At 49.8% G+C, this 44,044-nt stretch carries 37 protein-coding genes; 2 read left to right on the forward strand and 35 right to left on the reverse strand.

Annotated elements, in window-relative coordinates; translation table 11 throughout:
• Nucleotides 1–560 precede the first annotated feature (560 nt).
• The 33 genes from cysQ to ACW17M_RS22940 all read right to left on the reverse strand — a co-directional run bounded on the left by cysQ (nucleotide 561) and on the right by ACW17M_RS22940 (nucleotide 39,179).
• On the reverse strand, nucleotides 561–1,334 hold the full coding sequence (gene cysQ, locus ACW17M_RS22780; RefSeq protein ID WP_342411147.1) for a 3'(2'),5'-bisphosphate nucleotidase CysQ: 774 nt from the start codon (nucleotides 1,332–1,334) through the stop codon (nucleotides 561–563).
• A 152-nt stretch (nucleotides 1,335–1,486) separates the two neighbouring features.
• Nucleotides 1,487–3,391, reverse strand: a complete 1,905-nt coding sequence (cysN, locus tag ACW17M_RS22785) for a sulfate adenylyltransferase subunit CysN (RefSeq protein WP_457548151.1) — start codon at nucleotides 3,389–3,391, stop codon at nucleotides 1,487–1,489.
• 92 nt (nucleotides 3,392–3,483) lie between these two features.
• A complete protein-coding gene (locus ACW17M_RS22790) occupies nucleotides 3,484–4,440 on the reverse strand; it encodes a hypothetical protein (protein WP_457548152.1) in 957 nt (318 codons plus the stop codon).
• Between the two features lie 398 nt (nucleotides 4,441–4,838).
• Entirely contained in the window at nucleotides 4,839–6,692 is a 1,854-nt protein-coding gene (gene glmS / locus ACW17M_RS22795; RefSeq protein WP_457548153.1) for a glutamine--fructose-6-phosphate transaminase (isomerizing), read from the reverse strand.
• 211 nt (nucleotides 6,693–6,903) lie between these two features.
• Complete coding sequence (locus ACW17M_RS22800; protein WP_176316370.1) at nucleotides 6,904–7,164, reverse strand: hypothetical protein; 261 nt, start codon at nucleotides 7,162–7,164, stop codon at nucleotides 6,904–6,906.
• A gap of 11 nt (nucleotides 7,165–7,175) precedes the next feature.
• Complete coding sequence (locus ACW17M_RS22805) at nucleotides 7,176–8,345, reverse strand: hypothetical protein (protein WP_457548154.1); 1,170 nt, start codon at nucleotides 8,343–8,345, stop codon at nucleotides 7,176–7,178.
• 31 nt (nucleotides 8,346–8,376) lie between these two features.
• The gene (locus ACW17M_RS22810) at nucleotides 8,377–9,450 is read right to left on the reverse strand and encodes a methyltransferase domain-containing protein (RefSeq protein WP_457548155.1); all 1,074 of its coding nucleotides are present in this window, start codon (nucleotides 9,448–9,450) and stop codon (nucleotides 8,377–8,379) included.
• 45 nt (nucleotides 9,451–9,495) lie between these two features.
• Nucleotides 9,496–10,569, reverse strand: a complete 1,074-nt coding sequence (locus ACW17M_RS22815) for a DegT/DnrJ/EryC1/StrS family aminotransferase (protein ID WP_457548156.1) — start codon at nucleotides 10,567–10,569, stop codon at nucleotides 9,496–9,498.
• 5 nt (nucleotides 10,570–10,574) lie between these two features.
• On the reverse strand, nucleotides 10,575–11,153 hold the full coding sequence (gene wbpD, locus ACW17M_RS22820) for a UDP-2-acetamido-3-amino-2,3-dideoxy-D-glucuronate N-acetyltransferase (RefSeq protein WP_176316366.1): 579 nt from the start codon (nucleotides 11,151–11,153) through the stop codon (nucleotides 10,575–10,577).
• A gap of 9 nt (nucleotides 11,154–11,162) precedes the next feature.
• Nucleotides 11,163–12,110 (reverse strand): Gfo/Idh/MocA family oxidoreductase, encoded by a 948-nt coding sequence (locus tag ACW17M_RS22825; protein WP_457548157.1) that lies wholly within the window; start codon nucleotides 12,108–12,110, stop codon nucleotides 11,163–11,165.
• Nucleotides 12,111–12,127: 17 nt separating this feature from the next.
• On the reverse strand, nucleotides 12,128–13,402 hold the full coding sequence (tviB, locus tag ACW17M_RS22830; RefSeq protein ID WP_457548158.1) for a Vi polysaccharide biosynthesis UDP-N-acetylglucosamine C-6 dehydrogenase TviB: 1,275 nt from the start codon (nucleotides 13,400–13,402) through the stop codon (nucleotides 12,128–12,130).
• Between the two features lie 66 nt (nucleotides 13,403–13,468).
• Nucleotides 13,469–16,123, reverse strand: coding sequence for a glycosyltransferase family 2 protein (locus ACW17M_RS22835; RefSeq protein ID WP_457548159.1), 2,655 nt, complete (start codon nucleotides 16,121–16,123; stop codon nucleotides 13,469–13,471).
• A 277-nt stretch (nucleotides 16,124–16,400) separates the two neighbouring features.
• A complete protein-coding gene (locus ACW17M_RS22840) occupies nucleotides 16,401–18,266 on the reverse strand; it encodes a hypothetical protein (protein ID WP_457548160.1) in 1,866 nt (621 codons plus the stop codon).
• Nucleotides 18,263–19,507, reverse strand: coding sequence for a hypothetical protein (locus tag ACW17M_RS22845; RefSeq protein WP_457548161.1), 1,245 nt, complete (start codon nucleotides 19,505–19,507; stop codon nucleotides 18,263–18,265). Before ACW17M_RS22845 ends, ACW17M_RS22840 begins: the two co-directional genes overlap by 4 nt.
• A 17-nt stretch (nucleotides 19,508–19,524) precedes the next feature.
• Nucleotides 19,525–20,073, reverse strand: coding sequence for a dTDP-4-dehydrorhamnose 3,5-epimerase (rfbC, locus tag ACW17M_RS22850; protein ID WP_176316360.1), 549 nt, complete (start codon nucleotides 20,071–20,073; stop codon nucleotides 19,525–19,527).
• 68 nt (nucleotides 20,074–20,141) lie between these two features.
• The gene (gene rfbA, locus ACW17M_RS22855; RefSeq protein WP_009288279.1) at nucleotides 20,142–21,056 is read right to left on the reverse strand and encodes a glucose-1-phosphate thymidylyltransferase RfbA; all 915 of its coding nucleotides are present in this window, start codon (nucleotides 21,054–21,056) and stop codon (nucleotides 20,142–20,144) included.
• A gap of 82 nt (nucleotides 21,057–21,138) precedes the next feature.
• On the reverse strand, nucleotides 21,139–22,032 hold the full coding sequence (gene rfbD / locus ACW17M_RS22860; RefSeq protein ID WP_457548162.1) for a dTDP-4-dehydrorhamnose reductase: 894 nt from the start codon (nucleotides 22,030–22,032) through the stop codon (nucleotides 21,139–21,141).
• Between the two features lie 123 nt (nucleotides 22,033–22,155).
• Nucleotides 22,156–23,331, reverse strand: coding sequence for a dTDP-glucose 4,6-dehydratase (locus ACW17M_RS22865; protein WP_457548163.1), 1,176 nt, complete (start codon nucleotides 23,329–23,331; stop codon nucleotides 22,156–22,158).
• Nucleotides 23,332–23,389: 58 nt separating this feature from the next.
• The gene (locus ACW17M_RS22870) at nucleotides 23,390–24,298 is read right to left on the reverse strand and encodes an ABC transporter ATP-binding protein (protein ID WP_190373543.1); all 909 of its coding nucleotides are present in this window, start codon (nucleotides 24,296–24,298) and stop codon (nucleotides 23,390–23,392) included.
• Between the two features lie 87 nt (nucleotides 24,299–24,385).
• Nucleotides 24,386–24,736 (reverse strand): four helix bundle protein, encoded by a 351-nt coding sequence (locus ACW17M_RS22875; protein WP_083868871.1) that lies wholly within the window; start codon nucleotides 24,734–24,736, stop codon nucleotides 24,386–24,388.
• Between the two features lie 61 nt (nucleotides 24,737–24,797).
• Nucleotides 24,798–26,255, reverse strand: coding sequence for an MBL fold metallo-hydrolase RNA specificity domain-containing protein (locus ACW17M_RS22880; RefSeq protein ID WP_457548164.1), 1,458 nt, complete (start codon nucleotides 26,253–26,255; stop codon nucleotides 24,798–24,800).
• Nucleotides 26,256–26,784: 529 nt separating this feature from the next.
• Nucleotides 26,785–27,885 carry a chain-length determining protein gene (locus ACW17M_RS22885; protein WP_233975243.1) on the reverse strand — a complete coding sequence of 367 codons (1,101 nt, stop codon included), beginning with the start codon at nucleotides 27,883–27,885 and terminating at the stop codon, nucleotides 26,785–26,787.
• Nucleotides 27,886–27,888: 3 nt separating this feature from the next.
• Nucleotides 27,889–28,701 carry an ABC transporter permease gene (locus ACW17M_RS22890; protein WP_233975244.1) on the reverse strand — a complete coding sequence of 271 codons (813 nt, stop codon included), beginning with the start codon at nucleotides 28,699–28,701 and terminating at the stop codon, nucleotides 27,889–27,891.
• Between the two features lie 154 nt (nucleotides 28,702–28,855).
• Nucleotides 28,856–30,589: a polysaccharide biosynthesis/export family protein gene (locus ACW17M_RS22895; protein ID WP_039860911.1), complete on the reverse strand. Its 1,734-nt coding sequence runs from the start codon at nucleotides 30,587–30,589 to the stop codon at nucleotides 28,856–28,858.
• Entirely contained in the window at nucleotides 30,589–30,996 is a 408-nt protein-coding gene (locus ACW17M_RS22900) for a DVU3141 family protein (RefSeq protein WP_039860910.1), read from the reverse strand. The genes ACW17M_RS22895 and ACW17M_RS22900 overlap by 1 nt, the downstream gene beginning before the upstream one ends.
• A gap of 271 nt (nucleotides 30,997–31,267) precedes the next feature.
• A complete protein-coding gene (locus ACW17M_RS22905; RefSeq protein WP_457548165.1) occupies nucleotides 31,268–32,293 on the reverse strand; it encodes a porin in 1,026 nt (341 codons plus the stop codon).
• Between the two features lie 239 nt (nucleotides 32,294–32,532).
• Nucleotides 32,533–33,588 (reverse strand): porin, encoded by a 1,056-nt coding sequence (locus ACW17M_RS22910; RefSeq protein WP_457548166.1) that lies wholly within the window; start codon nucleotides 33,586–33,588, stop codon nucleotides 32,533–32,535.
• A gap of 264 nt (nucleotides 33,589–33,852) precedes the next feature.
• Complete coding sequence (locus ACW17M_RS22915) at nucleotides 33,853–34,674, reverse strand: ProQ/FINO family protein (RefSeq protein WP_457548167.1); 822 nt, start codon at nucleotides 34,672–34,674, stop codon at nucleotides 33,853–33,855.
• Nucleotides 34,675–34,694: 20 nt separating this feature from the next.
• On the reverse strand, nucleotides 34,695–35,252 hold the full coding sequence (locus ACW17M_RS22920) for a dihydrofolate reductase (protein ID WP_190373552.1): 558 nt from the start codon (nucleotides 35,250–35,252) through the stop codon (nucleotides 34,695–34,697).
• Nucleotides 35,249–36,022 carry a thymidylate synthase gene (locus ACW17M_RS22925; protein WP_053857259.1) on the reverse strand — a complete coding sequence of 258 codons (774 nt, stop codon included), beginning with the start codon at nucleotides 36,020–36,022 and terminating at the stop codon, nucleotides 35,249–35,251. Before ACW17M_RS22925 ends, ACW17M_RS22920 begins: the two co-directional genes overlap by 4 nt.
• 274 nt (nucleotides 36,023–36,296) lie before the next feature.
• Nucleotides 36,297–37,091: a prolipoprotein diacylglyceryl transferase gene (lgt, locus tag ACW17M_RS22930; protein ID WP_155705751.1), complete on the reverse strand. Its 795-nt coding sequence runs from the start codon at nucleotides 37,089–37,091 to the stop codon at nucleotides 36,297–36,299.
• 67 nt (nucleotides 37,092–37,158) lie between these two features.
• Nucleotides 37,159–37,956, reverse strand: coding sequence for a sulfite exporter TauE/SafE family protein (locus ACW17M_RS22935; RefSeq protein ID WP_457548168.1), 798 nt, complete (start codon nucleotides 37,954–37,956; stop codon nucleotides 37,159–37,161).
• Nucleotides 37,953–39,179 (reverse strand): response regulator, encoded by a 1,227-nt coding sequence (locus ACW17M_RS22940; protein WP_009288660.1) that lies wholly within the window; start codon nucleotides 39,177–39,179, stop codon nucleotides 37,953–37,955. The genes ACW17M_RS22935 and ACW17M_RS22940 overlap by 4 nt, the downstream gene beginning before the upstream one ends.
• A 185-nt stretch (nucleotides 39,180–39,364) precedes the next feature.
• On the opposite strand from ACW17M_RS22940, the gene ACW17M_RS22945 reads away from it, so the two are divergent.
• The gene (locus ACW17M_RS22945) at nucleotides 39,365–40,165 is read left to right on the forward strand and encodes an NRDE family protein (protein ID WP_041157936.1); all 801 of its coding nucleotides are present in this window, start codon (nucleotides 39,365–39,367) and stop codon (nucleotides 40,163–40,165) included.
• A 16-nt stretch (nucleotides 40,166–40,181) separates the two neighbouring features.
• Here the strand turns inward: ACW17M_RS22945 and ptsP are convergent, their stop codons facing one another.
• Entirely contained in the window at nucleotides 40,182–42,443 is a 2,262-nt protein-coding gene (ptsP, locus tag ACW17M_RS22950; protein ID WP_027958836.1) for a phosphoenolpyruvate--protein phosphotransferase, read from the reverse strand.
• Between the two features lie 88 nt (nucleotides 42,444–42,531).
• A complete protein-coding gene (rppH, locus tag ACW17M_RS22955; RefSeq protein ID WP_022519684.1) occupies nucleotides 42,532–43,023 on the reverse strand; it encodes an RNA pyrophosphohydrolase in 492 nt (163 codons plus the stop codon).
• Between the two features lie 234 nt (nucleotides 43,024–43,257).
• Between rppH and ACW17M_RS22960 the strand changes: the two genes are divergently transcribed.
• Entirely contained in the window at nucleotides 43,258–43,914 is a 657-nt protein-coding gene (locus tag ACW17M_RS22960) for a histidinol-phosphatase (RefSeq protein ID WP_009288657.1), read from the forward strand.
• The last annotated feature ends 130 nt before the right edge of the window (nucleotides 43,915–44,044 follow it).

Here is a 44,044-nt window from a genome sequence, read left to right on the forward strand (position 1 = left end):
GAATCGTGAATCGTGAATCGTGAATCGTGAATCGTGAATCGTGAATCGTGAATCGTGAATCGTGAATCGTGAATCGTGAATCGTGAATCGTGAATCGTGAATCGTGAATCGTCAGGAGTATAGGTCTTGAAGCGCGTGGTAACGAGTATGTGAGTGGAACGAACATAACGAGGCACCGAACCAACTCTGCCTGCACGAACCAGCCCCGGCACCGCTTCGCGCTGCTTCCGCGGGTGCGCTTCGCTTACCACGCGCTACTCAATCTCGCGTGCACATGAAGATGGGGATTCCACCGGATTCGAGTGAGCACCCGTAGCGCGTGGTAACGAGAAAGCGAGCTCAGCGAGCGTTTTGAGGCACCCGCGGGAGGCGGCGGAACGACGCCCAATGGCACCGAACCATCATCGCCTACACGGGCCAAACCCGGCGCTGCTTCCGCGGGTGCGCTTCGCTTACCACGCGCTACTAAATCTCGCGTGCACATGAAGATGGGGATTCCATGGGCATGTGCACGTTATGCATATAGAAGGTTGGTAAAACAATACCGGTGGCGCCTTGGCTTAATGCCCCCACACCACAAAATAGGGGTTGAGCTTTTCGCTGGGGTTGGCATAGCTAAGTGCGGTGCCTTCCAGGGTTTCTACCCGGCCGCCGGCTTCGAGCACTACCGCATGAGCGGCGCCGGTATCCCACAAACAGGTGGGGCCCAAGCGTGGGTAGGCATCGGCGAAACCTTCGGCAATGATGCACAATTTTAACGAACTGCCCATGGGCAGCATGGTGTGCTCACCCAACTGTTCCAACCAAGCGGCCAAATCAGGGCTGGGGTGCGAACGGCTACCCACCACGCGCCACGTTACGCCCTCTTTAGGCTTGCCTGCCACGGAAATGGCCTTACGACTACCATCGGCTTCAACCTTAAACGCGCCCAACCCCCGCGCGGCCACATAGCCCACCTCCAGCGCTGGCGCAGTCACCACGCCGAGCACCGGCTTACCGTTTTCAATGAGGGCAATATTGACGGTGAACTCACCGTTACGCTTGATGAACTCTTTGGTGCCATCCAGCGGGTCGACTAGCCAGTAGCGGCCCTCAGCATCAGCACCGGAAAAACCCTCGATGTCCTCTTCAGAGAGGATCGGGATCTGCACCGGCAGCGCCTGTAAACCGCGCACAATAACGTTGTGCGCGGCCATATCAGCCTCGGTTAACGGGCTTTTATCTTCCTTCTCCTCCACGCTAAACTCGCGGGCGTAAACACTCATGATGGCGACATCAGCTTCGCGGGCAATGCGTTCAACGGCATCCAGCAGTGCTTGATCAATAAGCGCCATAATCTAATCCCTCTATAAGACTTAGTCCTTAAAAACCTAGTCCTTAAAAACCTAGCCCTTTAAGATTTAGTCTTTAAGACCCAGCCCTTGCATAAAAAAAGCTGCCAAGTAGCAGCCAACCTCGCCACCACCTGACAGCTAGCGCATTCAAGTCAGCTAATCATTCCACGTTCACGCAATGCAGCGATCACGGCGTCAGCCGCTTCTTCAGCGTCCATTTCAGATGTTTTCAAATGCACATCCGGTGCTTCAGGCGCTTCATAAGCGGAATCAATGCCTGTGAAATTTTTCAGTTCCCCGCGGCGGGCCTTTTTGTAGAGGCCTTTCGGGTCACGCGCCTCAACAACATCCAGCGGAGCATCGACAAAAATCTCCATGAACTCGCCCTCTTCCAGCAGATCCCGCGCCAACTGGCGCTCGCTGCGGAAAGGCGAAATAAATGCCGACATCACAATTAGCCCGGCATCCACCATCAGCTTGGCGGTTTCCGCCACCCGGCGCACATTTTCAACGCGGTCAGCATCGGTAAAGCCTAAATCACGATTCAAGCCATGGCGCACGTTATCGCCATCCAGCAGATAGGTATGCTGGCCGTGGGTGAAGAGTTTTTTCTCGACCAGGTTAGCAATGGTCGATTTACCCGCCCCGGAAAGCCCGGTGAACCACACCACGGCTGGCTTCTGACCTTTGGCCCACGCACGCGCCTGCTTATCAATATCCACATGCTGCATGTGGATATTCTGGCTGCGTCGTAAGGCGAAGTGCAGCATGCCTACGCCAACCGTATTGTTGGTCATACGGTCGATGAGAATAAAGCCACCGGTATCGTGGTTGTCTTCATAAGCATCAAAGGCAACGACCCGGTTAAGACTTAGATTACAAATGCCAATCCCGTTAAGAGGCAAATGCTTGGCTGGCATATGTTCCCGGGTATTTACATTGACCTGATACTTGATGTCCGTCACAGTCGCCGAGACCGTTTGGGTGCCCAACTTCATCAAGTAAGGCCGGCCCGGTAACAGTGGCGCTTCGTGCATCCCGACCAGCGTAGTTTCAAACTGGTCAGCGGTGTGGGCTGGCTGATCTATACCGGAAATCACATCACCACAAGCAATATCAATTTCATCTTCCAGCAACAGCGTGATGGACTGTCCAGCGACAGCTTCGTCCAAGTCACCATCCAGGGTATAGATACGCGAGACAATGCTGGTTTTGCCAGAAGGCTGAACGCGGATTTGATCGCCAGGGCGAACCACACCGCTGGCCACCATGCCGGTAAAACCGGGGAAATCCAGATTAGGGCGATTCACCCCCTGCACGGGCATGCGGAAAGGAGAGCGCTGAAGGTGCTCCGCATCCAGCTCGACGGTTTCCAGGTAACCCAGCAGCGTCGTACCGTGGTACCAAGGCATTTTAGCGCTGTGTTCGATGACGTTGTCGCCCTTCAGCGCCGACATGGGAATGAAGGTGATGTTCTCCAATCCCAGCTGTTTGGCGAAAGCACGGTACTCTTCAACGACCTGATCAAAACGCGCTTTGGAGTAGTCGACCAAATCCATCTTGTTAATGGCCACCACCACGTGGCGCATGCCCATTAATGACATCAAAAAGCTATGGCGGCGGGTTTGCGTCAAAATGCCATGGCGTGCGTCGACCATCAAAATAGCCACGTCGGCAGTAGAAGCCCCCATAACCATATTGCGGGTATACTGCTCGTGCCCTGGGGTATCCACCACGATGAACTTGCGCTTTTCGGTAGAGAAGAAACGGTAGGCCACATCAATGGTAATGCCCTGCTCGCGCTCAGCAGCCAGGTCATCCACCAGCAGCGCAAAATCCATCTCGCCGCCCTGGGTGCCGTATTTTTTCGAGTCTGCTTCAATGGCCGCAAGCTGGTCTTCAAACAGCAACTTAGACTCAAACAACAAGCGGCCAACCAGGGTACTTTTACCGCCGCCCTCGTTTCCACAGGTAATAAAACGCAGCGCCCCCATATGCTCGTGGGCCTTCAGGTAACCTTCGATATCGTCAGTAATTAAATTGGATGAATGAGACATTAAGAATACCTCTTTTGCTTCTTCTCCATGGATGCCGCGCTATCGTTATCAACCACTCAACCCTGGCGTTCTGACGTTTGCCCCTAAAGATATTATTTAACCGTTTCTTCGACACGGCGCGGGCTTGGCGGAAACCACTGCCCCGTTGCGGCAACACGGCATTGCACCGTATCAAGTGGGGACAGTTTTACCGGCAGGTTGAAGCCCACATACCCGCCACGCGGCGGCAGCAAACGACACAGCTCCTGGCGAAACTCCACCGCGCGCACGGTGCTGGTAAGCTCACCATTGACCCACAGTTCGATCTCTAATGGCGCATCGCGTTCACCCGCCCACCAGGCCCAACCGCTGACACTCTCCGTGGTGGCCTCTACCAGACAAGCATGAGCCCAGGGCTGGTTCGACTTGAACATCTCATAACGTGAATCAAACAATCCGGAGGCATACTGGTAAAGCTCAATGTCTCGTCTATTCAATTTCCTGAGTTCAACGAGATCCTCTTCATCAAATTCATACTCGTCCTCCAGACGAGTCTTACCCTGATTATCTTCGCGCTCAAGAATGCGGGTTGCAAAACGATCATTCAACATTTCCAGACTTTCAGAATAACGTTCTGTTAAGCCTATAAACCCGATAGCCTCAAGATTTACCCTGGAAAAGGCCCTGCGCTGACGATTCCGCATCGCTGGGTCTGAATAGAACTCCTTAAAGCTTCCTTTGTAATCCATATTCCTGACAAAGTGCTCATATTCAGATGCAATGCGTTGCAGTGGTTCACGAAGGAAGGTGATGGTGTTTCCCACGCCCCACAGGGAAACAAAGCGCACGATAGGCACGTGCCCTACGATCATGGCTGGATTATCAAGTGCCTGCCTGAACTGCCAGAAATCAGGTTGATCGACATGCAGAGACTCCTTCACAAAAGGAGACGTCGCCTTAGCGTTCGGACCATAATCATAAACAATTCGCTCTGGCGAAAAATACGTTTCAGCCCCCTTGCGAAAGCTTGTCCCGGCAGTTTTAGGTATGTGCATAAAAAAAAGTGACATCTATTACATCTCCTTTATACAACGCCCGCTTACACAATCACTTCAGCGTAAAGGTGGCGAGAGTCCATTCCCGAATGAGTATTCTTGAGGTATCGACTATTATGAGCAGAATCAGGTGCATCCACCGTAGCGCGTGGTAACGAAGAACGCGAGTTCAGCGAGCGTTCGAAGGCACCCGCGGATGGCGTCGGAACGACGCCCCTGGGCACCCAACCAACTCTGCATACACGAACCCCGGCACCGCTGCGCGCTGCATCCGCGGGTGCGCTTCGCTTACCACGCACTACTAAATCTCGCATGCACATGAAGTGAGGATTCCAAGGCCATGTGCACGTAATCACGCCACCGGAATCGAGTGATTGCACCCGCGGGAGGCGTCGGAACGACGCCCATTGGCACTACTCTACTGTCACGCTCTTAGCCAGATTACGCGGCTTATCCACATCCGTGCCTTTCACAAGCGCTACGTGGTAGGAAAGCAACTGAAGCGCTACCACGTGCAACACCGGCGAAAGCAGACCGTAATGCTCTGGCATCATCAGCACATTGACGCCTTCAGACGACTTCACGGCACTATCGCCATCGGCAAACACATATAGCTGGCCGCCACGGGCGCTGACTTCCTGCATGTTGGCTTTTAACTTCTCCAACATCTCGTCGTTGGGGGCCACCACGACGACGGGCATTTCTGCATCGACCAACGCCAAGGGGCCATGCTTCAGCTCACCCGCTGGGTAAGCTTCGGCATGGATATAGGAGATCTCTTTAAGCTTAAGCGCACCTTCCAATGCAATGGGGTAGTGGCGACCACGGCCCAGAAACAGTGCGTGCTGCTTGTCGGCGAACTGCTTTGACCACGTTTCAATGCTCGGTTCCAGTGACAGCACTTTATCTACCGCAATGGGAAGGTGACGCAACTCATCAAGGTAGGCTTTTTCATCTGCTTCACTTAAGCGCTGGTTGGCTTTGGCAAGCAGCAGAGTAAGCAGGAACAGCGCGCTTAGCTGAGTGGTGAACGCCTTGGTAGAGGCAACGCCAATTTCCGGCCCGGCGCGGGTAATAAATCGCAGCGCTGTTTCACGCACAATGGCGGATTCCGGTACGTTGCAGATCGCCAAGGTATGAGTATGGCCTAACGATTTAGCGTGGTGAAGCGCCGCCAGCGTATCCGCCGTTTCACCCGACTGTGAGATAACCACTACCAGCTGTTTAGGATTAGCGACGCTTTGGCGGTAACGGTATTCGCTAGCAATTTCGACGTTACAAGGAACGCCCGCCACTTGCTCAATCCAGTACTTGGCGGTCATGCCCGCATAGCTGGAAGTACCGCAAGCCAGGATCAGCACGGCTTCTACCTGGTCGAAAATATCAGCGGCTTTCGCACCGAAGATGCCCGGTTGTAGCTGCCCTGCCCCGCTAATCATTTCCAGCGTATTGCTAAGGGCCTGGGGCTGCTCGAAGATTTCCTTCTGCATGAAGTGGCTGTAGTCACCCAGCTCTACCGCATTAGCGCTTAGGTTTGAAGTAATGATCTTACGCTCGACCACCTGGCCAATGCCATCGACGACAACCACTGCTTCGCGACTTAACCGAGCCACATCACCGTTTTCAAGGTACATCAAACGCTTGGTAGTGGAGATAAGTGCGGAGGCATCCGAGGCGGCATAGTGCCCATCAATTCCTATGCCCAACATTAGCGGCGAACCTTCACGGGCAACCACTAAGCAGTCCGGCTCTTCTTCACTAATCACTGCCAGAGCAAAGGCTCCTTTCAGGTGTTCAACCGCGCACTGCACAGCAGAGAAGAGATTTTCGGCAGGCTCACCAATTTGGCCTTTAAAGCAGGCCTGGATCAGATGGGCGATGGTTTCGGTGTCGGTATCCGAGGTAAATTCATACCCCAAGCCCTGTAGCTGAATGCGCAACGCTTCGTAGTTTTCGATAATGCCGTTGTGCACCACCGCCAACCCGCCGGAGATATGCGGGTGGGCATTACGTTCTGCCGGTACGCCGTGGGTGGCCCAACGGGTGTGGGCAATACCCACATGACCACTTAGCGCCTTTTCCTTCACTAGGGCGGCTAATTCCGCCACACGCCCTTTAGAGCGGGCACGCTGCAAAATGCTGCTTTGCTCACCCGATAGCAACGCCAAACCTGCTGAATCGTAACCGCGATACTCCAATGTAGATAAGCCTTCCAAAAGAAAGGCAGTGCTATCCTTTGCGCTAACCGCGCCAACAATTCCGCACATAAATATTCCTAAAATATTGATTAATAATCACTAAAGCAGAAAAACCAGTTTATTCCAGACGGAATAAAAGCAAATAAAACACCAATTCTAACAACACAAAGTTTCACATATAACCATAGCGTAGCATGGTATCGCACCCTTAAAACACACACTATTCAGAAGCCATGAACCAAAATAATTTTTCTAAAAAAAAGCCAGGATTTAATAAGATTTATTTACGCTCTTCTGGTAGAGAGAAATCCAAACCAAACTCATTTTCTGGTGAATCAATCTTCACATTTGAAGTGCCAGCACGAGATTTGCACTTCGCCTCTAACTCACGCACTTTACGATTCAGATCATCATTTTCCTCTAGAAGGTTACTAATTTTAGCTGCTAGCTCAGCTCTTTCATTTGCTTGAATATGAATCAACTCATCCAAACGCTTTTTAAGAGCACCGATTTCACTTTCATCATTAACTTTACTAGTCATAAAAACTCACGTTAGAGATTATTCAAGAAATCAAGGCGACCATTTTTAGAGAACTCTAGAGTCACATCATCATAAACATTATTAGATGTTATATATTTTTCAAAGGCAGTGACATTATCGCTCACTTTAACATCAACACCGAACAGCCCTAGGTCTTTCAATCTGTAAGACAACATGCCCAATGAATAATTAACATCATTCATAGTCAAATCGAAACCATGAACAGGCTTGACTGGGAGAAATCCTGTTTTTCCTATAATTTTATTTTTCATGATTCCATCTAACGATTTATTTGCACCCATTCCTTCCCATAAATCAAAATCCATAAACTCTAGCAGTTCTCTTCTAAGCACACGCCCCAAACCAATTGTTTCGCCAACCCTGTGCGGTTGACTTTGTTGTTCATTAGAGGCGCCATAACCTTTCCAATAAATTGTTTTTTGGCTAGAGAAATCATGCAAATAACAATCTTGAAAACCTAAAAAAAGAGCACCTTTAGACACTTTCTTAGAATAAAATCTAAATGTGTCTTCACATATAAAATCATCTGAACCTAAAACCACTAATGCATCAAAATCAAATAAGCGTGCATAGTTAAGCCCAGCTTGCCATTTATCAGATAACGGCTGGTTAGGGTACTCTAAATAATGAACACCATATTCCTCGCAAATACTGCGACTAATTTCACCTTCCGAACCCACAGCAATTATTTGAATATCGATATCGGGGCTGAGTTTTTTTCCCAACTTCTCATAGTAAGAAAAAAACAAACGGCTTAACTCATGCCTTTTCCAGACACAAGTCAAGATTAACAATTTAACTTTATTCTCAGGTACTTGCCGACCGTTTTGTTTTAAAAAATTTATCAAAGACCCATCACTTTGAGAAAAATGATTACTAATTAAACATGAATTAATAAAGCTAAGTGTGTGCCATAGTGAGAAAGTTTGAATATTTTTTTGCCTATTGAAATCAAGAAAAGAAGCTGTAATTTCTGCTACATCTTCCCATGAATCAACTGCCGTTGGTGAACGACTAATCGTTCTCGCCATAATAATATAAAGCAGTGCATCGCCAGGTGTTTTTTTAAGGCAGTTTCTACATATATCAAAACTGCGAAAAAAATTTCCACTCTTAAGTGCCATTTCCGCTTGGTTAGCAGAAACAATATCAAATCGCATTATTTATAGCCAACCTTTTAGGACTGAATATTCATTTCAACTTACCAAATGCAAGATAAATAGTAGAGTACCCTTTGAGAATAACACTCTTCACTTCTAATTTGGAGAATAGGTGATTATATCTATCGTACACTTCGTCTTCATCTAAAAAGAAACGCACATGCCCAAAAGAATCAAAATTAGGAACAGAAAAAACTACAGAAGCTCTACTTGGCATACTACCTAAAAGATCCAAATCCTTCTCTATGTGTTCCAGCACCTCAAGCAATATATATACATCAGCAGCATTTTTAGTTAATAAGGAAGAAGAAAAAGCATTGCCTTCTATAAACTCAACCCCCTTTGTTCTATTTTTTGCCTGAGAAATGGCAACAGAACTATAGTCAAACCCTGTATAATTAAGATTAGGCAAGCGTTTAATTGCATACTCAGCAAACTGGCCTGGTCCACAACCAATATCAACAACGCTTAAAACATCATTATCTTGAAAATACTGAAGCACTTCATCCCAAGCCGGAACATAGATCGAATTATCAGAATTTGATGCATATTTATCTGAACTTTCATAAACAGCATCATAAAATCGATAAGAAACTTCGATCGAATATTCAGAAGTAATTTCGTACTCAAGCTCTTTTTGAATAGCAAAAGCTGTTAAAGGTATGTTTTTGCCTTGAGAACTAGTCAGAAAAATAGAAGATTTAATAAAACTATGGGCTGTATTGACATAACCTTGCTTTCGTAATACATCGGCAGCAAAACTTGCGAAACCTATTAACCCAGCATACTCTTGGTCAGTTTTAATAATATCCCAAATACATCTCTCGGCTTTCCTCCAACATTTTTTATCTCGATAAAAAGCGGCCAAAACATGTAAAACCTTACTATTAAAAACACCGATTTGCACGGACAGCTCTAGCAAATAAACAGCCTCATGCAAACGGTGTTGATTTCGTAGCGCTTGAGCCTTAGCAACAACCAAGTCTATTGTTTTACTCTGAGCACCTAATAAAGAGTGATAAATTTCAACTGCCTTTAAATATTCTTCCTTATCATTATAGCTTCTAGCTTTTTTTTCTAAAGAAACAGTATCAATTTCTTCCATCTTTTTCTCATTATTCTTCATACACACTCACTAGGGAGTAAAAAACTAGAAAGCTTTGATAGCTTTTATTTGATCTTGAGAAGATAAATAAGGATGCATCGGCAAACTCATTACCTTTTTAGCTATTTCATCACCAATTGGCAGGTGTACCGTATCATCCTTCACAGCGGGTTGCTTGTTTAAAGGAATAGGATAGTGAACCGCAGTTGGAACGCCAGCTTCTTTCAACTTACCTAAGACTTCTTCACGGTCTTCGACAAGAATAGTATATTGAGCCCAGGCTGAAACACACCGTTCATCAACATAAGGCGTGCTGACAATACCTGCATCGTTAAGTAAACGCGTATAGGAAGTGGCAACTTGATTGCGCTTTATGATCTCATCAGCAAATATCTCAAGCTTAGGTAGCAGTATGGCCGCCTGCAGGGTATCCAAGCGACTATTTACGCCAACACGCACATGATGATAGCGCTTATCCTGGCCATGGCGCGCTATCTGACGAAGCAGTCTCGCTAAGTCTTCATCATTCGTGAAAATAGCCCCACCATCGCCATAACAGCCCAAAGGTTTGCTAGGAAAAAAACTCGTGCAGGCTATTGTACTGAGATTGCAGGATTTTTTCCCATTGAAGCTAGCACCAAAGCTCTGGGCAGCATCTTCGATTACCGGAATGCCATGTTTTTCAGCAATCGCATTGATCGCATCAAAGTCCGCGCACTGTCCAAACAGCGATACCGGTATAATAGCCTTAGTACGCGGTGTAATTGCCGCCTCCAATTGGGCGGGATCAAGATTGTAGGTTTTTGGGTCAATATCCACATAGACTGGCTTAGCGCCTAATAAGGCAACCGTTTCTGCTGTTGCAATATAAGTAAAGCCTGGAGTGATTACTTCATCACCAGGGCCTATACCTAATGCCATCTGCGCAATCTGCAGCGCATCGGTACCATTAGCACATGTTATGCAATACTTAGCTCCCGTAAATGCAGCTAACTTATCCTCAAGTTCAGAAACTTCAGGGCCAAGAATATAATTACCATGCGCAAGCACTTTCTGGATATTGGCATCTATTTTATCTTTGATGCGCTCTTGCTGGGCAGCCAAATCAATAAATTGCATGATAATCAATCACTTTTAGTTAAAGTTTTGCCATTAAGATGATAAACCTTACCCGTATGAGGGCAGGCGACTTCTGCTTGACCTTCCAATGGCAAATCCAATTGCTCACCATACTCACTCATCCAGCCAATTTGCCGCGCAGGTACGCCTACCATTAATGCATAAGCCGGGACATCCTTATTAATGACAGCGCCAGCACCAATAAAGGAATACTCGCCTATGGTAACACCACACACGATGGTGCAATTGGCACCCAAAGTGGCCCCTTTCTTTACCAAAGTATCACGATATTCGCTTTTACGTTCAATCAGTGAGCGAGGGTTATAAACATTGGTAAACACCATGCTCGGACCACAGAAAACACCTTCCTCAAGGTGAACGTTGTCATAAACTGAAACGTTATTCTGAATTTTGCAGTTATCACCTACTGTGACCTTATTGCCAACAAAAGCATTTTGACCAAGGGAAACCCCCCTACCAATTCTAGCGCCAGCACACACATGCACGAAGTGCCAAACTCGGGAGCCTTCGCCTATCTGGGCGCCTTCATCAACGATTGCAGATTCATGTACTTGATAATCCATGCGTTTCTCCTAGATGAGTTTTCTCAGAAAAGCATGTGCCTCATTTTCAGCAGGAGCCTCAGGCTGAGCTGTTCGAATATGGTGTACGGTCTCAACGCAGTGCCTAGCATCTTCAATGCCATAACCGCGGCCAGCAAGAATCTCCTGATAGCTAATTGTATGAAGATCTGTGAACCCGGCGGAAAATTCTATTTGCTCACCTTCACAGCTTATATTACGGAACGTGGTTTGCTTGCCTTTTACTTCGTCAGGTAGGTCATTAGCATCTATTGACAAAAACCATGGAACCCTGGCTTTTTCATACTCCAAGTAGCCACATGCTTTATAGTCGTTGGCGTAATGCAAAACATTTTTTTCTAACTTACCAAAAATAAAATGCAGCATATCAAAGAAGTGAACACCAATATTAGTAGCCACACCAAACGACTTGCGCGGATCGCCTTTCCAGCTTTCCATATACCATTTCCCGCGTGAAGTAATATAGGTTAAATCTACCTGATACTTTTCACTACGATTTTCATTCGCTACTTTTTCTTTAAGCTTCAAAATAGCTTCATGGTGGCGTAATTGTAAAATATTATAAACACGCTGGCCTGTTTCTTTCTCTACCTCAGCTAGTTCATCCAGGAGTTCAGGTGTCGGCACTAGCGGCTTTTCGCAAATAACATCACACCCCAACCTAAGGCCAGCTGCAATATGCGAATGGTGCAAATAGTTGGGAGAACAAACAGCCACATAGTCCAACGCAGTTAATGAAGTGCGCTTCAAACGATAGGCATGCTCTTGAAATCGCTCAAATTCAGTAAAAAACTCGCTATCAGGAGAAATACTATCGATGATACCTACGGAGTCATTAGTATCGTAGCCGATACTTAAATTATGGCCCAGCTCTTTAATCGCCTTCATATGACGAGGTGCGATATAACCAGCAGCACCGATTAAAGCAAAATTCTTCATATTAAACACCTGCTCCATTATAAACGTAAATCGGATTCAAGTTTAGTAAGAACATGCTTCACATCATAAAGAACATGTTTTTCCTTACCAAAAGAGCGTATTTTCTCGGCGCCCCATTGCTTAAATTCAGAGTGGTCAACTGCCAACACAATAGCGTCGTAAACACCTTCGATTAAATCGGCCTCAAGCTTAAGACCATACTCTTCTTGAACCTCTTCTGAATTGGCCCAAGAGTCGTAAATATCAACATGCATATTAAAGCTTTCCAGCTCCTTAACCATATCAATAATCTTGGTATTACGAACATCAGGGCAATCACCTTTAAAGGTGAAACCAAGAACAAGCACACGTGCTTCATCAATATGAATTTTCTTACGACTAACAGCTTTGACCAATTGTGTGGCGGTATATTGCCCCATTCCATCATTAATACGCCGACCAGCCAAAATTACTTCCGGCTGATACCCAACTTCCTTGGCTTTATAAGTAAGGTAATAAGGATCAACACTGATGCAATGTCCACCAACCAAACCAGGTTTAAAGGGTAAGAAATTCCACTTGGTTCCAGCAGCCTCCAACACCTCTTGACTATCAATACCTAAAATATTAAATATTTTGGCAAATTCATTGATAATAGCAATATTCAAATCACGCTGGGTATTTTCTATCACTTTCGCGGCTTCAGCTACCTTAATGGAGCTAGCAAGGTGTGTACCTGCAGTAATAATAGAAGAATAAAGCTCATCAACAAACTTGGCTACCTCAGGCGTAGAGCCCGACGTGATTTTTTTAATTTTTGTCAGTGTGTTGACTTTATCACCTGGGTTAATACGTTCGGGACTATAACCCGCATAAAAATCTTCATTGAATTTCAGACCTGACCCTTTTTCAATCACTGGGATACACACTTCTTCTGTAGCACCAGGGTAAACTGTTGATTCGTAAATCACCACATCCCCCTGTTTAATCACCGTTGCGAGCATAGCTGATGCTTTACGTAACGGTGTAAGGTCAGGTGCATTGTTATCATCGATAGGCGTAGGTACCGTAACGATATAGACATTACAATCTTCAATTTCTTTTACATTACTCGAAAAAAATAACTGTGAAGCCTCTCTCAACTCAGTTTCTGAAACTTCTAGTGTAAAATCAAATCCATTCTTAAGCTCTTTCACTCTTTTTTCATATATATCAAAACCTACAACACTATGACTTTTCCCAAACTCTACAGCCAAGGGAAGACCTACATAGCCAAGTCCAATAACAGCGACTTTCAAATTTTCAATATTCATTTACACACCTATACCAGATAAAAACATAATGGAACCACTATCTCTACACAGTCAACAGATATCAGCTTAAGTCATTTTCCAATATCGCTCCCTTAACACACTATTTGCATGATCTTTATCAGTTTTATACTTGACAAAAATAGTATTGTTAAAGTCTATTTCATTATGCGAAATCCATTCTTTTGTATGAGGCAGAACATACATAGGAAAGCCATGATCTTTACAAAAAATCCCCATCCAAATATCTGCCATATTTTCTTTTTCAAAAAAGCTGAAATCAATATCAATTTTTTCAGTGTCGAAAGCCATTACCCCTGTACCAGCAAACTCAACTCTTTCCATATGATTAACTTCATTCAGGCACTTATAATTTTCTTCAATATCATCATAATAACAATTAGCATTTTTGCTTAGGACACGGCCATGGTAAGAGACAACACAAGGCTGATTGAGAAAAGCAAGATATTTTAAAGTTCTTTGAACATAATCACCGGGGTAGTAAAGGTCATCATCTATCGAAAAATAAATACAGTTTTTATCAGCCCCTAGCATATAAAACTTACCAGCATCACCGCGATTAACACCAGTATCAAGAGAGCTAATTACAACAATTTTAGAGTCGCGCAGAAAATCTTCTATTCGCTTAAATCCATTTTGATAAATATAAAGTTTATCAACTTGATCAATGATGCTATCAACAGTTTCCCTAAAACTGTCCCATCTGCTTTCGATGACTGCAACTCCGCAGACTATTTTTTTGTCTCTAAATTTTTCTTTTGTGGCCATTTCTGAAAGTGAGAGGCTCGGGAACTCTGAAACCAGAGGATTTAACTTTCTTTCCTCATAATTCATTTTACTTTCGTGCTCACCATGATGCACCAAAGATCTTCTAACTTGGTACATATTAAATCCAGCAGCATAAAATCTTTTAGAAAGCTGAGCTCCAACTCCAGATGATAAAAGCGGTTTATTATCCCATGTACTTAATGGAATTTCCTTCAGACGATACCTCAAAAGGGTAGAGTCGAATACCAAAGCCATATCAAGCCATTGAGTTTTGTACAGGCGAAGACCATTAAAATTTTGAATAACTCTCGTAAACCCTGTCCAGCACTGAACCCGCCCATCTTCAAGCAAATTCAAAGATATCTTTTTCGGATCATTTATGGCACACCAAGATGAAATTGATTTTTCAAAAAAATCTTCATTTAGCCGAACATCATCCGGCAAATAATAATAAAAATCAGATTTTGTCTTACTCAACTCTAAAAATATATGGTTTACAGTTTTCCAATAACACTTTTTCCCACCATTAACTTCTGACCTGTGTATTTTAATTTTATCTTTATACTTGTCATTCTCTGAATCCAGCGTAACAGGTACATCGCTTGCATCGTCGTAAATAAACATATTGACATCAACATTATTATATTCTGCCGCACGATAAATATCTGTTATCAACGTATTAAGAGACTCATTCCTATTATATGATGGTATACCAATGCTCACTTTTTTCTTCACATCAGTAATCGGCTTTAGCCCTACGGCATTTTTAGGCGAACCACTCAATTTCAACAAATCGTTATAGATACTATAACTCTTAAAATCTTCAATATTTAGTTTTTCATAGCACTCAGTGGAAACACCATATTTTTTAAATGCTGTAACATTCTCACTATGCTTGACATCTAATCCTAAAAGATTTTGTTCTTCAAAGGTGGTTGCGACTAATCCGAATAAGTATGAGTCACTTCCTACTTTTATCTTTAAATCATTTTTCAAGCTAATTGGCAGCATGCCTGTCGCTCTAGTTATCCGCCTCTTCATTAAGCCGTCTAAACTTTTATTAACTTTAAAACCTTTCCAAAGATTAAAGTCTAGATATTCTAGTAGGCTTCTAGATAGCATCCGTCCTAGGCCAATTGTTTCACCTACTCTATCAGGTTGTGCTAAACCTTTTGATGCTGAGCCATATCCCTTCCAATGCCCTACTCCCATAGATTTAACATCGTATAGATATAAATCCTGAAAACCAAAAAAAAGAACATTTTTATCAATCATTTCCTTGTATAATAAAAATACCTCTTTACTAACAAAATCATCAGACCCCATTATAACCAATGCATCAAAATCAAACTCTTTAGCATAGTCAGCACCACCCTGCCATTTCTCACTCAAGGGCTGATTTGGTCTCTCGATATAGTTAAAGCTATATTCTTCACACATTTTTTTAGAGACTTCACCTTCGGAACCAACTACTAAAATCTCCAATTCAATTTCATCTTTAAGCTCACTCACCATTTTTTTATAGTACTCGTAGAACATACGAGTAAGGTCGTGCCGCTGCCAAACACAGGTGAGCATTAGCAATTTAGTTTTATTTCTTTTTACTTTAACTCTATTTTCCAAATAATGAGGAAACGATTTATTATCCTCAAAATAAGAACGCATAATGTATTTATTACAAATACTTACCAAAGGCCAAACAGACATTGTGTCTAAATCTTGCTCTATTCTTAAACTAATAAAATCAGACAAAACCTTCTGCAATGCTATATTTTTGCTCAAATCATTGTTTTTATTTAACGACCTAAGCATCAAAGTTAATGCAATCTTGTCAGCTGCATTTATCCTCAGCGCCTCAAGACACAAAGCTACTGCATCTTCACTTTTGCCATTAAACAAATACTTTTCCGCTAATAAAACTTCTTTAATATCCATATCTTCTCACAATCGCATTGATTATAAATTAGTGATATACTCAATTGCTAAATCAATATCACCGTATCCATTTAGACACATTGTCTATTAAGTGCAATCAGTTAATCCACAAATCATTTGCTTTACGTTTCTCAATATAAAAAGCTCGAATATAGAAAAACTCCTATATTATTACAACTTTTACATCACAACTTATTATGCTGAGCATGAAAACTCACTGAATATTTTCAGGCATAGAAATTTATAAACTCAAGCTACTATATACGACAACAACCACTTAATCAGTTATTTCTAATCCTAATGCACCAGGAAGATAGTACCACTTAGCTTTACGCTGCCACTTATTAAGCAGGAAACTCCAATCTTTTTTAAGTTCATTTTCTAGAGCAAAGTCTAAATTTTCGATCAGTATTTCCAAAACCGGCGAAGGTAGGTGCTGCAGTAGCTGCGAAAGCCCAGAATAAATACCATTATTAACCTTTTCGAGTATTGGCCCAATTATCACCAACACTCTAGAGTTATCTGGCAACCATTGCCCAAGCTGTTTCAGCGTAGTTTCAGCATTGTAAAATAGAGTAGTTTGTCCTTGAGATTCATATTCTATTAGCGGAGCATGGACTATGTTGACAGCTTGGCGACAATTGTTAGCTTCTAAGGATTTGATAATAGCCGCACACTGCGACCTTTGATGTTCAATGCTGATAATAGAAGTTGGAAGGTCATTTTCAGATGGCGCTACCGCCTCGTTAGGCTGCCCCTCCAGCATGAGCTGAGATTGGTTTCCATGGGAGCTTACCTCCGCCTTTGCAAGTAACTCAGTGGTGGCTGCACTACCAAACACTACCACCACATCGTAGCCTTGCGAATGATACTGCTCTAATAAAGCTAGAGCGTAGCCAGGATCTAGCTCTGTGCTTACTGGTTTCTGACCATGATGAAGATAGTGGATCAGCGCCCGTTCATCGCGTTGCTTATGGGCCAGTCTAGTCACATGCTGCCCGAGTGCATTACTGGTCTGCTGAATATAGCTACGCTGTTCTCTTAATAGCGATTCCAGCTTGCCTTCCATTTTACTTTCCAGCGCTTCGAAACGGCTTTGGATAACTGTCTGATTCTGCTGCTGAGAAGCCAACTGCTCCCGGAGTTGAGTGATGGTACTTTCTTTCTCACTCAACTGTTGTTTGAGCGCGGCACATTCTTTGCTGGCATTCTCCGCTTGTAAGGTTTTCTCATCGCACTGCTTTGTTAACTTTTCAAGTTGTACTCGTGTTTCACGAAGCGCTTCGTCTACTTCGCTAAACTGCTGTTTGAGCGTGGCGCACTCTTTACTGACGCTCTCCGCCTGTATTGCTTTCTCATCGTGCTGTTTCGTGCGCTCTTTAAGCTGTGTATCGGTCTCACGCAATGCTGCAGCTGCTTCGGTAAGCTGATTGGCATTCTCTTTTAGAAGTTTTTCGTATTCTGAAAGTTTCTTTTTGAGACTGTCACACTCTTGTTTGAGCGCATCCGCTTCTTCTTGAGCAACTTTTAATGGTAAGTGTAGCGCGTTACGTTTGAATTCAAGCAGTATAAATTCCGGGTCTTCACTGCTGTCAGGATCAATCTTTTCTGCGCCAGTATCAAAACCATACTGCTGGCACCAAGCGATTAACTCGGCCTGGGTTGGCATACCTTCATAAAGGCTGATCGGGCTGGTGCGCACAAAGAGCCCTTCGAGGTCATCTAATATGCCTTCTTCTTGCCACGCTTGCAGCAAAGACAAGGCCTGCTCGGGTTGCTCCAGAACCAAGTGGGTCATGAACGTACCCGATGGGCAATGCTCACTGATCAGTTCATTTAGCGGCTGTGTTTCCACTGGTTTTCGCTGTGTTTCAGCAACTCCGGGATATAGCGATTTAAGCCCCGACGCTGGCGCTAAGCTATCAAACCCCGGCACGTTGTAGCTATAGCGCGTAGCTTCCTCTGCCTGTGGAGCAACCACAGCGCTTACATATTTCAAATCACTCTGAATGCCTTTGAGTGTTGGAGACTCAGGCCTGGGCGTAATAACAAGCGAAGGAAGAGCAATATGCTTAAGAAGGGCTTCGCTCTCCTGGCGTATCGGCCCAATGTGTATAAGCCGCGGTTTTACTGGAGCGTTCATGTAGGCGACTCCTGTGTTTTACGCTGCTCTTTAATCCCATCGCGCAAATAATGCAGTAGCGGGTGATGGCCAGAGGCAGCTACATCAGGATATGTCACCACATAAAACTCAGTATTAAACCGGGGGCCTGGGTTACGTCCTTCAATCGCGCCGAACTTTATGAAGTGTTCAGCAGGATTAATATTGGCTTCGGCAATATCTTTGTACTGCGTAAGATACCAATCGGCATCAAATAGTTCGCTTTGCTCTAGCAAGTCGACTAATTCTTTTAATGCTTGATTATCGCGACCTTTGTAAACAGCGGCAGACTGACGGCGAGCATGGGCACGCAGCCAGGCCAGTAAGCTATTTAGCCTTTTGCTCTCTGCTTCACTGGTTCCCGATTTGAGCTCTATATAGGCTTCTTCCAAGGCCTCTTGAACTATATGCAACTGTGACAATAACAGCTCATTCTCTTCCTGAGCGCTATCGCGCTCATCAATCATTTTTCTAAGCTGCTGTTCGGCTTGTTGGCTTGAAGCTGCTTTGTTTGCTTGATGTTGAGTAACTTCCAATGCTTCCTGCACGCTATTCAGTTGAGTGAGTAATAACTTGTTCTCTTCCGTAGCGCTGTCACGCTCTTGGGTGATAATTTTAAGCTGATGTTTAACATCATGGCTCTCGTTCGCACTTTGCAGGGCCGAACGCACGGTTTCGCTTGTTTGCTCAGTGGAAGCACTACAGGCATGACTACTTGCGCTGAGGAAAGCCAACTCGTCTTGTAGCTCAGTATCTTCAGCAACTAACTGTGCTGCGGCTAGGCGGTGGAGCGGCGTGGCTTCAGGCAGACGCTTTACTGCAGCTTCGGCTTGCAGAATCACATCGGTAACGTTGGCGGGCAGCTCGTCTGAAAGCGTGAGCGTTTCTCCCGGTGCCATGCCTAATAACGTTAGTTGGCTGCGGTGGCGACGAAATAGTTCCAGTAGCCGTTTAGCCATGTCTTTCCACTGTGCAAGAGAGCCGTCAATAGGTTCTTCTCGCGCTAGGCAATCGGCAATAAAGCCAGTTGGCTTGGGCCATATCAGCACGGCCTCTGGCTTGCTTTCTTGCTGCAACCAATTACTGAGAGCTTCAAACTGACTGGTGGAATGTGCTTCCAACGTTAGCGCGCCCACATCTTCAGGTGCTTGTTGCAGCGCAGAGAGCGTCATTGGCGTATGTTCTGGCAACGCAAAAAGGCCAAGATAGATTACCCGTGGCATCGTGTATTGGCTCCTTGTTATGTAAATTGTGGGGCTTCGTTAAGCAGCACACCATCGGCATCTTTATCTGATACCTGGGGCGATTTGCCCTCTACTAGCGGCCACTCAATCGCGAGTTGAGGGTCATTCCAACAAATGCTCACTTCGTCACCAGGCGCGTAGTAATCAGTACATTTGTACTGGAACTCGGCTGTTCCACTGGTCACATAAAAGCCGTGGGCAAACCCAGGCGGCACCCACAGCAACTGCTTGTTCTCTTCGCTTAAGGTTACCCCTACCCACTGGCCGAACGTCGGTGAACTCTTGCGCATATCAACGGCGACATCGAATACTTCCCCTTGGGTAACGCGTACTAGCTTTCCCTGGGGCTGCTTATATTGGTAGTGCAGGCCCCGCAAAATACCTTGAACGGACTTGCTGTGGTTGTCCTGAACGAACTGGTAGTTACCACAGTGGATTTCAAATTCGCTTTGACGAAAGGTTTCCATGAAGAAGCCCCGCTCGTCGCCAAATACTTTGGGAGTGAGCAGGACTAGATCGGGAATGGCGAGTTTTTCGTAGTGCATAGATAGCTCGTGAAAGGTGAAGAGTTAGGTGTGAGGCGTTAAAAGCGAGGAGCAAGACTCCTCCCTCCTCACGTTTTACCCTTCACTTTTAAAAGGCGTTGGAGATATAGGCCGTACTGGGTTTTGGCGAGGGGCTTGGCGAGTGTGGCTAAGCGGTCGTCATCGATCCAGCCGTGTTGCCAGGCGATCTCTTCCAGGCAGGCGATTTTGAGGCCTTGACGGTGCTCAATGGTTTGCACGTATTGGCTGGCTTCCAGCAGGCTGTCGTGAGTGCCTGTATCTAGCCAGGCAAAGCCGCGGCCCAAGCGTTCAACGCGCAGGTCGCCACGCTCTAAATAGGCGTTATTGACGCTGGTGATTTCCAGCTCGCCACGTTCGGAAGGCTCTACGGCTTTGGCAATTTCAACGACATCGTTATCGTAGAAGTAAAGGCCGGTAACGGCATACGCGGATTTGGGTTTTTGCGGCTTTTCTTCGATGGAGATCGCGTTGCCGTTTTCGTTAAACTCCACCACGCCAAAGCGCTCTGGGTCTTTAACCAGGTAACCAAATACGGTGGCACCGCTAGCCTGCTGGCTAGCTCGCTTTAGTTGGTCTGAAAAGTGCTGACCATGAAAGATATTGTCGCCTAGCACCAGGCAGACGGGGCTTTCGCCAATAAACTCTTCACCGATAATAAATGCTTGGGCGAGGCCATCCGGGCTTGGTTGTTCGGCGTACTGCAGGCTGATACCAAAATCTTCACCGTTGCCGAGTAGGTTCTGGTATTGGGGGAGGTCTTCTGGCGTGGAAATAATCAGTATTTCACGAATGCCCGCTAGCATGAGCACCGAGATCGGATAGTAGATCATCGGCTTGTCGTAGATGGGTAGGAGCTGCTTGGATACACCGCGGGTAATGGGGTGCAGCCGAGTGCCGGAGCCACCGGCTAGAATAATGCCCTTTCTTTGTGAAGGGTTAGGTGTGAGGTGTGAGGTGGTCATGGTCTATCATCCGTGATGAAACAAGTAGTAGTTGTGAGGCGTGAGGGGTGAGGTGGGAGGTCTACTCCTCACATTTCACCCCTCACGCCTCACAGCATTCTGCAAGCGTTAGCGCTAGCTGGTGTTGCCAAACCGGTAATGTGACACCAAGCGCGGCCTCAAGTTTAGTCAGGCGCATACGTGAGTTGAGCGGGCGCTGGGCAAGAGTTGGAAATTCCACGGTGGGTATGCCACTCACGGTGCCGGATTGGATCGCTAACTCTTCGCCAAGTGCCTGTACTTGCTTGAAAATCTCGCTGGCGAAACCATGCCAGCTGGTTTCCCCTCTTGGCGCCAGGTGGTAGATGCCTGATGTTATGTGAGGGGTGAGGGGTGAATTGTGAGGCGTGAACGCTAGCGCGGTGACTTGGGCGATTAGGCGTGCGGGTGTGGGCGCGCCTATTTGGTCGTTGACGATGCTAAGTGCATCGCGCTCGCGGCCCAGACGCAACATGGTTTTCATAAAGTTATTGCCGCGGGCGGCGTATACCCAGCTGGTGCGGAAAATTAGATGTTGGCAGCCACTTTGGGTAACCGCTTGGTCGCCTTCCAGCTTGGTTTTGCCATATACGCTCAGCGGTGCCGTGGGGCTGTCTTCCTGCCAAGGTGTTTCACCATCCCCTGGGTAGACGTAATCAGTAGAGTAGTGCACCAGCGGAATATTGTGCTTGGCCGCATACTCGGCTAATTGTGCTGGCAGCTCGGCATTGAGGCGTTTGGCTTGCTCTGGTTCGCTTTCGGCTTTATCAACCGCTGTGTAAGCGCCTGCGTTGAGGATCAACGCAGGCTGGTGTTCAGCCAAGTAGGCGTCTACTGCATTGGCATCTGTTAAATCAAGTTCATGCCGTGTAGGGGCTAACACATTACCGAATAGGGAAAATTGGCGTTGTAGCTCAAAGCCGACCTGGCCGTTGCCGCCGGTAATGAAGATATTCATTGGGGATCCTTTTTATACACGTAGAAAGTTCGTGCATGTGGCAGCGCTTCGCGCTGCTTTCGCGGGTGCGCTAACGCTTACGCCGCGCTACGAAAAACTGACAATTCGGGCGCTTGTACAATCCTATACATTCCCTAGGCGTTGGCCTTGGTAGCTGCCGTCTTGGACGCGTTTCCACCAGGTTTCGTTGGCGAGGTACCATTGCACGGTTTTGCGTAAGCCGGTTTCAAAGGTTTCTTCTGGTACCCAGCCTAGCTCGCGTTCGATTTTGCTGGCGTCGATGGCGTAGCGGAGGTCGTGGCCGGGGCGGTCAGTGACGAAGGTAATTAAATCTTTGTAAGTAGTGAGGGGTGAGCGCTGCGCTTGTGAGGGGCTCTCCTCACTCCTCACGCCTAACACCTCACTCGGCGCTAAATCATCCAGAATCTCACAGATGGTTTCCACCACGTGCAGGTTCGTTTGCTCATTGTGGCCGCCGATGTTGTAGGTCTCGCCTACTTGCCCTTCTGTGGCGACTTTGATCAATGCGCGGGCGTGGTCTTCTACATACAGCCAATCGCGGATCTGCTGGCCATTGCCGTACACCGGAAGCGGCTTACCGGCTAGGGCGTTGAGAATCATCAGCGGAATCAGCTTTTCCGGGAAATGGAACGGGCCGTAGTTGTTCGAGCAGTTGGTGACTAGCGTGGGCAGGCCATACGTACGCTGCCAGGCGCGCACTAAGTGATCAGAGCTGGCTTTACTCGCTGAATAAGGCGAGCTGGGCGCATAGGGTGTCGTTTCTGTAAACAGTGAGGCGTGAGCGCGCTGCGCGCTTGTGAGGGGTGAGTTTTCCTCCTCACTCCTCGCTCCTGACTCCTCACATTCAGCCAAATCACCATAAACCTCATCCGTACTGATATGGTGGAATCGAAAAGCGTTGCGACGCTCGCCTTCCAAGCTATTCCAATAAGCGCGTGCGGCTTCCAGCAGTACGGCAGTGCCCACCACATTGGTTTGAATAAACTCTGCCGGGCCATCGATGGAGCGGTCTACGTGGCTCTCCGCCGCTAAGTGCATCACCACATCAGGCTGGTGCTGCTCGAACAGTTGTTGCATGGCCTGTGCATCGCAAATATCGGCCTGGGCAAAGATGTAGCGCTCATTGGCTTCAACGCTTGCCAGGGATTCTAAATTGCCTGCATAGGTAAGTTTGTCTACGTTCACCACCTTATGGGCAGTGTTTTGAATAAGTTCCCGCACTACTGCAGAACCGATAAAGCCTGCGCCACCGGTAATTAAAAAGGTTTTGGTGTTCATAGTTCTCTTAATAGCCGATGTTAATGGGCTTTTCGCTGTGGCCTGATATCTTTAAACACTAGGCAGATTTACGTTTTGCCTTGCGCTGCTGCTCTTCCAGCATTTCCAGGTGCTCGCGCGCAATTTTCGATGCTTTTACCGCCTTTTGAACTTCTTGATGAGCAATGGCAATGTCTTGCTGTGGCGCTTGGCGCTCTCGATAATCCTCTAGGTTTTCCTGTGCGGCTTTAAGCACCTGATGACATTCTTGCAGGTGTTTTCTGGCACTGGGCACATCGGTAGGCAGTGCGGTGCCGTCGTTTTTAGCATCTACATCAATATGGTAGGCAGCGATAGCTTCGTTTACGTCATCGTACCAGTGCGCAGTCCCGTGCTTTAAGTAAACACCGGCTTGGCATAAATCCTTCAAAATGCCTTCCGAGTGAGACACCATGATTAGCGATGATTGGCCCACTTTCGATTCGAATAGCTCTTTTGCTTTGGCTTTGAAAGATCTATCGCCAACGGCGGTGGCTTCATCGGAGATATAGACGTCGAAATCGAACGCTAAAGAGAGGCCAAATGAAATACGCGATCGCATGCCTGAAGAGTAGGTGCGGATCGGTTCGTCAAAGGCTTCGCCTATTTCAGCGAAGTCTTCGACAAATTTGATTATTCGCGCCACCTCTTCTGAGCCACTGCCCTGAACACGGGCTACGAATTTGACGTTTTGGCGACCGGTCATGTTGCTTTGCATACCGCCCGACAGCCCTACGGGCCAGGAAACGCGGGTGTGGCGAATGACTTCGCCGCGCTCTGGCGTATCCATACCGGCAATTAAACGCAGCAGCGTGGATTTACCCGCACCGTTGGCACCAATCAAGCCGACACTCACCCCTTTGGGGATCGTGAGGTTGATGTCTTTAAGCACCCAATCGCTGCCGTGGTGGTTGTGGTAGCGTTTGTAGAGATTTTTGATTTCAATCATTTTTGGTTTGTGAATTGTGAGTGGTGAATGGTGAACCGTGAGTCGTGAGTCGTGAGTCGTGAGTCGTGAGTCGTGAGTCGTGAGTAATTATCGATTTTGTAAGTAACGTATTAAACCACCGAGTAAGCCAGAAACTTGGTGAATTAACTCGATAGTAGGAGTTACATCATTTACATAGCTAAGGCGCTGCCCAATGAGCAGCTGTGTTTCGAGTTCACTTAGAGAACCTCGTGCAATATACAAAAAGCGAATATAGTCCTTTGAACTACCTCTTGCTGCACCTTCAGCGATATTACTGGGTACGGATACTGCTGACCGTCTCATCTGACTAGTAAGTCCATATTTCTCCTCATCAGGAAATGCTGCTGAGATTTGATAAATTTGTTCTACCATATCCATAGCTTGTTGCCATACACGCAACTCCTGATGCTTCCTCATTACCGCCCCTCACCACTTAGCATTTCCAACTCACCCCTCACAATTCACTACTCACTACTCACTACTCACCATTCACCACTTTCACCTGCTTGCCTTTTCGGTGATAAAGAGTTTCGAGTTCAACTTTGAGCGCTGCGCGGGCGGTTTGTTCACCATGTACCAGGCGGATGGTATGGGGCCAGCGGCGCATGCGTTTTACGAAGTTGAGCAGGTCTTTTTGGTCTGCGTGGGCGGAGTAACCGCTGATGGTGGCAACGCCCGCTTTTATATCAAACCGTTCGCCGTCGATAGTTACCCAGCCGCCCTGTGGGCCGTATTGCTGTATATCCCGCCCTGGGGTGCCTGCGCCTTGGTAGCCCACAAACAGCACTTGGTGGCGTTCATCGCCGAGCATGGCTTTTAGGTAGTTCATGATTCGCCCGCCTGCACACATGCCGCTGGCGGCAATGACTAGCGCCGGTCGGCCTGTTTTGGCCAGATATTCAACGGTTTGCTCGTGCTCTGCGTGGCTATCCACGGTGTAGATATTGGCGAAGTTGAGTGGATGGCGGCCACTGCGCAGGCGTCCTTGGGCTTCTTTATCCCAGTAGGGTTTTAGCTCGCGGTAAACCTTTGTAAAACGTGCTGCTAGCGGTGAGTCGACAATGATTTCCAGTGACTGCCATTGCGGCGAGCGCGCTTGATGAATAATAGTTTCTAGCTCGTAGAGCAGCTCTTGGGTGCGGCCAATACTAAACGCAGGCACCATCACCGTGCCACCGTTAGCAAGTGCTTGCTCTACGGCGGCTTTTAGGGTGGCGCGGCGCTGGCGGCGGTCTGGGTGTTGGCGGTTGCCATAGGTGCTTTCGAGTACCAGTTGGTCGCAGCCGTAGGGGGATTTAGGCGCAGGTAGTAGCGGTGCGTAAGGGGCGCCTAAATCGCCGGAGAATACGATGCGCTCTTTTTCACCGGTCTCAGCATCCTGGTAGCTCACTTCAACGTAGCTGGAACCTAGAATGTGCCCTGCCCGTTTTAGTTTTACCCGTGTGGTGCCTGCGCTTTCAGTTATCTCTGCATTTTCAGCTGTGCCTGCGCTAGCGCCGGTGTGGCCGCTTACTTCGCTTACCCTGCCTATGTTGTGCCATTTGCCGTAGGGCACGCTAACGATTTGCTTTTCGAGCTGCGCTTGAAAGCGCTCGATCAGTTGGGCGTTGCGGGTGAAGCCAATTTTTAGCGCATCTTCAATCACCAGGGGCAGCAGCTTGGCCGTGGGGATCGAGCAGATAATCGGGCCGGCGAAACCCGCCGCCAGTAAGTAAGGCAGCCTGCCCACGTGGTCAATATGGACGTGGGTAATGATGAGCGCCTTAACGGTGCTGATATCGAATTCAATTTGCAGCTGCTCGAAGCTGTCTTCCGCGGCGTCTTCCCCTTGGAAGAGGCCACAATCCACCAGTAGGGATTCGTGTCGATTGAGTAGCAGTTGGTGACAGCTGCCAGTTACCCCAGTGGCCCCGCCGTGGTGAATGATGTCGAGCATGTGAAACCGTTAGTGGTGAATTGTGAGGTGTGAGGCGTTTGGCTTCAGCGAACCCACGGTCGCAGTGTGGGGCGGTGCTGGGGTTGGTTATGTGCCCTTGGGCGTCGTTCCGACGCCTCCCGCGGGTGCCTCAAAAGCTCGCTGAACTCGCTTTCTCGTTACCACGCGCTACGGGTCGTGCTTCCACAATGTTCTGTGCATGCGCGATTTAGTAGCGCGTGGTAAGCCCCAGGCGCACCCGCGAAAGCAGCGCGAAGCGGTGCCGGGGTTTGGTTATGTGCCGTTGGGCGTGCTTCCACCATGTTCTATGCATGCGTGATTTAGTAGCGCGTGGTAAGCCTAAGGCGCACCCGCGGGAGCAGCGCGGAGCGGTGCCGGGGCTTTGGCTCTGTGCCATTGGGCGTCGTTCCGACGCCTCCCGCGGGTGCCTCGTTTGCTCGTTCCTCGCAGACTCGTTACCACGCGCTACGTGGCTCTCCACAATTCACGATTCACCATTCACCATTCACCATTCACCCTTCACCCCAACTTAATCGCGGTGATCTTTGATGATCATCATCAGCATGCTGAAGATAAAGGCGAGGAAGATGGTGATGATAGCGAATACGCTGCTGTTGTAGAGCCGATTGGGTTCTGTGGGGTACTCCGGGAATAGCGGGCTTTGCAGCACGCTTACCTGCTTGAGCTGGCGGGCAGCTTCTAAGCGGGTGTTTTCTAACGCAGCCAGCGCACTTGAGTAGGTTTCCTGAGCAAACTGTGCCTGCAGTTCTAGTGTTTCATATTGCGCTGACACACTGTTGAGCGAGTCGCCTGAAGCTTGGGCGATTCGATCACGCTGCTCAATAATTTGGTCGCGCAATGCGGTGATATTACGCTCGACTTGGCGCAATTCAGAAGACTGGGAGCTTTGGAAGCTGGCTAATGCGCTGCGCTGCGCTTGCAGGCGGGCTAGATCAGCCTCAAGTGTTGCCACCACTTGGTTAATATTTTCCACCGTTGCGGTTGGTGAAACCAAACCATATTCGTTTTGGAATTCAAGCAGCTTGGCCCGGGTCTCTTCAAAGCGCTCTTCAAGTCGAACCATTTGCTGCTCTAAAAATTTCACCTGCTCATCCGCTAGACGATGCCCCATTTCGTTCATATGGTCTTCACCTGCTTCCAGCAGCAGCGTGGCCATGTCATGGGCAAACTCTGGCGTATACGCCTGCACGTGTATATTGAGCACGCCTGCATACTCATCCAGCTCTACCTCTACCCGGCGTAAGTAGTATTGGTGCAAATCTTCAATGGGGGCATCACGGTTAAGCAGTTTGGCGAAAATATCTCCATTCTCAGAATAGTGCTCACGCAGATTCAGCTTTTCGTCCAGTAAGCGCAGCATGTCTACAGAGAGTAAGTGCTCACGCAGCAGCAACAGATCGTGGGTATTTCCCCCACCGCCACTGCCCATAATTGAAGATAGGCTAAATTCTGGCGTTGCTACCTGCGGGCTTTCCAGCACCACTGTTGCGCGGGAAACATAGCGATCTTCCGCCCATACAAACCAATAAAACGAGACCAAAGCTATCGCGACTATCGCCACGGCCCAGTGTGGCGATGTTTTTATAAAATGACGAAAAGAACGTTGCATAGTTTATTGTGCCTTCAATCGATCAATAAAGCGCAGGTGCATCAATAGCCCCAGGGCGATTAGCGTAAATGTAAAGAGCCAGAGGTAGAGCATGCTGGTACCCTGGACGACTTGGTACTTGTCAAAAAAGCCCAGGCGCAGCGTTTCGAGGCCATGAGGTATTGGGTTAAGCATCAGGTATTCCAACAACCAGTGGGGCAAGGCATTAAGCGGTAAAATCACCCCAGAGATTATTAGCAGCGGTAAAGAGAGCATGGTTATCACCCGACCAAGCTCGGGTATCAATGTTGCCACTACTGAGGTTATCAATCCTAAACCAAGCCCTAGACTCCATAACGAAAGCCAGGCAGCCATCACCCTAATGACGTTATCTGGGTAGAGATCTAACCCCAGCATTAGCCCACCGCATATAAAGAGCAGGAAGATAAAACTGCGCAGCATGCCTTCTAGAAAGTTGCGTACAAGCACGGGGTCTACGGGCAGCACTTGCCGGTAAGCGAACAGGGCTTTGTTGCCATTAATGGCGCCCATCCCCCGCATCATTCCTTCCCGCACTAGAAAAAAGCCCATTAAGCCCGTAATCATCCAAGGGATAAATTCGGCATTCACTACCAGACGATCGCCACTAACAAAGCTACGAATGCCTACCATAATGGCGACAAAGGCGACTGGCTCGAAGATCATCCAAAACCAGCCCATGCGATCCGACATGGTGCGCGAAATGGCTTCGCGCATGAACATCGCGTACCACACGCTGCGCGTGACTTGCCACGGTGTACGTGCACTCCGCCGTGGGCCGCTGTTTACGTTATCCATAGCGCTACTTCTTGAATAAGTGAGGTGTAAGGGGTGAGAGGTGAAGGGTAAGGGGTGAGGTGTAAATTGTGAGGTGTGAGAGGGACTTTCTTCACCCCTCACTCCTTACTCTTCACTCCAACCCCCTAACTCCTCACTCCTCACCCTTCTCCTATTACAGATCAACCGCTACTTTGGTTGCTACGGCAATCTGGTAGAGGATCTGCGTTAGCGTAGAGGCTAGCTGAAGGTTGTGCGTGGGAGCAGCGGGCATGACGAGGATTTCGTCGCCGGGACGCAGGTTCACGTTACGGGCGTTCTCAACGGCACCATTCTGGCGAACCACAAGAATATGGTCGTCATCTGCACGGTCGGTGAAGCCGCCTGCGCCTTCAATGTAATCGATCACGCTCATGCCTGGGCGATAAACAGCGGCTTGGGGCACAAGCACTTCACCACTTATCAGCATGGAGTCACTCACTTCCGGAATAGTGACCACATCGCCATCCTGCAGGCGAATATCAGAAATGCGCCCATCGTAAGCGACGACTAAACGGCCACTGGGTTCTAACTCACTGGCACGAGAGATGAAGTCCTGAATCAGCTCCGCTTCTTGTACACGAATCTGCGCTTCTTCATTGGTGCTGGAGGGTGCGCCTAGATAGGTTGTCTCTAGACGGCGTAGGCTCTCTTCAAGGGACTGCGCTTGCTGCTTTTTAACACTTTCACGCTGTATTGAGATGCTTTCCACGGCGGTCATGTTTTCTGGCACGGCGATGGCGTCTAGTAGTTCGCTTAAACGAGCATCCCTCGGCAGTGCGTACCGTGAAGGGCCGTAATAGCTGCCTTCTACTTCCACAACGATGGTTTCACTGCGCTTATCTGAGCTGAACAGCACTTCGTCGCCGCTGCGGATCGTTTGGCCGGCAAACATATCAATGGGGAAGTATTGAGCAATAGGTCCTTCTTCACGGTCACCACGTAGCAAAACGTGTGAAACACCGCTTCTTAACCGCGCTAGATTTACCAGCTCAGCGCCACTCAAACTTGTGCCTGTCATTTCATAACGGTATTCACGGTGAACATCTCCACCTACCGCAATTGCGGGGCCACGCTCTTCGACTACGATGGTGTCGCCATCTTGAAATTGCGGGCGGGGTATATTGCCGTTGATCAAGAAGTCATAGAGGTCGACGGTGGCGACATTGCGACCGTCGCGCATTACACGAATTTGACGATAGCTGCCTAGGTCTTGATCTATGCCGCCAGACTGATCCAGAAAATAGAGCAGGGAGTCGTTGGGTGTGCCCGCGTAACGGCCGGGGTTTTCAACATAGCCGGTGACGTAGACGGCTACGGGCTGCACACCTTGCAGGTTGGTATAGACCTGGACGTTATCTGGGTATACCGAGGTAATGGCTTGACGCACGCTGGCATCAACTTGTTGGCTGCTCTGCCCTTCTACTTTGAGCGGCCCTGAGCCAGGAATGAAAATATTTCCTTGGGCGTCGACGGGTAACACGCGATCAAGTTCAAATGCGCCCCAGGCGCGAACCGTGACTTGGTCGCCGGGCTTAATCCGGTAGTCAGGGTTGAGACCATCCCCCATCGCGCCACGAAACCCACCTGTGAATAAGTTGGCGCCAAATGGCGGTAGCGCATCGGGATCTTGTACCTTGGGCGAAACCGGGCCATATGTGCCGCTATCCCAGTTGGCTCGGGGTGTATCATTGACTTCTTGCTGCTGCAGGCTGCCTTGCTGGTTAGCCTGCTCAGGTAAAATGCTGTCGGAAAGGCTTAGCGCCTGCGCCCATGTGTTGGGCACTGCAAAAACGCTGACAAGCGCTATGGAAGCAACGGCTAACGAGCGATTTAGCGTAGCGCGGTCAAGCAGTGTGGTCACTTTCATTAATTGCGCCCCTGTGTTGTTTGTGCCACAACGCGTTGATTAACCCAACCATTGGGTGTTTTGCAGACGAGTGCAGAACGCGCGTTATTGGAGTCGACGGCTACTACTCTTAGCTTGCGACACTCGCGCCCACTGGCGGCAAGGTAGGCGGCGTCAGCCACAATCTCGACATTATTACCCCATGGGCTGTCTGGAACATTAATCACGGCACCTGCGGGAGCCTGTGTTAAAAAGCCATTGAGGTTGTCGTCTTGCAGCAAGGTGGCCGGGTCGTTATTCAATACATACTGCGCTTCTTGCTGAGCTGAGCTGGAGGGGTACGAGGCACAACCACTCACCACGGCTAAACTCAGCGCTGCCAGCAGCATGCGTGCTGGAGAGACCACTGAACGTTGAGATATCGACATAGTTATTTCCAAATAAAAGGCACGCTACCGCCCAGGGATTATAACGGGCGTATTCCCTTGCCCTACTTCTCTGGGTGGATGAAAGTGGTTGGCACAAGCGCAAAGCACTTTTGCCAGCCGCCCATTGTAGGGGAATACCGCCAGCGGCTCTACATAGACAGCTCTTGTACAACCTATTCATTCTTATTGTGAGAATAACAGCCATTGAAAAGCAAAAAAACGGCCACATAAATGTGGCCGTTTTGATATAAACAAATTCTTTAAAACGACGTTAGAAGTGATAACGTGCGCCTGTCAGCCAATATGTCCTGTCTGCCGAACTTTCTTTTCGCATGCTTGGCGCATCACCATCGGCTAGCTCTACGAACACGTCAAATGCATTGGTGACTTTATAGTAAGCGCCTGCAGCCCAGGCGTTACTCTCCTCGCCTTCGTCACGGTCTACATTGTAGTAATCTGCGGTAAAAGCCCAGGGCCCTGTGGAGTAGGTACCACCTAGGCCGACCGTTTCGAACCCTTTGCCATAAGTATCGCTGTTGTCTTGAGTCTCAACACCTAAGCGCATTGATAGCTGATCAGATAGCGAGTATGCCCCAATAAGGCCATACAGCGTTTCACCATTTCCACTGCCACCACCACGCACTACGTTTTCCACTGCACCAAACCCAACTCTGAATGGGCCTTGCTGATAGCGAATACCACCTTGTGCGGCAACAACCTCACCTTCACTACTCTGCTCTGAAGCCGTTAACCCCCGCTCACTGTAGTGCTTAACCTGGAGAAAAGAAGTGAAGCCGTTCAGCTCAGGCGTGTAGTAAGCAATTGAATCACCCCAAGACTGCAAACCCGATGATTTAAACAGTAATCCCCGGTCTTGATAAACATCAAACGGCAGCGAGACAAACTGGGCATACATGCTATTAAAATTACCTGCCAGCAACGTGCCATACTGCTTACTTGATAAACCGATGTAGCTTTGTCGTATTTCGTTGAACCCTTGATCCGTGTTGCGCTCATCGCCAGTAAACCGCCACTCCAAGTGTCCTAATGCCGTTAGGTCTGAAGTAACCGCATGACTCATTCGAAACCCTAGGCGGGAGTAGACATCAATAAATTCCGCGCCGTCATCCACTTTATTGCCAGCGCTATTAAACTCAGGGCCACCGCCCGCAATACCCATGGCAATACGGCCGTAAATATCCAGCTTCGTGCCGTCCTGATCATAAAGTGTTGTGGCTTGAACCGAGGAGATACTTAACAGACTTGCTACAACCACCGCTAACTGCTTCTTCTGCATTAGAAATAATCCCTTGATACGCTAATCTTGTTCGCTGCTTTAGCTATTCAGCTATTCTCAGCTATATGCAGCGAAACAATGTTATACAATATCAAGCTAGCTTTAAAGGAAAACAATTCTTATTTGTATTAATCAATATTGTTGGCAAAAAAGCAAAAAAAAAACCGGCCTCTAAAGAGGCCGGTTCTATTTGGTTCTGCTAGGCAGTTAACCCTTCATGCGTGGTAATTAAACCAGGCTTAGAAGTGGTAACGAGCGCCTGTCAGCCAGTATACGTCGTCGGTCAGGTCACCAAGGGTAACGTCACGATCAACAGTCGGCGCGTCGCCGTCAGCTAGCTCTAGGAAAACGTCGAAGTTGCTGGAAACGTTGTAGTAAGAACCAAACGCCCATGCATTGCTGTCGTCCTGAGTTTCACGATCTACGTTGTAGTAGTCAGCAGTGAATGCCCAAGGACCAGTGGTGAAAGTACCACCTAAGCCAACTTTATCGTAGCCGTTTTCGTCGTTTGCACCACGAAGAGCATAGCTGTCGTTGTTGTCACGAGTTTCATAGCCCAGACGTGCAGAGAACTGGTCAGTGAAGTCGTAAGAACCGATCAAGCCGTACAGCACTTCGCCGTTACCGCCGCCACGCTGAACGTCATCAACAAAACCCAGACCGATGGTGACCGGGCCTTGTGCGTAACGTACGCCACCCTGTGCTGCAACAACTTCACCTTCAGAAGATTGCTGAGCTTCAGTCAGGCCGCGCTCGCTGTAGTGCTTAGCTTGCAAGTAAGCAGTGAAGCCGCTCAGGTCAGGCGTGTAGTAACCGATAGAGTCGCCACGCGACTGTTTCGGGTGACCAGCGAATTCAAAACCGCGATCGATGTAAACATCGAACGGCTTAGAAACGAACTGGTTGTAGAAGCTGTCGAAGTTACCCGCTTGGAAAGTACCGTACTGGTCGCTTTGCAGACCGAGGTAGCTCTGACGGATTTCTGTGAAGCCAGATTCGGTGTAACGCTCGTCGCCACGGAAGCGCCACTCAAGACGACCGAAAGCAGTCAGGTCACGTGAAACTTCATGGCTCATGCGCAGGCCAAGACGTGAGTAAACGTCTACGAACTCAGCGCCGTCATCGATTTCTTGACCAGCGTTGTTGAATTCAGGGCCGCCACCAGCGACACCCATGGCGATACGGCCATAAATGTCCAGCTTGGTGCCGTCTTGGTCATATACAGTTGCAGCTTGGGCTGCAGCAGAGGCACCCAGGGCGCCAACGATAGCAGTCGCTAAAAGTGTCTTTTTCATGATGTAAGTTCCTTAACTCGTATACTGTTTCGATCGTTGCTGCTCAACTCTTAATAAGTTGGCAGTTGGCTTTTGCGGGCCATGCTCTTTTGCCATCCGCCGGTTTTTCCCGGTGGTATGCGGCACGTCCTCAACTAAGCCTTGTTATAGTCCAATGCTCGCAGAACAAACTCTATACCGGGACTCCAGGGAACGCAATAGAAAAAAACAGTGTTTTTTTACTATTTGTGCTTTTTTATGGAACCCCTGCTGCTGGGCCCGGTCTCAGCGGCCTTTGAATTTCTGCTGTAAATCTAACAATTTGTCTTCCAAGCTAAGCGACTTACGCGGCTCACCTTTTTCTGCCTTCGGTTCTGCATCCGGCGCTAAATCAGGCTGTTTCGGTTTTTCTTGACGGCTGTTTTTAGCGGCAGACGATGGTTTAGGTTGCGCTTTTTTTGGCTGCCCAGCTACTTTCTGATCACCACGTTTTTCTGCTGCGTGTAGCGCCGCTTCTTTATCTACCTTGCCTGCGGGTTGACCATCCAAATCTACCCGTTCGGCGCCCTCGCGCACTGCTTTTATATAGCGCGGGAGGTTCACGTAGTTGGCCAAGGCTCGACGAATTAGCTTATTAGGCCACTCTTCGCGCTCTGCAAGCTGTTGATGAATGCCAACTTTTAAGGGCTTTGTGTGGCCTTTAAAAAACGCCTTGGGGTAGCGCTCGTACCATTGATTCAACAGGGCGTGCGGTGAAGGTGCTTTGGCCGTTTCAGCGGTAGCCGATGATTCAACTTTTGCTTCTGGTTTGGCTTCTTCTGGCTTGGACTCTACTGGCTCGACCTGATCTGGCGCTACTTCGCTGGGTGGTGGCGTTTCAGGCGCTTTTGGGTCGAGAACCTTTGCATCGACAGCTTCTTCGCTATGTCTTTCATTGTCTATTTTAGTCGTGGCTTCGGAGCTTGGCACGCTTTGCGATTGGGCGCTTTTCAATGCCAATTGCTGCTTTAGCCGCTGGTTTTCTTCACGCAGGGCATGTAGCTCAGCTTGTGTGCGTTCAAGACGCGCTTCTAAATCATCTAATATATTCATTAAGCTGGCGGCCATAGCCTTCTCCTTTGCCCTTTTTAGTCGGCGATGCGCTCGTAAACGACGAAATCATAACTTGGCTGCCCTTCTGCTGGCTGCCCCGCTACGCGCTGTACTTCTTGCCACTCGCTGGGGTCGAAGTCAGGAAACGTTGCGTCGCCTTCTACCTCTATGTCCACTTCCGTTATGTAAAGCCGCTGGGCAAAGGGAAGCGCCTGGCGGTAAATTTCTCCGCCCCCCATTACCATGATCTCTTCCGCCGCTTCTATGGTGGCGTGCTGGTCGGCTAGCTCTAGCGCTGCAGGCAGGTCGTGGCACACGCGTACGCCTTCGTGGGAAAACTCGGCGTTGCGGGTGACAACGACATTAAGCCGATTAGGCAACGGCTTGCCAATGGAAGCGTAGGTTTTACGCCCCATGACCAGCGGTTTTGCCTGGGTAATGCGTTTGAAGAACTTTAAATCTTCGGGCAGGTACCAGGGCAACTTGCCGTCTACGCCGATCACACGATTTTTAGCCATGGCAACGATCATTGCCACCGGCACCAGAGAGTCGAAAGCGCCGTTTTGGTTACTCGTATCGTTTTGCTGGCTCATACCGCTACCTCGGCCTTGATGTGCGGGTGCGCCTCGTAAGCGTCAATGTGAATATCTTCAAAACGGAATGCGAACAGGTCGTCTACCTCTGGATTGAGCACCAGCTTAGGCGCCGCCTTAGGCGTACGCGATAGCTGCTCTTTGGCCTGTTCAAGGTGGTTACTGTACAGGTGCGCATCGCCTAGGGTGTGGATAAATTCACCCGGCTGCAGGCCGGTCACCTGGGCGACCATGGTCAGTAGTAAAGCGTAGCTGGCGATATTAAACGGCACGCCGAGGAAAATGTCGGCGCTGCGCTGATAGAGCTGGCACGACAGCTTGCCATTGGCCACATAGAACTGGAACAGGCAGTGGCACGGTGGTAGCTGCATTTCATCGACCTGGGCTGGGTTCCATGCAGAAACAATCAGGCGGCGGGATTGGGGTGTGGTGCGAATTTGACCGAGCACCTTGGCAATTTGGTCAACGCTGCCACCTTTTGGGTCGGGCCAGCTGCGCCACTGGTAGCCGTAAACGGGGCCTAAATCGCCGTTTTCATCCGCCCACTCGTCCCAAATCCGCACGCCGTTCTCTTTTAGGTAGGCGATGTTGGTGTCGCCTTTCAGGAACCACAGGAGTTCGTGAATAATCGAGCGCAGGTGGAGTTTTTTGGTGGTCAGTAGTGGAAAACCACGCGATAAATCAAAGCGCATTTGATGGCCAAACACGGAGCGCGTGCCGACGCCTGTACGGTCGTGGCGGTCAACGCCATGCTCCAAAACGGTTTGCATCAAGTCTAAATAGGGTTGCTCAAGCGCGGGCGTTGGTGCAGTCACAGAATTTCCAAATTAACAGGCGATGTAGCGGTTTATTCTAGGCGCCCATAGCTGCCCGGTCTAGCAATGCCGGCCTGTTAGCGTTATCCAGTTAACCCCGGCACCGCTTCGCGATGCTTTCGCGGGTGCGCCTGGGGCTTACCACGCGCTACTAAATCACGCATGCACACAACTGTGTGGAAGCAAACTCCTGTAGCGCTTGGCGCCCAATTAACAGCACCGCGGTGCTTTAGTTTGAAAGTTTTACGTCCACAGGCTGGGAGCGTGACCAGGCGATGATGACGAGGCCCAGCGCGATCATGGGAAGCGAGAGCAGCATGCCCATTGTGACCCAACCGAAGGCGATAAAGCCGATGTGAGCGTCGGGCATGCGGACAAATTCGACCATAAAGCGGAACACGCCGTAGCAGACTAAAAACAGCCCGGATAAAAAGCCTCGTGAAGTCGGCTTGGCGGAGACCCACCACAGAATGGCGAACAGCACGACGCCTTCTAACAGCGCCTCGTAGAGCGCTGATGGATGACGCGGCTCAGGCCCCATGCCGGGAAACGGCATGCCCCAAGGAAGCGAGGTCATGCGGCCCGGTAGCTCATGATTAATAAAATTACCGATACGCCCAGCACCCAAGCCAATCGGTACCAGAGGAGCGATAAAGTCGGTGAGCGTTAAAAAAGCCAACTGCTTACGCCGAGCGAATATCCAGGCGGCGAGGAGCACCCCGAGTAGGCCGCCGTGAAAGCTCATACCGCCATCCCATACGCGGAAGATCCACAGCGGGTCGGCTGTCCACTGCCCTAGCCCGTAGAACAGCGCGTACCCTAAGCGCCCTCCAGCCACGACACCGATGGCACAGTAGAAGAGCAAATCACCGATATCGTCATTATTGAGACCAATACGCGATGCGCGCCGACAGCCAAGCCACCAGGCGGCGACAAATCCCACCACATACATAAGGCCATACCAATGGACTTGCAGCGGCCCCAAGGAGATAGCCACTGGGTCAATCGTTGGGTAATTAATCATTTACACTCTCTAATCTGACCAAAGGAAATATGCAAGACGCCCAATCAGCACGTAAAACGGTTACAGGCTAGGAGAGTAGGAAGCGAACCCCTACCACTGCCAACAGTAACGCGAAGGAGAGACGTAGCACATGAGCGGGCAAAACATGGGCAAGTTTAACGCCTAAGCGGGCAAATGGAACGCTGGTGACCACGATACTGAAAAACGCTGGCCACATAACAAAGCCAGTTGTCCAGGCGGGCAGCAGAGGATTACCCCAGCCCACCACGATAAACGCCAGAGCCCCCACCAGCGCGATGGGTAGCCCTACCGCCGCTGCCGTGCCCACCGCTTGAGTCATGCTGGCGCCACAGCGTGATAGTAGCGGTACTGTCATGGCGCCTCCGCCAATCCCGAACAGTGCTGAAACAGCGCCGATCACGCCACCGGCGAGCGTCATTATCCATTTGCCGGGTGAGGCACTGCCCTGCTTAGGCGTTAATCCAAACACCATTTTAGCGGCAATGAGTAGAACAAAGATGCCAAACATAGTTCCCAGCGACGTGCCGGAGAGGTTGTCGGCAATAAACGCCCCAGCGATGGAACCTAATACTAAGCCAGGCAGCAACGCTTTAAGCCACCCACGGTGAATGCTGCCGCGCCGATAATGGCCAAGGGTGGACGATGAGCCGGTGACGAGAATGGTAGCGAGAGAGGTGCCAATGGCTAAATGCATGACAATTTCAGAGGCGATGTTCTGCAGACCAAAGGCGAAGACCAAGACAGGAACGATAATGAGCCCACCACCCACGCCAAATACACCTGCCATGGTGCCCGCAACGGCGCCTAAGGTTAAATAAATCGATAGCGCCGTGACGATGGTCATTCAGACGGAACCGCTTCAATCGTGCCTGGAAACCAGTAAGCAATCATATTCATGAGGGTTTGGGGTTGGTAAGGCTTGGCAAGTAAGTCATCCATACCGGCGGCTAGACAGGCGTCGCGCCCGGCATTGTCGACGTTGGCCGTTAGTGCGACCAACACGCTTTGACTAACGCCATGGTTGCGCTCGTACTCGCGCCAGCGCCGGGTGGTTTCAAGCCCGTCCAGAGTGGGCATAAAAATATCCATAAATACCAGATCAAATATCGCGTTTTGCTGGCGTTCCAACGCCTGTTCACCGCTGCTAGCGCCTTCCACCTGTAGGCCCTGGGTTTCCAGCATCTGCCGGGCCAGCATCAAATTTACCGGCCCGTCGTCGACGACCAATACGCGTAAAGTGCGCGGCGCCCCCGGGCGATCACCACTCCTCCCTTGTGCCTCACCACTCAAAGAATTTTGTTCAGAACCTGGTTCAACTCCTCCCTCAGCGCTTTGTTGAACAAGATTGGTCAGTAGCGCGCGGATATCCGATAGGTGCTCATACACTTCCATGATATTTTGCCCACCGTTATCGGTGAGCTCTTTATCAACCATGCTGTTTAAATGGTCTAACAAGCTATCCGTTTCACGCTGCAGCAGCGTTAAGTAGCCTGATTTTAATCGTGACTCTTCCCGTGCCCTTTCTCGACCGGCGATCAAGTGCTTGAGCTGCCGTTGCTGGTGCTGAAGATCGTCCAGCAGGGTTTGCTCATGCTCCTGCCGGGTGTTCTTAGTAGCGGCAGTGGCCACTTGGGAGCAGTGCATGCAGCGCTCAAGACCGGCGAGGATTTCATTAACGCTGGCCAGCCGCTGAAGGGGTAGATGAGATTCGTCGGCGACATCCGGCGGGGAACATTTATGCTCGGGCAGTGAACGCGCAGCGGTAGCGCATAGTGCTTGACTGTGCCGTTCAAGTTCGGTGAGTTCTTGCATAAAGCGATTATCTTGACGCCGAGCATGCGCTTTAACCAACATCAGGAAGGCGCCGACATTCAAACTGCTGCCGATAAGCAGCGCCGCCATTAGCCACAACATGGTGCTCCAAGAGACGTAGCTGGGCGACATCCACCACATCATGGCGCCAACCACCACGCAGAGCACGATTAATGCTGCTTGCACAAGCAGCAGTGGCCACAGCAGAGGCCAAACAATGGCATTCCAAAAGTGCTCCCTTTGATAGCGCTGCATGATCTCGCCTTCCTATTGGCCGTATGGCCGCTGATAACGTGACCGCTGTTTAAGGCCCCACACCCATTCGGTGTGACGATTTATGCTACAAACATGATACTAATGTCAGTGTACGTCTACGCTTCGTTACTGTCATGCGGCTCTTGCGTTGAACGTTTTTCATCCTTTTCGCCTGCGAGTTTGTTATGTGCTTGATATCGTTTGCTTGGCAACCCGGCACCCCCATGCCTTTGCGGCTAATGGGTAACCGTGATGAGTTCCATGCGCGCCCCACCGCGCCGCTGGGTGAGTGGCAAGATAACTCGGCCATTGTCGGTGGCCGCGATTTAGAGGCCGGTGGCTCGTGGCTGGCAGCCAAGCGCGGCGGTGTTGTGGCCGCGTTAACCAACGTACGTGACCCGCAATTGGGCACCCCATCCGGCGCGCCAAGCAGGGGGGAGCTGGTCGCCGATGCCCTGCAATGTAGCGATATAGAAGCGTGGCTAACTGCGCTCAGCCAGGGCGAGGCAATGCGCTACGCGGGCTTTAATTTATTGGTCGCCACGCCCCAACGGCTTTGGCACCTACACCGCAGCAGAGATCGTCTGGCTCTCACTGAGGTAGCTCCCGGGGTTCATGGCCTCTCCAACGCTGATCTCAACTCACCCTGGCCAAAGCTTCTACACGTACGCACTGCGCTTGAGCACACTCTTTTACAACCAGACCCGTTCCAGGCATGGCCTAGTGGCGTTCAGCGCGCTATGCAAAATCCACAAGAAGCGGCTATCGAGGAGTTGCCGGATACCGGCGTGGGGCTTGAATTGGAGCGCCAGCTTTCAGCGGCGTTTATTGTCGGCGAGCGCTATGGCACCCGCGCCACCTCGTGGCTCACTCTGGATAGCGACGGGCACATCGAAGTTACCGAACAGCGCTTTGGGCCGCTGGGGCGCTTTGAGGGTGAAACCTCTTTAGCGTTGCCCAGCAGTTCGCTTGAATCCACTTTCTAGTATTTGCAAAAAAAAGTTAGTCACGGGGCGGCATCAGGTGCGATAGCTGCCACTCATCCATGCGTCCCTCTAGATGGGTATGCACCTGGGCAGGGGTGTCTAGTTCCATCACTTCTTTGAGCAACTGCTCGGCATCGCTGAACGGCACCCGGCGAATGGCCGCGCGCACTTTGGGCAGGCTTGGCGCATTCATGGAAAGACTGGTAAAGCCCATGGCCATGAGCAGCAGCGCTCCAGCCGGGTCTCCGGCCAATTCACCACAGAGCGAAATGGGCTTATCGAGCCGCGTGGCATCGTTAGCAAGTTCCAGCAGAGCGCCGAGCAACGCCGGGTGCAGCGCATCGTAAAGACTCGATACGCGCGGGTTGTTACGGTCTACCGCCAGCAAGTACTGGGTTAGATCGTTGCTGCCCACGGAGAAAAAGTCGACTCGCTTCGCCAGCGCGTCCATTTGATAGATAGTGGCGGGCACTTCAATCATCACGCCCACTTTAGGTCTGACGACAGTAATCCCTTCTTCGCCCAGCTCTAAAATGGCGCGATCCAGCAGGCGCAGCGCTTCATCGACCTCTTCGACGTTGGTAATCATCGGGAAGAGAACGTAGAGGTTATCCAGGTCGATTGAGGCTTTGAGCATGGCGCGCAGTTGCACCATTAACACTTCCGGGTGATCCAGCGTTACCCGCATACCGCGCCAGCCTAGAAACGGATTCGCCTCTTCAATGGGGAAATAGGGCAGATCCTTGTCACCGCCGATATCCAATGTGCGCATCACCACCGGCAACGGGGCAAAGCCTTCGAGCTGCTCACGATAAAGCTTGGTTTGCTCTTTCTCGCCGGGGAAGCGTTCGGTAATCATAAACGGCACTTCGGTTCGATAGAGGCCCACTCCACCGATACGGCTTTTAAGCAGCGCGGTGGCATCTACCGCTAACCCGGTATTGACCATGAGCGGCATCGTGTGACCGTCGGGCGTGGCGCTGGGCAGATCCTGCTCGTGCTCAAGCAGTTCGCTGAGCGCCTCTTCTTCGGCGATCAGACTTTCATAACGGGCCGTAAGTTCAGGCGCCGGGCGCACAAACAGGCGACCACGGTGGCCATCCAGCACCACCGGCGCCCCGCCTAGGCGCGGCAGCGGTAAATCCACCATGCCCAGCACTGTCGGGATGCCCATGGCCCGAGCGACAATCGCCACATGGGACGTGCTGGAACCGCGTACCGAGACCAGCCCTTTGAGCTTTTCGCGGGGGACTTCACCCAGCATGGCCACGCTGATCTCATCACCGACCAAAATAGCGTTATCGGGGTAGGTTTCCGGCGTGGATGGGGTATCTTCTTGCAGATGCGCAAGTACCCTGCGGCCAAGATCACGAATATCTGCCGCTCGCTCACGCAGGTAGTTGTCGTCTACCCGCTCCAGATACTGGACGTGACGACGCACTACATCGGCCAGAGCGCCTGGTGCCCACTGGCCTTCGCGAATGCGTTTTTCCACTTCATCAGCCAGCGCGGCTTCGCCGAGCATCTGCTGATAAACATCGAACAGCGCCAGCTCTTGGGCAGAGATCCTGCTTGCCAAACGTTCGGCCGCGGCACGAATTTCGTTGCGGGTTTTGCCAATGGCTTCTTTGAGGCGGGCGACCTCATAATCCTGATCGCGGGGTATCAGATCCGGCACGCTGTTTAAATCCGCGGGCGGGGTAATCACCACTGCTTCCCCCATGGCCATGCCAGGCGAGGCAGCAACGCCTTTAAACATTGCCTGCCCTCCGGCAAGCGCCGGGCGCAGCAGGTTGCCCGTGGCTAAAGCATGCGCCAGCACACCAGCCAACTGCGCGGCCATGGTGACCAGAAAGGCTTCGTCCTCATCGTCGTAGCGGCGCTTTTCGGCTTGCTGAACCACCAATACGCCCAGCATGTGGCGCTGATGAATAATCGGCACACCCAAAAAGCTGGAGTAGCGCTCCTCACCGGTGGCTTCAAAGTAGCGGAATTGCGGGTGGGTCTGGGCATCTTCGAGGTTAAGCGGCTCGCTGCGTTTGGCCACCAAGCCCACCAGGCCTTCACCTAACGGCAGTACTACGCGCCCTACGGCTTGAGTGCGCAGACCAATGGTCTCCATCAATACCAGCGACTCAAGCTCCTTGTCGTAAAGGTAGAAGGAGCACACATCAGTCTGCATCGCTTTACGAATTCGGCGTACCATCGTGGACAGCGCGGCGTCGAGGGTGCGCGCGCCGTTCACTTCCTGAATCACCCGGCGCAACACCTCAAGCATGGACGTTTTACTTTTCACTATTATTTGCCTCGCTGAGGAATTTTCTGGCAGACTGCTGCCGCCCTACCCTGGGCAGCGGCCAATCGCCCTAATCGTCATCCTGTGCCAGACGCTGAACGCGGGGAGACAACTCCCGCAGCGCGCGCCGATATACCTCTCGTTTAAAAGGCACTACCTGCCCTAGCGGGTACCAGTAGCTCACCCAACGCCACCCATCAAACTCGGGGGTTGGGGTTGCCGTCATACAGATCTGGCTTTCCTGGCAACGGATTTTAAGTAAAAACCACTTCTGCTTCTGGCCTATACAGACCGGACGCGAATGTGTGCGAATCATACGTCGTGGCAGACGGTAGCGTAGCCAGCCCCGGGTGCAGGCAACAATATCAACATCGTCGGCGGTTAGGCCGATCTCTTCGTAAAGTTCACGAAAAAGTGCTTGTTGTGGCGTCTCGCTTGCATTGATGCCCCCCTGGGGAAATTGCCACGCATTTTGTCCTACCCGACGCGCCCAAAGCAGCTGCCCCTGGCTATTGGCAATGATGATGCCAACATTGGGGCGAAAGCCGTCAGCGTCGATCACGGACATCACCTTAATAAATTTTCAGTTGTCCCCATTTTTCCACAAGGGTGACAAGCGTATCAATACAATATAACGCTAAGTGATGAATGGTTGCGTATCAGCATGGAGCGAAGAACGTGCGTTGGTGGGAATGACATGGCGACTCTGCGATAATCCGCGTCCGCTATTTGCCTAACTAGCGTCTTTGAGCACTAACGACTGTCTACTATCCACTGACTAAAAAAGGGGAGCGCCGTGAGTCTGGCCATATTCGATTTGGATAATACGCTGCTATCCATCGACAGCGATCATGCCTGGGGCGAGTTTTTACTCGAACAAGGGGCAGTCGACCCGGTTGCCTACCGGGAAGCCAATGAGCGCTTCATGGCTGATTACAACGCGGGCACCCTGGATATGGCTGCTTTTTTGGAGATGGCGCTTAAACCGCTGGCTGATAACTCGCCGGAACAACTTTCAGCGTGGCACCAGCAGTTCATGGCCAGCAAGATCGAACCCAATATTCTGCCCAAAGCCGAAGAGCTTCTGGCACGCCACCGCACCAAAGGCGACACGCTGCTGATTATTACCGCCACCAACCGCTTCATTACCGCCCCAATTGCCGAGCGTTTGGGGGTCGATCACTTAATCGCGGTGAACCCGGAGGTCAAAGAGGGCCGCTACACGGGGCGCGTTTCGGGCATTCCCAGCTACCGCGAAGGCAAAGTCACCCGCTTAGAAAAGTGGCTGGAAGATCAAGACCTGACCATGGAAGGCGCGTGGTTCTACAGCGACTCGCACAATGATTTGCCGCTGTTAGAAATAGTCGAGCACCCCGTCGCCGTCGACCCCGACGACACCCTGCGCGAAATCGCCAAAGAACGCCAGTGGCGGATCATGAGTTTGCGGGATTGAGTTGTGAATCGTGAATCGTGAATCGTGAATCGTGAATCGTGAATCGTGAATCGTGAATCGTGAATCGTGAATCGTGAATCGTGAATCGTGAATCGTGAATCGTGAATCGTGAATCGTGAATCGTGAATCG

The sequence above is a fragment of the Vreelandella sp. 2A-K22 genome (assembly GCF_054065485.1).

Coding starts and splice junctions, on each gene's coding strand:
- ACW17M_RS22840 (WP_457548160.1), bottom strand. CDS start 18,266: ATGAACGCTCCAGTAAAACCGCGGCTTATACACATTGGGCCGATACGC.
- ACW17M_RS22885 (WP_233975243.1), bottom strand. CDS start 27,885: ATGCAACGTTCTTTTCGTCATTTTATAAAAACATCGCCACACTGGGCC.
- ACW17M_RS22900 (WP_039860910.1), bottom strand. CDS start 30,996: ATGTCGATATCTCAACGTTCAGTGGTCTCTCCAGCACGCATGCTGCTG.
- ACW17M_RS22865 (WP_457548163.1), bottom strand. CDS start 23,331: ATGAACACCAAAACCTTTTTAATTACCGGTGGCGCAGGCTTTATCGGT.
- ACW17M_RS22835 (WP_457548159.1), bottom strand. CDS start 16,123: ATGGATATTAAAGAAGTTTTATTAGCGGAAAAGTATTTGTTTAATGGC.
- ACW17M_RS22905 (WP_457548165.1), bottom strand. CDS start 32,293: ATGCAGAAGAAGCAGTTAGCGGTGGTTGTAGCAAGTCTGTTAAGTATC.
- ACW17M_RS22800 (WP_176316370.1), bottom strand. CDS start 7,164: ATGACTAGTAAAGTTAATGATGAAAGTGAAATCGGTGCTCTTAAAAAG.
- ACW17M_RS22895 (WP_039860911.1), bottom strand. CDS start 30,589: ATGAAAGTGACCACACTGCTTGACCGCGCTACGCTAAATCGCTCGTTA.
- glmS (WP_457548153.1), bottom strand. CDS start 6,692: ATGTGCGGAATTGTTGGCGCGGTTAGCGCAAAGGATAGCACTGCCTTT.
- ACW17M_RS22935 (WP_457548168.1), bottom strand. CDS start 37,956: ATGACCATCGTCACGGCGCTATCGATTTATTTAACCTTAGGCGCCGTT.
- cysN (WP_457548151.1), bottom strand. CDS start 3,391: ATGTCTCATTCATCCAATTTAATTACTGACGATATCGAAGGTTACCTG.
- lgt (WP_155705751.1), bottom strand. CDS start 37,091: ATGATTAATTACCCAACGATTGACCCAGTGGCTATCTCCTTGGGGCCG.
- cysQ (WP_342411147.1), bottom strand. CDS start 1,334: ATGGCGCTTATTGATCAAGCACTGCTGGATGCCGTTGAACGCATTGCC.
- ACW17M_RS22825 (WP_457548157.1), bottom strand. CDS start 12,110: ATGAAGAATTTTGCTTTAATCGGTGCTGCTGGTTATATCGCACCTCGT.
- ACW17M_RS22880 (WP_457548164.1), bottom strand. CDS start 26,255: ATGCTCGACATCATTCACCACGGCGGGGCCACTGGGGTAACTGGCAGC.
- ACW17M_RS22915 (WP_457548167.1), bottom strand. CDS start 34,674: ATGGCCGCCAGCTTAATGAATATATTAGATGATTTAGAAGCGCGTCTT.
- ACW17M_RS22910 (WP_457548166.1), bottom strand. CDS start 33,588: ATGAAAAAGACACTTTTAGCGACTGCTATCGTTGGCGCCCTGGGTGCC.
- ACW17M_RS22945 (WP_041157936.1), top strand. CDS start 39,365: ATGTGCTTGATATCGTTTGCTTGGCAACCCGGCACCCCCATGCCTTTG.
- rfbC (WP_176316360.1), bottom strand. CDS start 20,073: ATGCACTACGAAAAACTCGCCATTCCCGATCTAGTCCTGCTCACTCCC.
- ACW17M_RS22925 (WP_053857259.1), bottom strand. CDS start 36,022: ATGCAAACCGTTTTGGAGCATGGCGTTGACCGCCACGACCGTACAGGC.
- tviB (WP_457548158.1), bottom strand. CDS start 13,402: ATGAATATTGAAAATTTGAAAGTCGCTGTTATTGGACTTGGCTATGTA.
- ACW17M_RS22890 (WP_233975244.1), bottom strand. CDS start 28,701: ATGGATAACGTAAACAGCGGCCCACGGCGGAGTGCACGTACACCGTGG.
- ACW17M_RS22940 (WP_009288660.1), bottom strand. CDS start 39,179: ATGCAGCGCTATCAAAGGGAGCACTTTTGGAATGCCATTGTTTGGCCT.
- ACW17M_RS22815 (WP_457548156.1), bottom strand. CDS start 10,569: ATGCAATTTATTGATTTGGCTGCCCAGCAAGAGCGCATCAAAGATAAA.
- ACW17M_RS22870 (WP_190373543.1), bottom strand. CDS start 24,298: ATGATTGAAATCAAAAATCTCTACAAACGCTACCACAACCACCACGGC.
- wbpD (WP_176316366.1), bottom strand. CDS start 11,153: ATGGATTATCAAGTACATGAATCTGCAATCGTTGATGAAGGCGCCCAG.
- ACW17M_RS22875 (WP_083868871.1), bottom strand. CDS start 24,736: ATGAGGAAGCATCAGGAGTTGCGTGTATGGCAACAAGCTATGGATATG.
- rfbA (WP_009288279.1), bottom strand. CDS start 21,056: ATGACCACCTCACACCTCACACCTAACCCTTCACAAAGAAAGGGCATT.
- ACW17M_RS22805 (WP_457548154.1), bottom strand. CDS start 8,345: ATGCGATTTGATATTGTTTCTGCTAACCAAGCGGAAATGGCACTTAAG.
- ACW17M_RS22810 (WP_457548155.1), bottom strand. CDS start 9,450: ATGGAAGAAATTGATACTGTTTCTTTAGAAAAAAAAGCTAGAAGCTAT.
- ACW17M_RS22845 (WP_457548161.1), bottom strand. CDS start 19,507: ATGCCACGGGTAATCTATCTTGGCCTTTTTGCGTTGCCAGAACATACG.
- ACW17M_RS22920 (WP_190373552.1), bottom strand. CDS start 35,252: ATGAGCCAGCAAAACGATACGAGTAACCAAAACGGCGCTTTCGACTCT.
- ACW17M_RS22790 (WP_457548152.1), bottom strand. CDS start 4,440: ATGTCACTTTTTTTTATGCACATACCTAAAACTGCCGGGACAAGCTTT.
- rfbD (WP_457548162.1), bottom strand. CDS start 22,032: ATGAATATCTTCATTACCGGCGGCAACGGCCAGGTCGGCTTTGAGCTA.
- ptsP (WP_027958836.1), bottom strand. CDS start 42,443: ATGCTTGAGGTGTTGCGCCGGGTGATTCAGGAAGTGAACGGCGCGCGC.